Annotated in this window: 58 protein-coding genes, 1 tRNA gene and 1 other annotated feature (1 of these 60 running past the window's edge); of the genes, 22 read left to right on the top strand and 37 right to left on the bottom strand. The window is 34.1% G+C overall.

The genetic code is table 11. The features are described from left to right. Nucleotides 1-81 precede the first annotated feature (81 nt). From yabP to purR, 16 genes are all read right to left on the bottom strand, one after another. Nucleotides 82-372, bottom strand: coding sequence for a sporulation protein YabP (gene yabP, locus CLLU_RS06740; RefSeq protein ID WP_106008868.1), 291 nt, complete (start codon nucleotides 370-372; stop codon nucleotides 82-84). Nucleotides 373-429: 57 nt separating this feature from the next. Continuing rightward, on the bottom strand, nucleotides 430-690 hold the full coding sequence (locus tag CLLU_RS06745; protein ID WP_106008995.1) for an RNA-binding S4 domain-containing protein: 261 nt from the start codon (nucleotides 688-690) through the stop codon (nucleotides 430-432). Nucleotides 691-749: 59 nt separating this feature from the next. Then, nucleotides 750-1025, bottom strand: coding sequence for an HU family DNA-binding protein (locus CLLU_RS06750; RefSeq protein WP_106008870.1), 276 nt, complete (start codon nucleotides 1023-1025; stop codon nucleotides 750-752). A 267-nt stretch (nucleotides 1026-1292) separates the two neighbouring features. After that, nucleotides 1293-2738 carry a bifunctional methyltransferase/pyrophosphohydrolase YabN gene (gene yabN, locus CLLU_RS06755; protein WP_106008872.1) on the bottom strand — a complete coding sequence of 482 codons (1446 nt, stop codon included), beginning with the start codon at nucleotides 2736-2738 and terminating at the stop codon, nucleotides 1293-1295. Nucleotides 2739-2750: 12 nt separating this feature from the next. Beyond that, nucleotides 2751-4286, bottom strand: coding sequence for a putative polysaccharide biosynthesis protein (locus tag CLLU_RS06760; protein WP_106008874.1), 1536 nt, complete (start codon nucleotides 4284-4286; stop codon nucleotides 2751-2753). 196 nt (nucleotides 4287-4482) lie between these two features. Beyond that, nucleotides 4483-5031, bottom strand: a complete 549-nt coding sequence (gene spoVT, locus CLLU_RS06765) for a stage V sporulation protein T (RefSeq protein ID WP_106008876.1) — start codon at nucleotides 5029-5031, stop codon at nucleotides 4483-4485. Between the two features lie 164 nt (nucleotides 5032-5195). After that, nucleotides 5196-6227, bottom strand: coding sequence for a peptidylprolyl isomerase (locus CLLU_RS06770; RefSeq protein ID WP_477099998.1), 1032 nt, complete (start codon nucleotides 6225-6227; stop codon nucleotides 5196-5198). Between the two features lie 65 nt (nucleotides 6228-6292). Next, nucleotides 6293-9814 (bottom strand): transcription-repair coupling factor, encoded by a 3522-nt coding sequence (gene mfd / locus CLLU_RS06775; RefSeq protein ID WP_106008880.1) that lies wholly within the window; start codon nucleotides 9812-9814, stop codon nucleotides 6293-6295. Nucleotides 9815-9995: 181 nt separating this feature from the next. After that, nucleotides 9996-10559, bottom strand: a complete 564-nt coding sequence (gene pth / locus CLLU_RS06780; RefSeq protein WP_106008882.1) for an aminoacyl-tRNA hydrolase — start codon at nucleotides 10557-10559, stop codon at nucleotides 9996-9998. A gap of 42 nt (nucleotides 10560-10601) precedes the next feature. After that, a complete protein-coding gene (locus CLLU_RS06785) occupies nucleotides 10602-11786 on the bottom strand; it encodes a S1C family serine protease (RefSeq protein ID WP_106008884.1) in 1185 nt (394 codons plus the stop codon). 84 nt (nucleotides 11787-11870) lie between these two features. Beyond that, complete coding sequence (locus CLLU_RS06790) at nucleotides 11871-13286, bottom strand: sensor histidine kinase (protein WP_106008886.1); 1416 nt, start codon at nucleotides 13284-13286, stop codon at nucleotides 11871-11873. Continuing rightward, nucleotides 13287-13973, bottom strand: a complete 687-nt coding sequence (locus CLLU_RS06795) for a response regulator transcription factor (RefSeq protein ID WP_106008888.1) — start codon at nucleotides 13971-13973, stop codon at nucleotides 13287-13289. A 371-nt stretch (nucleotides 13974-14344) separates the two neighbouring features. Continuing rightward, entirely contained in the window at nucleotides 14345-15304 is a 960-nt protein-coding gene (locus CLLU_RS06800; RefSeq protein WP_106008890.1) for a ribose-phosphate diphosphokinase, read from the bottom strand. A 24-nt stretch (nucleotides 15305-15328) separates the two neighbouring features. Continuing rightward, the gene (glmU, locus tag CLLU_RS06805; protein ID WP_106008892.1) at nucleotides 15329-16699 is read right to left on the bottom strand and encodes a bifunctional UDP-N-acetylglucosamine diphosphorylase/glucosamine-1-phosphate N-acetyltransferase GlmU; all 1371 of its coding nucleotides are present in this window, start codon (nucleotides 16697-16699) and stop codon (nucleotides 15329-15331) included. A gap of 159 nt (nucleotides 16700-16858) precedes the next feature. Next, nucleotides 16859-17149: a septation regulator SpoVG gene (gene spoVG, locus CLLU_RS06810; protein ID WP_106008895.1), complete on the bottom strand. Its 291-nt coding sequence runs from the start codon at nucleotides 17147-17149 to the stop codon at nucleotides 16859-16861. A 101-nt stretch (nucleotides 17150-17250) separates the two neighbouring features. Next, a complete protein-coding gene (gene purR / locus CLLU_RS06815) occupies nucleotides 17251-18066 on the bottom strand; it encodes a pur operon repressor (protein WP_106008897.1) in 816 nt (271 codons plus the stop codon). Nucleotides 18067-18298: 232 nt separating this feature from the next. Here purR and murC point away from each other — a divergent pair, with 232 nt between their 5' ends. The 6 genes from murC to CLLU_RS06845 all read left to right on the top strand — a co-directional run bounded on the left by murC (nucleotide 18299) and on the right by CLLU_RS06845 (nucleotide 22950). Further along, on the top strand, nucleotides 18299-19669 hold the full coding sequence (gene murC, locus CLLU_RS06820) for a UDP-N-acetylmuramate--L-alanine ligase (protein WP_106008900.1): 1371 nt from the start codon (nucleotides 18299-18301) through the stop codon (nucleotides 19667-19669). Between the two features lie 92 nt (nucleotides 19670-19761). After that, on the top strand, nucleotides 19762-20082 hold the full coding sequence (locus tag CLLU_RS06825; RefSeq protein WP_106008902.1) for a hypothetical protein: 321 nt from the start codon (nucleotides 19762-19764) through the stop codon (nucleotides 20080-20082). Nucleotides 20083-20132: 50 nt separating this feature from the next. Further along, nucleotides 20133-20208: transfer RNA gene (locus tag CLLU_RS06830), tRNA-Pro, on the top strand. A gap of 155 nt (nucleotides 20209-20363) precedes the next feature. Further along, complete coding sequence (locus CLLU_RS06835) at nucleotides 20364-21710, top strand: [Fe-Fe] hydrogenase large subunit C-terminal domain-containing protein (RefSeq protein ID WP_106008904.1); 1347 nt, start codon at nucleotides 20364-20366, stop codon at nucleotides 21708-21710. Between the two features lie 107 nt (nucleotides 21711-21817). Further along, nucleotides 21818-22465, top strand: coding sequence for an HAD family hydrolase (locus tag CLLU_RS06840; protein ID WP_106008906.1), 648 nt, complete (start codon nucleotides 21818-21820; stop codon nucleotides 22463-22465). 68 nt (nucleotides 22466-22533) lie between these two features. Further along, nucleotides 22534-22950: a hypothetical protein gene (locus tag CLLU_RS06845; protein WP_106008908.1), complete on the top strand. Its 417-nt coding sequence runs from the start codon at nucleotides 22534-22536 to the stop codon at nucleotides 22948-22950. Between the two features lie 45 nt (nucleotides 22951-22995). Here the strand turns inward: CLLU_RS06845 and mnmL are convergent, their stop codons facing one another. After that, complete coding sequence (mnmL, locus tag CLLU_RS06850; RefSeq protein WP_106008997.1) at nucleotides 22996-23919, bottom strand: tRNA modification radical SAM protein MnmL/YtqA; 924 nt, start codon at nucleotides 23917-23919, stop codon at nucleotides 22996-22998. A 149-nt stretch (nucleotides 23920-24068) separates the two neighbouring features. Beyond that, on the bottom strand, nucleotides 24069-25172 hold the full coding sequence (locus CLLU_RS06855; RefSeq protein ID WP_106008910.1) for a hypothetical protein: 1104 nt from the start codon (nucleotides 25170-25172) through the stop codon (nucleotides 24069-24071). Nucleotides 25173-25360: 188 nt separating this feature from the next. Between CLLU_RS06855 and CLLU_RS06860 the strand changes: the two genes are divergently transcribed. Together CLLU_RS06860 and CLLU_RS06865 are read left to right on the top strand one after the other, a co-directional pair. Beyond that, nucleotides 25361-26407, top strand: coding sequence for a YkvI family membrane protein (locus tag CLLU_RS06860; protein WP_106008912.1), 1047 nt, complete (start codon nucleotides 25361-25363; stop codon nucleotides 26405-26407). 68 nt (nucleotides 26408-26475) lie between these two features. After that, complete coding sequence (locus CLLU_RS06865; RefSeq protein ID WP_106008914.1) at nucleotides 26476-27375, top strand: radical SAM protein; 900 nt, start codon at nucleotides 26476-26478, stop codon at nucleotides 27373-27375. Nucleotides 27376-27432: 57 nt separating this feature from the next. Here the strand turns inward: CLLU_RS06865 and CLLU_RS06870 are convergent, their stop codons facing one another. The 4 genes from CLLU_RS06870 to murI are packed head-to-tail and all read right to left on the bottom strand — an operon-like array spanning nucleotide 27433 to nucleotide 31200. Further along, nucleotides 27433-29232: a heme NO-binding domain-containing protein gene (locus tag CLLU_RS06870; RefSeq protein WP_106008916.1), complete on the bottom strand. Its 1800-nt coding sequence runs from the start codon at nucleotides 29230-29232 to the stop codon at nucleotides 27433-27435. A gap of 27 nt (nucleotides 29233-29259) precedes the next feature. Next, the gene (locus CLLU_RS06875) at nucleotides 29260-29928 is read right to left on the bottom strand and encodes a helix-turn-helix domain-containing protein (protein ID WP_106008918.1); all 669 of its coding nucleotides are present in this window, start codon (nucleotides 29926-29928) and stop codon (nucleotides 29260-29262) included. 45 nt (nucleotides 29929-29973) lie between these two features. Next, entirely contained in the window at nucleotides 29974-30375 is a 402-nt protein-coding gene (locus tag CLLU_RS06880) for a DUF3783 domain-containing protein (RefSeq protein ID WP_158255891.1), read from the bottom strand. A 36-nt stretch (nucleotides 30376-30411) separates the two neighbouring features. Continuing rightward, nucleotides 30412-31200, bottom strand: a complete 789-nt coding sequence (gene murI / locus CLLU_RS06885; RefSeq protein ID WP_106008922.1) for a glutamate racemase — start codon at nucleotides 31198-31200, stop codon at nucleotides 30412-30414. A 322-nt stretch (nucleotides 31201-31522) separates the two neighbouring features. On the opposite strand from murI, the gene CLLU_RS06890 reads away from it, so the two are divergent. Continuing rightward, nucleotides 31523-33421, top strand: coding sequence for a type I glutamate--ammonia ligase (locus CLLU_RS06890; RefSeq protein WP_106008924.1), 1899 nt, complete (start codon nucleotides 31523-31525; stop codon nucleotides 33419-33421). A gap of 50 nt (nucleotides 33422-33471) precedes the next feature. Here the strand turns inward: CLLU_RS06890 and CLLU_RS06895 are convergent, their stop codons facing one another. Beyond that, the gene (locus CLLU_RS06895; RefSeq protein ID WP_106008926.1) at nucleotides 33472-34020 is read right to left on the bottom strand and encodes a 2'-5' RNA ligase family protein; all 549 of its coding nucleotides are present in this window, start codon (nucleotides 34018-34020) and stop codon (nucleotides 33472-33474) included. 214 nt (nucleotides 34021-34234) lie between these two features. Here CLLU_RS06895 and CLLU_RS06900 point away from each other — a divergent pair, with 214 nt between their 5' ends. The 13 genes from CLLU_RS06900 to CLLU_RS06960 all read left to right on the top strand — a co-directional run bounded on the left by CLLU_RS06900 (nucleotide 34235) and on the right by CLLU_RS06960 (nucleotide 46226). Next, on the top strand, nucleotides 34235-34399 hold the full coding sequence (locus CLLU_RS06900; RefSeq protein ID WP_106008928.1) for a DUF1540 domain-containing protein: 165 nt from the start codon (nucleotides 34235-34237) through the stop codon (nucleotides 34397-34399). A 224-nt stretch (nucleotides 34400-34623) separates the two neighbouring features. Next, complete coding sequence (locus CLLU_RS06905; RefSeq protein WP_106008930.1) at nucleotides 34624-35886, top strand: UDP-N-acetylglucosamine 1-carboxyvinyltransferase; 1263 nt, start codon at nucleotides 34624-34626, stop codon at nucleotides 35884-35886. Nucleotides 35887-35909: 23 nt separating this feature from the next. After that, nucleotides 35910-36695 carry an MBL fold metallo-hydrolase gene (locus CLLU_RS06910; protein WP_106008932.1) on the top strand — a complete coding sequence of 262 codons (786 nt, stop codon included), beginning with the start codon at nucleotides 35910-35912 and terminating at the stop codon, nucleotides 36693-36695. Nucleotides 36696-36712: 17 nt separating this feature from the next. After that, nucleotides 36713-37279, top strand: a complete 567-nt coding sequence (locus CLLU_RS06915; RefSeq protein WP_106008935.1) for a GerMN domain-containing protein — start codon at nucleotides 36713-36715, stop codon at nucleotides 37277-37279. Nucleotides 37280-37391: 112 nt separating this feature from the next. Then, on the top strand, nucleotides 37392-37895 hold the full coding sequence (locus CLLU_RS06920) for an SEC-C metal-binding domain-containing protein (protein ID WP_106008999.1): 504 nt from the start codon (nucleotides 37392-37394) through the stop codon (nucleotides 37893-37895). A gap of 173 nt (nucleotides 37896-38068) precedes the next feature. Beyond that, nucleotides 38069-39883 carry a DUF4434 domain-containing protein gene (locus tag CLLU_RS06925; protein WP_106008937.1) on the top strand — a complete coding sequence of 605 codons (1815 nt, stop codon included), beginning with the start codon at nucleotides 38069-38071 and terminating at the stop codon, nucleotides 39881-39883. Between the two features lie 83 nt (nucleotides 39884-39966). Continuing rightward, nucleotides 39967-40223, top strand: a binding site (T-box leader). A 61-nt stretch (nucleotides 40224-40284) separates the two neighbouring features. Further along, the gene (asnS, locus tag CLLU_RS06930) at nucleotides 40285-41676 is read left to right on the top strand and encodes an asparagine--tRNA ligase (protein ID WP_106008939.1); all 1392 of its coding nucleotides are present in this window, start codon (nucleotides 40285-40287) and stop codon (nucleotides 41674-41676) included. A gap of 66 nt (nucleotides 41677-41742) precedes the next feature. Then, nucleotides 41743-41988 carry a TM1266 family iron-only hydrogenase system putative regulator gene (locus CLLU_RS06935; protein ID WP_106008941.1) on the top strand — a complete coding sequence of 82 codons (246 nt, stop codon included), beginning with the start codon at nucleotides 41743-41745 and terminating at the stop codon, nucleotides 41986-41988. Between the two features lie 244 nt (nucleotides 41989-42232). Further along, nucleotides 42233-42712, top strand: a complete 480-nt coding sequence (locus tag CLLU_RS06940) for a dUTP diphosphatase (protein WP_106008943.1) — start codon at nucleotides 42233-42235, stop codon at nucleotides 42710-42712. A gap of 124 nt (nucleotides 42713-42836) precedes the next feature. Next, entirely contained in the window at nucleotides 42837-43268 is a 432-nt protein-coding gene (locus CLLU_RS06945) for a DMT family transporter (RefSeq protein ID WP_106008945.1), read from the top strand. A gap of 104 nt (nucleotides 43269-43372) precedes the next feature. Then, nucleotides 43373-44266: a selenium metabolism-associated LysR family transcriptional regulator gene (locus CLLU_RS06950; RefSeq protein WP_106008947.1), complete on the top strand. Its 894-nt coding sequence runs from the start codon at nucleotides 43373-43375 to the stop codon at nucleotides 44264-44266. A gap of 141 nt (nucleotides 44267-44407) precedes the next feature. After that, complete coding sequence (locus tag CLLU_RS06955; protein WP_106008948.1) at nucleotides 44408-45607, top strand: S8 family serine peptidase; 1200 nt, start codon at nucleotides 44408-44410, stop codon at nucleotides 45605-45607. 94 nt (nucleotides 45608-45701) lie between these two features. After that, nucleotides 45702-46226: a ferritin gene (locus CLLU_RS06960; protein WP_106008950.1), complete on the top strand. Its 525-nt coding sequence runs from the start codon at nucleotides 45702-45704 to the stop codon at nucleotides 46224-46226. Between the two features lie 79 nt (nucleotides 46227-46305). On the opposite strand, the gene CLLU_RS06965 is transcribed toward CLLU_RS06960, so the two are convergent. The 14 genes in view from CLLU_RS06965 to CLLU_RS07030 are tightly spaced (at most 41 nt apart) and all read right to left on the bottom strand, a layout consistent with a single transcriptional unit that may run on beyond the window. Then, entirely contained in the window at nucleotides 46306-47253 is a 948-nt protein-coding gene (locus tag CLLU_RS06965; protein ID WP_106008952.1) for a phosphoglycerate dehydrogenase, read from the bottom strand. A gap of 39 nt (nucleotides 47254-47292) precedes the next feature. Further along, complete coding sequence (locus CLLU_RS06970) at nucleotides 47293-48138, bottom strand: acetyl-CoA carboxylase carboxyltransferase subunit alpha (protein WP_106008954.1); 846 nt, start codon at nucleotides 48136-48138, stop codon at nucleotides 47293-47295. Between the two features lie 35 nt (nucleotides 48139-48173). Further along, entirely contained in the window at nucleotides 48174-49070 is an 897-nt protein-coding gene (gene accD, locus CLLU_RS06975; protein WP_207655953.1) for an acetyl-CoA carboxylase, carboxyltransferase subunit beta, read from the bottom strand. Further along, nucleotides 49063-50406, bottom strand: coding sequence for an acetyl-CoA carboxylase biotin carboxylase subunit (locus tag CLLU_RS06980; RefSeq protein ID WP_106008958.1), 1344 nt, complete (start codon nucleotides 50404-50406; stop codon nucleotides 49063-49065). The genes accD and CLLU_RS06980 overlap by 8 nt, the downstream gene beginning before the upstream one ends. Nucleotides 50407-50428: 22 nt before the next feature. Next, nucleotides 50429-50884: a 3-hydroxyacyl-ACP dehydratase FabZ gene (gene fabZ, locus CLLU_RS06985; protein ID WP_106009000.1), complete on the bottom strand. Its 456-nt coding sequence runs from the start codon at nucleotides 50882-50884 to the stop codon at nucleotides 50429-50431. A gap of 30 nt (nucleotides 50885-50914) precedes the next feature. After that, nucleotides 50915-51379, bottom strand: coding sequence for an acetyl-CoA carboxylase biotin carboxyl carrier protein (gene accB / locus CLLU_RS06990; RefSeq protein ID WP_106008960.1), 465 nt, complete (start codon nucleotides 51377-51379; stop codon nucleotides 50915-50917). A 1-nt stretch (nucleotide 51380) separates the two neighbouring features. Further along, nucleotides 51381-52619, bottom strand: coding sequence for a beta-ketoacyl-ACP synthase II (gene fabF, locus CLLU_RS06995; protein ID WP_106008962.1), 1239 nt, complete (start codon nucleotides 52617-52619; stop codon nucleotides 51381-51383). A gap of 24 nt (nucleotides 52620-52643) precedes the next feature. Next, nucleotides 52644-53390, bottom strand: coding sequence for a 3-oxoacyl-[acyl-carrier-protein] reductase (gene fabG / locus CLLU_RS07000; protein ID WP_106008964.1), 747 nt, complete (start codon nucleotides 53388-53390; stop codon nucleotides 52644-52646). A gap of 10 nt (nucleotides 53391-53400) precedes the next feature. Further along, a complete protein-coding gene (gene fabD / locus CLLU_RS07005) occupies nucleotides 53401-54339 on the bottom strand; it encodes an ACP S-malonyltransferase (RefSeq protein ID WP_106008966.1) in 939 nt (312 codons plus the stop codon). Further along, on the bottom strand, nucleotides 54327-55286 hold the full coding sequence (gene fabK, locus CLLU_RS07010) for an enoyl-[acyl-carrier-protein] reductase FabK (protein ID WP_106008968.1): 960 nt from the start codon (nucleotides 55284-55286) through the stop codon (nucleotides 54327-54329). The genes fabD and fabK overlap by 13 nt, the downstream gene beginning before the upstream one ends. Next, the gene (locus CLLU_RS07015) at nucleotides 55283-55522 is read right to left on the bottom strand and encodes an acyl carrier protein (protein WP_106008970.1); all 240 of its coding nucleotides are present in this window, start codon (nucleotides 55520-55522) and stop codon (nucleotides 55283-55285) included. Before CLLU_RS07015 ends, fabK begins: the two co-directional genes overlap by 4 nt. 27 nt (nucleotides 55523-55549) lie before the next feature. Further along, entirely contained in the window at nucleotides 55550-56527 is a 978-nt protein-coding gene (locus tag CLLU_RS07020; RefSeq protein ID WP_106008972.1) for a beta-ketoacyl-ACP synthase III, read from the bottom strand. Then, nucleotides 56514-56996: a MarR family winged helix-turn-helix transcriptional regulator gene (locus CLLU_RS07025; RefSeq protein WP_106008974.1), complete on the bottom strand. Its 483-nt coding sequence runs from the start codon at nucleotides 56994-56996 to the stop codon at nucleotides 56514-56516. The genes CLLU_RS07020 and CLLU_RS07025 overlap by 14 nt, the downstream gene beginning before the upstream one ends. Nucleotides 56997-57037: 41 nt before the next feature. Then, nucleotides 57038-57671 carry the 3' portion of an NAD(P)H-dependent flavin oxidoreductase gene (locus tag CLLU_RS07030; protein WP_106008976.1) on the bottom strand. It continues 428 nt past the right edge of the window, so 634 of the gene's 1062 nt are visible here — the last part of the coding sequence; its start codon lies beyond the right edge, outside the window; it ends in the stop codon at nucleotides 57038-57040.

Raw genomic sequence — 57671 nt, forward strand, 5'->3', positions numbered from 1 at the left:
CCTGATCACCTATTGATATAATCATAATAGCCCTTTCCAATAATTATTTCTATAAAAAGTTTAAATTCTATGACTAAAAAACTATTTAAACATCTTTGATATTAAGTTGTGTTTCTTTTTCTTGGGCTCATTATTTATATATACACAGGAATTTATAGTCCCTATAATGACGACATCACCATTTTGGACATCCAATTTATTCATTTTTAAATTTTTACCTTTAATATTGAGAATTCCAAGGTTGGTATTTAATGCTATCTGATCTTCATTAAAACTTATAACCTCAATAATACCTGTCAATACTAATTTTTTTCTGTTTTCGAGACTCAATAGACTTTTTTTATCTTCCAGCTTTATTTCTCTTTTCTCCATAAAACATCCCCTCCACCTATAATAAATATATGTGATGGGAAGAATTTATATTACCTTCTATTTTATATCTTTTGTTTCCACAATTATTTGATACATATTCTGAGCATCTTCTTTTTTAGTATAATTTTTAACATCCAAAATCCTTGCTTTAAGAGAACTGCTGGCATACCTAATCTGTATTATATCCCCTTCTGCAACCTCAGTACTTGGCTTTGCCACTTTTCCATTTATAATAACCCTCCCACCTTCACAGGCCTCTTTTGCCACTGTTCTTCTCTTTATTATTCTAGATACTTTAAGATATTTATCTAATCTCATATAAACCTCCCTGTAAAACAGAAAACCCAGATTTCCATCCAGGTTTTCTGAAAAATACATTATTTATTAACTTTTTCCTTAAATTCCTTACCAGCTTTAAATACAGGAACTGTAGATTCTGGTATGTTTATCTCTTCTTTGGTCCTAGGGTTTCTTCCAATTCTAGCAGCTCTTTTTCTAATTTCAAATGTACCAAACCCAACTAACTGAACCTTTTCTCCCTTTTCAAGTGTTTCCTCTACACTCTCTATAAATCCCTTTAAAGCTGCCTCTGCATCTTTCTTTGTTAATTTTGACTTTTCTGCTATACCAGCAATTAATTCTGATTTATTCACTTTTTCTACCTCCTCTTATTTTCATAGATGTATGTGCAAAATTGTATAAGACATCTTTATAAATCAATCTCAATTAAATTTAATTAAGATTTTGTAGAAAGCAATAAATAATCGTATATCATACAAAACATTTAATTATTAATTATGTATATATCTGCATACGTAATGAAATTATTTACTGCTGACTAATTTCAATTATAATAGACATATTAGCCATATTCTGCACTAATTTATAAACTCCTTCTTTTTTGCATATAAAAATCAAATTTATTTCCTTTTAGCTTCCTCCCAAAGTCTATTCATTTCATCTAATGTCATATTCATTACATCCAGACCTTGGTCAACAGCATTTTTCTCTATATATGCAAAACGCTTTATAAATTTCTCTATAGTATAATTTAATGCAAACTCAGGGTCAATGTCAAGGAATCTTGCCACATTTACACATGCAAATATTAAATCTCCTATTTCTTCTACTATTTTTACCCTTTCTTCACTTTTATATACATTTTTTACTTCATAGTACTCCTCTAACACTTTATTCAGTGCACACTCGACCTTATCCCAATCAAATCCTACCACCGCAGCTTTTTTTTGTACTTTTGAAGCTCTCATCAGCGCCGGTAAAGTTTTTGCCACATGTCTGAGTTCATCCGTATATGTTTTAAGACCCTGTTCTTTCTTTTTTATAATATTCCAATTTTCCAGTACCTGCTGCGTACCATCAATTTTTACAGTTCCAAATACATGGGGATGTCTCTCTATCATCTTATGACATACAGTGTTAATCACATCTCTGATATTGAAAAATCCCTCTTCCTGCCCTATCTGACAATGGAATACAATTTGAAACAATACGTCCCCAAGCTCTTCTACCAGATTTGCATCATTTTGTGCATCCACAGCCTCCAACACTTCATAGCTCTCTTCTATAAGATACTTTTTCAAGCTGTAATGATCTTGTTCCCTATCCCAGGGGCATCCCGTATCACTTCTTAATTTCTTCATTATATCCAATAAATCCTTCAAATCATATGTAATTTCTAAATTTTTAGGTATATAAATTGATGTTAGATAATCTATGTCTTTTTGTCTGTCCAGCTCATATAATTTCATTTTCCTTATGTTCTCGCTGTCTTTAACCCCTGCAGATCTCACAAAGTATATTTCCGTATCATCCCCATAGTATTCCATCAAAGCCAGTTTAACCTGAGAAGCAATAAACTTGTCATATACCTGAGTTATTATGGTATTAGTTCTTTTATCCATAACTTGATTTTTTATATCAAAAGCATCTACTATTTTTAAGCCATCACCCGCATCTATACCCAATCGTTCTATAATGGCATCTATAAAACTAACTGATGGTATTATCTCTGTGTCTATGGACTTTTGTTTACACAATTTCAACAGTAGTGTCACTGATTTCTCCGAAACCAAAGGATGTCCTGGCACTGCATAAACTATTTTTTTTAGTTCTTTTTCTCTTTGTATTAAATCCTCTGCAATACACTTATATACATCTTCAAATTTTTCCTTCTTCTCATACACATTATCATATGCCTGAAAATTTATTCCCAGCTCTCTTAGATAATTTACAGTAGGATGTTTTTCTGTTCTCAAATAGACTCCTTCTGAGTTTTTAAGTACATTCACAGCACCCAGGGTAAGAGAATCCACCGACCCGGGACCTAGACCTACTATTTCAATCATCAGTAACCCTCCTTATTTTCTCAAAAATCTATGTTTTATGTAATCGTACTTAAATATACCAAATACAATTACAAGAGGAACATATATGATCAAACCTGAAATCATTCCCAAAAAACATGCCACTCTGATGCTTACTGTATAATTATAGACATACAAATAAATAATTACAACAGCTATTATCATAAAAATAGAAGCAAAAGCCGGTTTAATCATGGTTTCAAAATAATTTATATTTATTTTTAATCTTTTAGTAAGAAATAATATATTTAAAACACAAGTCAGGCCATAACCTGCTGTACTTCCCAAAATTGCGCCATAAATATTTATCCATGGAATCGGCACCAAAAATAAAGTTATGATTATCTTTACAATGCATCCTAATGACAAGTTGAATACAGGTCTTATATAATGGCCTATTCCCTGGAGTACAGCAGTAGATGTCTGCACCAATATTATAAAGGGTATGGACAATGCTGAATACTGAAGTATGCTGGAACCCGCAGATTGGCCTGGAAATATCAAATCTAAAATCGGATAAGCCAAAGTATACAGTCCAAGCATAGAAGGAATAGCAATTACCATAGAAAGCTTAAAAGCCAAATCTACCTTGTTCATCACATCCGAATTTCTATTTAATATATGTGATTCTGCAATTATAGGCATTAAAGAAGAACATAGGGCTGCAGATACAGTAAGAGGTACATTTATCATTATGAATGCTTTCCCTGTAAGCTGCCCATACAATATTGCCGCATTCTTGTACGTAAAGCCTGCTTCCAATAATTTCTGAGGCACCAATGCCGAATCTATCAGACTCATTATACTGCTTACAGCAGCCCCTAAAGATATTGGTACTGCTATATACAACAGTCTGCTCAATATATCTCTATTATCTTCTACCTTAAATATATCTATTTCTTTTCTTACATGAAAATATTTTATTATTAAATATATTCCTCCAAACAATCCTCCCGCAGCCGCCCCCATGGCCGCTCCGCCTGCTGAGTATTCTATACCCCTGGGCAAAAGCAAATATGCAAGTCCTACTCCAACTATCACTCTTCCAATTTGCTCTATGATCTGAGATACAGCCGTATAATTCATATTTTGGAGTCCTTGAAAGAATCCTCTAAATGCACTCATTATAGATATGAACATAGGTGCAAATGCTATGGCCACCAGTGAATAGTAAGACTTTCTGTCCCATTTCAAAAAATGTATAATGGGATTTGAAAATATAAGAAGCACCGCAGTAAAACCCGTTCCCAAAATAAACATTAAAAGTATGGACTTTCTCAGTACTTGAACAATACCTTCATAATCTCCCACAGCATTTCTTTCTGATACCATCTTAGACACTGCCACAGGTATACCTGATGCTGCCGCAATAAAAAACATATAAAGCGGGAAAGACATTTGATAATATCCCACCCCTTCATCTCCTATAAGCATTTGAAGAGGCCATCTAAAAAACAATCCTAAAAATTTAGATATTATGCCTGCCAATCCCAATACAACTGTACCTTTTATAAGTGACTGTTTATTCATAAAAATACCCCCGGACTACTATAGTTGCAAGCAATTTATTTCCATGTTTATAATTATTTAAAATTTAGAGGTATTATTACTTCAAATGAATATTTTTTTATATTACAGTCAATAATGCCTTAATAGATGAAATAATCATTATACCCAGGTAGTTCACCAGAGCATAAAAAAATGGCAGCTAACGCTGCCATATTGACTATTGTTCCATTTGTTTTCCAAGGAATGAAGATGCTGTTTCAGCTAATTTGATTTCCACATCGCCAAATTTAGCTTCCTCTCTGGATACTATTATTACAGCTCCAATAGCATCTCCTCCAGATATTATAGGGCATATTACCTGAGCGGAGTATTTTCCCTGTATATCTTCATCATCATATACAGGTATAACCTCTTTTCCTTCGGAAGTTGAAACTGTCTTTCTTCCATCTATCAATTTCTCCAAATCTGAACTTATCTTTTTATCCATGTACTCTTTTTTGGGGGCTCCACTTATGGATACCACACTGTCTTTATCACATATCATAATTATGTGACCTATAGTCTGCTGCAGTGATTCTGTGTATCCTTTTGAAAAATCACTGAGTTCACCAATAGGTGAATATTTTTTTAATATAACTCCTCCTTCCCTATCTGTAAATATTTCTAGGGGATCCCCTTCTCTTATCCTAAGTGTCCTTCTTATTTCCTTAGGTATAACAACTCTACCTAAATCGTCTATACGTCTAACAATTCCTGTCGCTTTCATATTTAGAATTCCTCCTCAAAAAAAATAATATATGACTTGTATTAATATTATTTTTCTAAATATGAAATTTTATACACAATTGCTATTTAAATTGTAAAAAATAAAAAGAACTGTAATATAAATCATCATAGTTCTCCTTATTTTTCCTATATGTAAAAGTATATTTACACAATATTTTTTTCCTTTTTAGTTATACTAGCAGCTTTTTTCCATTCTTGAACTTTCTGAGAAACCAGTTTGCTTTTTTGATCATTTTCCAGCTGCTCCTTTATCTGGTTTTTAACCTCACTAAGAGGCTTAACGGGGTACTCCTGCTTATCTATACATTTTATTATATGATATCCAAAGCTGCTCTGTACCGGCTCAGATACAGCTCCCTTTTTTAATGCCTTTGCTCCTGCCATAAATTGAGCATCATAATTGGAATCATCATAGCTTATGGTACCTAAATCTCCGCCTTTATCTTTTGTTGCTGTATCCTGTGAAACTTCTTTGGCAACTTTTGAAAAATCTTCACCCTTATCCAACCTTGCCTTTACCTTTTCAGCTTCTGCCTTGGTTTTTACAAGTATGTGGGCCAGGTGCATCTTATTAGTCTGTTCCGTATATTTATCCTGATTTGCCTTATAATAATCCTCTATCTGCTTATCTGTTATTTTTACATTTTTTGTAAGGCTATCACTTATTTTCTGCTGTATCTGTTGATCCCTCAACTGAGATAAATACATACTTTTAAATGATTCCTCTGTAAAACCCTGAGCTTTCAATGCTGCATCAAATTCTTCAGCACTACCTCCAAACTGCTGTTTCTTTATCTGGGCAATTTGATCATCTGCAGTTGTTTTCAGCTTTTTTTCATCTGGCAGAAGCTTTAACTCCTTGGCTTTTTGCTCAACTACCTTGTTTGTAATCATATTGTCAAGTATTTGTTCCTTCTGAGTCTTTATAGCACTGACAGCCTCCTGGTTTTTTTCATAGTCTTCACCATATTGCTGTTTTACTTGACTTAACAACTGTATAGTATTGGGATCTTTATCTAAATCACCTCTGGTGATCTTTTCTCCATTAACTACCGCTACAGTGCTGTTTGCTATAGCTTCTGGTGTTTTTTCTATCATATTGCAACCAGAAATTGAAAATACAAATACTGTCATGAATGCAACGGCTGCTAACTTTTTTATATTTTTCACAATTATTCCCCCACTCTTTTTTATGTTAGAATACAGATTAATTTTAACATAAAAGTATTTTTACTACAAAGTTATTTTTGTTCATATATTTGTAGCATATATTTAACAATTTCTTTTATATCATTTAAAATATTTTCCCTCTTTACATTTTTTAATCTATACCCAAAACCCGGTTTCTTATTCATTTTTAGAACTATTTTTCTAGAATAATTTTTTAACAATCCCTTCATTACATCTTTATCCACTCTGGATTCACTTTCAAATGTAAAGACAATCTCATCCTTCATCTCCTTTATTTCCTCTATTCCAAGCTCCTTGGCCATACTTCTTATATAGGCTATATCCATAAGATTCTGAACTGAAGCAGGTATACTGGAGAATCTATCCTCCAATTCTTCCTTCACATCCAACATATCATCATATGAACTTATGGCCGCTATCTTTTTGTATACTTCTATTTTTTGCACTTCATTTTTTATATAATTATCCGGTATATATGCATCCACTTTCAATTCTACAGTGGTTTCCACCGGCTCTTTGCGGATTTCTCCCTTTACAAGCTTTACAGTATCCTCTAACATCCTACAATATAGATCATAACCTATAGCTGCCATATGTCCATGTTGTGAAGAACCCATCATATTCCCGGCTCCTCTTATCTCCAGGTCTTTTAAAGCTATTTTGAATCCAGATCCTAATTCAGTGAATTCCTTAATAGCTTTCAATCTCTTTTCCGCAACCTCTGTCAGGACTTTATCTTTTCTATAAGTTAAATAGCAGTAAGCTATTCTATTGGTTCTTCCAACTCTACCTCTCAATTGGTACAATTGGGACAATCCCATTTTATCTGCATCATATATTATCATAGTATTTACATTTTGGATATCCATGCCAGTTTCTATAATAGTAGTAGATACCAGTACATCGTATTTGCCCTTCATAAAATCCACTATTATGCTTTCAAGTTCTCTTTCCTGCATCTGACCATGCGCTACTGCCACCTTGGCCTCTGGAACTAATTTTAATATGTAGGATGCCATTTCCTTTATGTTTTCCACCCTGTTGTACACAAAATAAATCTGTCCCTTTCTGTTTATTTCCCTGAGTATAGCATCTCTAATCAATTGATCATTGTACTCAACCACATAAGTTTGTATAGGATATCTCTCCTCCGGGGGAGTTTCTATAACGCTTATGTCTCTGACTCCTACAAGGGACATATGGAGAGTTCGAGGTATAGGTGTTGCACTCAATGTCAACACATCTACATTTTTTCTCATTGTCTTGATTTTTTCCTTATGGCTGACACCAAATCTCTGTTCCTCATCTATTATAAGAAGTCCCAGATCTTTAAATTGAACATCCTTTTGTAATATTCTATGAGTTCCAATAAGTATATCCACATCTCCAACTTTTGCAGCTTTTATAGTGAGTTTTTGCTGTGAGGGAGTTCTAAACCTGCTTATCATATCTATCTTTACGGGAAAATCTGAGAATCTCTGAACAAAATTATTATAGTGCTGCTGGGCCAGTATTGTAGTTGGAACCAAAAAAGCAACCTGCTTCCCATCCATTACAGCTTTAAAGGCCGCTCTGACAGCAACTTCTGTTTTTCCATATCCCACATCCCCACAAAGCAGTCTATCCATAACTTTATCAGACTGCATATCTTCCTTTATATCCTGAATGGTTGACAATTGATCAGGTGTTTCCTCATAGGGGAATTCATCTTCAAACTGCTTCTGCCATAAAGTATCTTTTGAATATTTATATCCTTTTAAAGTGGATCTGATGGCATATAATTTTACCAAATCCTCTGCTATCTGCTCTATTGATTTCTTTGCCTTCTTCTTGGCCTTGGCCCATTCTGAAGTCCCCAATTTGTTTACTTTTGGGGTTTTCCCCTCAGTCCCTATATATTTTTGAACCATATCAAGTTGTTCTACAGGCACATATAATTTATCATCGGATTCATATACAATCTCCAGGTAATCCTTTTTATGTTCCTGGAACTCCAGCTGCTTTATGCCTTTATATACGCCTATTCCATGATTTACATGAACCACAAAATCTCCAGGTTTTAGCTCTGTAAAACTCTTAATTTTACCTACTCCCTTTTTGGAGGCTTTCTTTATATTTTTTCTTCTGGCTTCTCCAAAAACTTCCTTACTTGAAATCACACTTAATTTAAGTTCTGGGTATTCAAAGCCTTTTAATTGACTTCCAAAGGTTATCACTACTTCTCCTGGTTCAATTTCATGTATTACATCTTTGTAATTGCTGTCTATATCCCTATCTCTCAGCGTATCCACCAATCTTTCCCCTCTAGGCCTCGTACCCGACAAAATCAATATCTTGAAGCCACTGGATTTTTTATTTCTTATATCCTCAATGAGTAAATCCATTTGGCCATGGTAACTGCCAAGGGTTACTTGTGAAAAATTTATTGTTGAACTAGGCAAGAATGATTTTACCGATTTGGCAATAGGGTCTAGTACAATGCTTTCTCTCTCTTTGAGCTTTTCAATTAATTCAGATTTCCCAATAAGCATTTTACTTTGTTTAGGCAGAATATTACCTCTTTGTAAAAAACTTTTGTAGTTTTCTTCGAACTCAAAATATACACTATTTAATTTGCCTTCACATCTCTGTGCATCATCCACGAATATAAAATAATCCTTTACATAATCAAGAAAGGTAACGGGATTCTTATAAAAATATGCTAAAAAACTATCAATGGTTTCAAAATTCCAGCTCTGTTCAAGTGTTTCAAGATTTTTTCGGGTTACATCCTTTATCCTCTTAACTGCCTCATTATCTTTTAATTTTTTTAACTTTTCAACTACTGCTTCCAGATCTTCTTTTATTTCTTTTTTTGCCGATGAAATTCTATTTTTATCAAGAATAATTTCCTTAGCAGGAAAAATTTCTATACTATTCACTTTTTCAATGCTTCTCTGAGATTCCAAATTAAAGCTCCTAATAGACTCTATTTCGTTTCCAAATAATTCCAGTCTATATGGTTCTGCAGAAATTGGACAATATATGTCCATTATTCCTCCTCTTATGGAAAACTGACCTTTTCCATCTACAACTTCATTTCTTTCATATCCGCATTGAATTAGCTTTTCCGCAACATCTTTTAGATCCAGGTTATCTCCCAGTCGTATCTTGAACATATATTTCTTATATAATTCTATAGGAGTATAAATAGAACTCAATGACTCCACACAGGTTATTATAATTTTATTTTTGGAATTCAAGATCTGCTTTATTACTTTGAGTCTTTCCCATCTCAAATCTCCAGATATAGCATCTATATTATAAAATACCACTTCTTTAGTTGGAAAATAATATACCTGAGGTAAATAAAGAGATAAATCCTCATAAAGTTTCCTGGCCTCTACATCGCTGTGAGTCACAATTAGAACAGGTCTATTTAAAGCTTCATACACTCCATATATTAGATAGCTTCTGGCAGATTCCGAAAGGCCATATACTCCTACAGGAAATCTTTTTCTTGCTATTTCATTCATGATATTTTTAAATTTGTAACTTTCTTTAATGGGTTTCATAAGCCCTTCTAATCTCATTTTAACAACCACCCTATTATTTATAATGCGATAAAATTACTCATAATAATATTTACCTATAAATTCTATTTTAAATTTAAACGCAGAACAACCGCTAATCTCCCTCCTTAAAGAGATCATACGGCTTTTTAACCAAACTATTCTATTCATATCATATTTAACTTCATTTATATCAAACTACTTATAGGGTCAATCCATTAAATCTATTCATGGCTTCCTCTACCCCGCTTTTTAAAATACATTCAACTGCCTCACTGCTGGCATCTAAAACCTTTTTAACATGCATTTTGTCAGTTTCATTAAATTTACCCAATACATGGGAAATAAGTTGTCCCTTAGGTTGTCCTACCCCTATTTTTATCCTTAGGAACCGGTCTGTAGCTAAATTAAATATTATATTTTTTATTCCATTGTGTCCTCCAGCACTTCCATGAGTCTTTATCCTTATTTTTCCCACGGGAATATCTATATCATCCTGGATTATTATTATATTATTACAATTTATCTTGTAAAAATTTACAGCTTCAGCAACACTCTCTCCACTCAGATTCATATAAGTACCCGGTTTTAATAATATCACCTTGTTTTCCTCTATTATACCCTCTCCATAGGTTCCTTTAAATTTTTTCCTATTTATAGGAATATTATACTTATAACTTAATATATCTATGGAATCAAAACCCATATTGTGTCGTGTATGCTCATACAACTTTCCTATATTCCCTAAACCAACTATTAAAAACATAAATTTACTCCAATCCTAACACTTGCCGCAAACTAAATTTTTTCATTTCTTATCAATTTGAGATAAAGTTATTTCTGAATATATAATATTTCCATCTCTCCAGATCTTACTCTTTATTTTATCTCCCACCTTATGTTCGTCTAGTATAAGCTCTACATCCGATATATCCTTTACTTTTTTTCCGTCCAATTCCAGCAATATATCCGTAGGCTTTATACCAGCAGCAGAAGCTCCACTGTTCTTCTCCACCTGTTGGATATATACTCCTTGAATTTTATTATCCTGTGATACCACACTTTCTCCGCTTATACCCAAATCGGGTCTTGAAACTTTCTCACCGCTCATAAGTGATTTTATTATATCCTTTGCTTCATTTATAGTTATGGCAAAACCAATTCCCTCTATGTTGGAATCAGTTCCCAATTTTAAACTATTTATTCCTATGACATCACCTTGTATATTACAAAGTGGCCCGCCACTGTTTCCTGGATTCATGGCTGCATCTGTCTGGATGACTTTATATATAACTCCATTATACTCTATCTTTCTGTTTAATGCACTTATTATGCCCTTCGTAACTGAACCTGGAAATTCTCCACCTAGAGAATTTCCTATGGCAATAGCTGTATCTCCCACTTTTACTTTAGAAGAATCCCCTAATCTAACTACAGGAAGATTTTTTGCATCTACTTTTATTAACGCCAGATCAGATCGTTCATCAACTCCAGCTACAGAGGCATTCAATATTTTCCCACTGGACAATTTAACCATAACTTTGTCTGCACCCTGAATCACATGATAATTTGTGACTATATACCCGTTGGAATCTATTATTATTCCAGAGCCGCTTTCTAAATCCTGCAGTCCAAAATAATCCTGAGCTTTATTGCTTATGCCCACCACTGCCGGGCTGACACTTTCCGCCACCTCAGATACAGAATTCTGTGCTGCATTTTCAGAACCGGCTTTATCAGCATTATCCCTGGATTCAACCACTACTTGATTATTATTAGGTGTATAGATCTTGGCAGCCTCCCTCTTACTGCTCACATAGGCCCCAGATATGCCTCCTGAAATAGAAGCTACCAACACAAAACAAAATATTTTTCCCAGCTTTATAATATTCGATCTTCTTTTGCTGTTTATAAATTTTATTTTTGCTCTATCGGATTCTACATTTTGCCATGAAACATCCTTTATATTATCATATCTGTTATTATCGTCCATGTAAATACACCTCATAATATCTAAAATCTAGAGTTATTATAATAAAAAAGTTTTACACAAATATGAACAAAATAAAATAATTTGTTAAACTCTTTTCAAAGTGAAAGTGAACATAATTCCATCAGGTTTCTTGTTCTCAGCCCATATATCTTCACCTAACTGGGTAAGTATACTCCTTACAATTGGAAGCCCAAGTCCTGTGCTTATCTTTGAAGTTCTGGATTTATCCATTTTATAAAATCTGTCCCATATATATTTCATATCCGATTGTGATATGCTGGAACCATCATTGTATATGGACGTGAATACTTTTTCTCCCTTTATTTTGGTAAATATTTTTATATTTCCATTTTCATTTACATATTTTACAGCATTGTCTACCAAATTTGTAACCACTTGAGTTATTCTATCTTTATCTGCTGCTACATAGAGTTTATCATCCTCTAAATGCACATCTACCTTCAATTTCTTCTCATTTATTCTGGTTTCAAACTTTATAACACACAATCTTATTATCTCATTTATATCCACTTTTTCTATATTGAGCTTAAGCTGTCCTGATTCAATGGTTGACAAATCCAAAAGATCATTTACCAATCTGGTAAGTCTCTGTATTTCAGAATAAGTTACAGTAAGATAATAGTTCTGCTTTTCCAGAGGAATAACACCATCGATCATTCCTCCAATAAAACCTTTTATAGATGTTATAGGTGATCTTATTTCATGGGACACATTTGATATGAATTCCCTTCTGTTTTTTTCCACCTTTTGCAGAGAATCCGCCATGCTGTTAAAAGATTTGGCAAGTTCTCCAATTTCATCATTTGATCTAATTTCCACCCTCTTCTCAACTTCACCTCTGGAAATTTTATCTGCTGCATAATTAATCCGTTCCAGAGGCCTTATTATTATTTTCTGAGATAAATAATAAATTACAATACAGCATATTACAATGGCAAATACCGCCGATGCCCATATGATCTTGTATACCCATTTTAAAGGTTCTTTCAGTTCATTTATGGATGTGTGCATCATTATAGCACCTTTAAAAACTTTATCCGAAAAAATGGGCACCTCAAAAGTATGAACTGGATCTGTGAATATTTCCGAATAATTTTCTATTTTGTCTACTGTTTCATTTTCCCGGAGTTCTTTCAAATCACTAGTGACTATCTGTTTCGATGTAGCTATCAATTTTTTGTGTTCACTTTTCGACACAGAATATACATAGCCATAATTATCTACAAGCCATATATCCGCAGATAAATAATTCCCTATATAAGTCAAAGTGTCATTTATATCGTCTTTTGTCAAATTTCCATCTAAATATTGAATTGCCTTGTATTTTATAAACTGAGATTCCTTAAGCAGTTCACTTTCCCTCTGCTTAAAATAATACCCTTCAAACCAATAGGATAAAAAAGCCGCTGTCATCACAAAACTCACTATAATAATTGCAATAAATGCAGCCATAAGTTTTGAAAATAACCCCTTTTTCATCTATTTCACCTCAAATTTATACCCTACACCCCATACTGTTTCTATCTGCCAATTAGGCCCTCCCTGAAGTTTTTCCCTGAGCCTTTTAATATGAACATCCACTGTTCTGGAATCCCCTGGATAATCGTATCCCCAAACCTCACATAACAACTGTTCTCTGGTAAATACCCTGTTTTTATTATTCGCCAGATAGTACAGCAGTTCAAATTCTTTGGGAGGCATTTTTATCTCTTCATTTTTATAGACAACATTATATGAATTTATATCAATGGTAAGCTGTTCAAACTTAAGCACTTCCTTATTGTCATTATCTACAGTATACCTCCTGAGGACTGCTTTAATTCTAGCCAGCATCTCTTTTGCCTCAAATGGTTTTACTATATAATCATCTGCTCCCAGTTCAAGTCCTAAAACTTTATCAAAGGTTTCACCCTTTGCAGTGAGCATAATTACAGGAGTTTCATATTCTTTTCGTATCCATTTAAGTACATCTATGCCATCTATATTGGGAAGCATTATATCCAATAATACTAGATCCGGTTTATATTCTAAAAATAGTGTCTCTGCCATTTTTCCATCATTTGCAATTTGTGTTTTATATCCTGCATTTTCCAAATACATCTTTATCACTTCACAAATATTCTCATCATCATCTACGATCAAAATCTTACCTATAGACCCTTCCATTATTATCCTCCTAATCAATCTTTTATATCCATACATCTATTCATGTAACAGCTGTTGCTACTTCACTTACATCTTTTCTCAAAATTCCAGACAATTAACAGTTTATTTAAGGTCCAGTGTGAAATCACATTACCCACAGACAAAACCTGACTCGGACCCAGGAATCAGTTCACATATATTATCAACTGTATTTTTTAATTCCATAATATAAATATTCTATAAGCAGCTATTAAAAAATCAACTGCTCATAATAAATTTATCATATATTCCTATATAAATAATATTCCCCTTTCAAAAGTTACAAATAAGTTACAAAATAAATATATTTTAAAAAAGCATGTAGAAAACAAATTCTACATGCCACCTCAAAGTTAATCCTCAAATAATTTACTTACTGAAACTTCTTCGTATATTCTCCTTATGGCTTCTGCAAATACCGAAGCTATGGATAATATTTTAAATTTATCCAGCATCTTATTCTTTGGTAGATTTATTGTATTTAACATTACCAACTCTTTTATAACAGAATTTTTTATTCTCTCTATTGCAGGGCCAGACAATACAGCATGGGTACAGCATGCATAAACCTCTTTAGCTCCCCTGTCCACAAGAGCCTGTGCTCCATTTGTTATAGTTCCTGCTGTATCTATCATATCATCTACTAATATAGCAATTTTACCATTCACATCGCCAATTATATTCATTACTTCTGATACATTGGCCTTTGGCCTTCTTTTATCAATAATAGCTATAGGTGCATGAAGTTTATCTGCAAATTTTCTAGCTCTTGTAACACTTCCAAGATCCGGTGAAACCACCACTACATCTTCTCTGCTGCTAAATCCTTTCTGCACAAAATATTTGGCTAGTATAGGAGCTCCTAAAAGATGATCTAGGGGTATATTGAAATATCCTTGAATCTGCGCTGCATGGAGGTCCATCGTAAGAACTCTATCCGCTCCTGCGGCAGTTAATATATCAGCCACCAATTTTGCAGTAATTGGATCTCTGGCTTTTGCTTTTCTATCCTGTCTTGCATAGCCATAATAAGGCATTACAGCAGTTATTCTGCCTGCTGATGCCCTTTTAAATGCATCAATCATGATGAGAAGTTCCATTAAGTTGTCATTTACAGGATTATTGGTAGATTGAACTAAGAATACATCCATACCCCTCACAGTCTCATTGATATCTACAGATATCTCTCCGTCACTAAAAGTGGAAACTTTTGCATCTCCCACTGTAGTTCCCAAAATATCGGCTATCTGCTTAGCCAATTCAGGATGAGAATTTCCAGCAAAAATTTTAATACTTTTACCATGGGTTATCATTATGTAAAGCCCTCCTAAAATTTTTTATTTCTTTAATCCTTTTTTATATACCCAGCCTTCTTTATTTATCTGCTTTGCCCTAGCTATAGCGAGAGAACCTGCTGGTACCTCATCTGTTATAGTAGATCCTGCTGCTATATAGGTATCATCATTTACCTTAACCGGTGAAACTAGATTTGTATTGCATCCTATAAATGAGTTATTTCCAATCAAAGTCTTATTTTTCACCTTGCCATCATAATTCACTACAACAGTTCCACATCCAAAATTACATCCGCTTCCTACCTGGGCATCACCTATATATGTCAAATGTGATACTTTGGTTTTATCTCCAATTGTAGACTTTTTTATCTCTACAAAATCTCCTATTCTAACCGAATTTCCTATTATACTTTCGGGTCTTATATAGGCAAAAGGCCCCACCGTAACATTTTGTCCTATTTTACTTTCTAATATCACTGAACTCTGTACAATCACGTTGTCCTCTATCACGCTGTCTTTTATACGTGAATTTGGATACAACGTACATTTCTCTCCTATAACAGTATTTCCCTGAAGTACATTGCCCGGATATATCACGGTATCCCTGCCTATGGTAACATCCATTTCTATATAAGTATTGCCTGGATCAACAAGTGTTACCCCATTTCTCATATGTATATGGTTTATTCTATCTCTCATAACCTTTTCAGCTTCTGAGAGCTGCACCCTGGAATTTACTCCTATAATCTCCTCAAAATTTACTGGAAGCGCACCTATTTTCCCCTTGCTTACCTTCAATATTTCTATAACATCTGTCAGGTAATATTCACCTTGAGCATTATTGTTGTGTAATTTATTTAAGCTTTCAACAAGACTCTTTATATCAAAACAATACATTCCTGAATTTATCTCATCAACTTTCAGTTCTTCCCTAGAACAATCTTTATGTTCAACTATTTTAAGGACTTCTCCATTTTTTTCTCTTATAATCCTTCCATATCCAGTAGGATCCTTAACCACAGATGTCACTATGGTAGCCTTATAACCACCCTTATTGTGAAAATCCAGCATTTTTTTTATGGTATCTTCTTTTATCAAAGGTGAATCCCCTGTAAATATGACTACTGTTCCTTCTTTATTCTTTAAAAAATCCTCTGCACATAAAACCGCATGCCCCGTACCCAATTGCTGATTTTGAAAAGAATAACTCACATTTCTACTCTCAGTGGCTTTTTTTACCCGTTCCGCACCATTTCCAATTACAAGATCTATATCTTCTATTTGTGCTTTTTTTACAACATCAATAACTATATTGACCATTTCTCTCCCACAAACTTCATGTAAAACTTTGGGTGTAGAAGATTTCATTCTTTTTCCCTCACCAGCTGCTAATATTATAGCACAATTATACATTTTAACACCTCTTTATGGAATAAATCCACTTTTTCCACACTACATTATATTAAAACATTCTATAATATTATATTTTATATAAGAATTATTTGCAACCTTATAGCATAATTTCAAAAAAAGACGGAGGAATAATAAAAAGGAGTAATATACTCCCCTTTATTATTCCTCCGTCTTCTGTTCGGCAACCATTTCTTCACTCTTTACTTTTTCATACTCATCAAGAATTGCCTTCTGTATTTTTTCTCTAGTCTGAGTATTTATCGGGTGAGCAATATCCTTAAATTCACCATCAGGAGTTTTCCTGCTAGGCATTGCTATAAAAAGACCATTTTGACCTTCTATAACCTTTATATCGTGAACTACGAATTCGTTATCGAAGGTTACTGAAACAATAGCTTTCATCTTACCCTCGGCAGCAATTTTCCTTACTCTAACATCTGTAATTTGCATATAAATCCACCTCCAAGATGCTTATGTATATACTATTCTCTATATTTTATATTTTTCCTTCTTATTTTGTTAAAAACTAATAAAATTTTTTGAAAACTTTATCAGACGAACATTTTAGAAGGAGCTAATAGGGCGTTGCCATTTTCATCAATACCTCTAAAATCCACTATGGATACATAATTCTGTACTAACTTTTTAGGAATTCCCACATTATCTATCAAGAATCCTATGCCCAGGAGTTCACTTTCAAATTCTTTTAAAAGATCAATTATGCCCAGGGCAGTTCCTCCTGCTTTCATAAAATCATCAATAAAAATACATCTGCTTCCTTTTTTCAGCGCTTTTTTAGATAATGACATATTTTGAATTCTGCCTGTAGACCCTGATACATAATTTATAGTCAATGTGGATCCTTCTGTAAACTTTGTCTCTCTCCTCACCACCACAAGTTGAACTCCCATCATTCTGGCAACCTCATAAGCCAGTGGTATTCCCTTGGTTTCCACTGTAACCACACAATCGATATCCTTTTCTATAAAAATGGATGCCAAAATCACACCTGCAGTATGTATTATTTTCGGATTAAACATTATATCTGTCATATATAAAAAATTTCCTGGTATTATTCTTTCTCTATTTCTTAAAATAATACATAGCTTTTCAGCAAATTTTCTAGTTTTTTCAGGAGATATACCGCATATGTACTTAATTCCACCAGCCGCTCCTGACACAGTATTCATTTTTCCCATATTCAATCTGCTTAGAGTATCCCTGATTACAACTATATCTTCACTGATCGTTGATTTTGCAGTATTGAACATCTCAGTAAAATTATTCAATCCCATTATCCTGTTGGGGTTTTCAAGCAATATTTTTGTTATTGCCGCTATTCTATGGTTTCTACTAAACTTTTGCATTCTATCACCTATCTATATGATTTTACGAATAATAATGTAAGTTCTTATTCTATTATTCATATTGTATTCTAAAAACTGTGGTTAATCAATAGCTATTTACTGTAATTAAAGCTGTAAAATATCCATCCAAATTAATTAATGTCCACCATGATAATATAATTTTCTTGTGTTTTTTAACTAATTTTTGTATATAATTATTGATAGGTTAGTTAATATGAAGGAGTGATTTGAATTGTCATTTGATTTTATAAAAAATAAAAAAGTATACTTTATAGGTATAGGTGGAATAAGTATGAGCGGTCTGGCTGAAATCCTGCTTGAAAAAGGATTTAAGGTTTCCGGCTCCGATATAAAGTCTTCCCCGGCAACAGACAAGTTAAAGTCAATGGGTGCACACATATATATAGGTCAAATTTCTAAAAACATAACATCGGATATAAATCTGATAGTATATACCGCTGCTATCCCAAAAGATAATGAAGAACTTTTAAAGGCTAAAACTCTGAACATTCCCCTGATAACCAGGGCAGAATTTTTAGGAAATATAATGAAAGGTCATAAGTACAATGTAGCTGTATCTGGAACTCATGGTAAGACCACCACTACATCCATGCTGTCCTCCATAACACTTGATGCCAATCTGGACCCTACTATATTGGTAGGGGGAAATCTGGATATCATAAATGGAAACGTACGAATAGGAAACAGCCCATATTTTATTACGGAAGCTTGTGAGTACAAAGAATCCTTTTTAAAATTTTTTCCATATATAGGGGTCATTTTAAATATAGATGCTGATCACTTGGATTACTATAAAAATATAGATAATGTGCAAAATGCCTTTGTGAAATTTTCCAAATTGATTCCCCGGGACGGATATCTGGTATGCTGCAGTGATGATAGCAGAATGAAGAAAGTTATATCCAATGCCAACTGTAATATAATTACCTATGGTATAGATAGCGGGGATATTACTGCCAGAGACATAGGCTTTGACAGCAAAGGATGTGCCTGCTTTAAAGTGTACAAGGATAATGAAGCTTTGTTTTCCCTGCATCTGGGCATTCCAGGCAAACACAATATATTAAATTCCCTGGCCAGCGCAGCTGTTTCTTTAATTTTAAATATACCTCTGGAGAATATTAAAAAAGGTCTGGAAAACTTCAAGGGCACTCATAGAAGATTTGAAATCAAAGGCAAAAAAAACGGAATCACGGTAGTGGATGATTATGCCCATCATCCTACTGAAATAAAAGCAACTTTAAATGCAGCTCAAAATTATCCCCACAAAAGAATAATCTGTGTATTTCAGCCGCATACATTTTCAAGAACCATCAACCTGTATAAGGAATTTACTTCTGCCTTCGATAATGTAGATGAATTGATACTGGCGGATATATATGCAGCAAGGGAAAAAGATACTGGAGAGGTCAGCTCTGCAATGCTGGCTAAAGACATCTCAAAAAGAGGTGTAAAATGCAGTTACATTGAAAATTTTGATTTAATAGTACAACATTTAAATCACAGTCTAAAGGATGGAGATTTGTTTTTAACTATAGGTGCAGGAGATGTCTTTAAAATAGGTGAAATGTTTTTAAAATAAAGTATAAAATAACTAGTAAAATTTATAATTTGGCGTAAAATGTTTCTAATAGGGCAATACTATAATTGACAAATTATTGGAGGTGTTTTAATTTGAAAAACTTTTTAATATCTGCATGTGTTGATGTATTTTTAATTTTATTATCTTATTTTTTATTTGTAAAAATAATCAGCGGACCTACAAGACACAAGTTATATGAAAAATTTTTTAAATCCTTCGCCAAATTTATAATATACCTATTTTTCATAACTTTGGCCATAACCGGTTTAAGTGCATTAATATTATATAGAACTGCTTATATAGCTTATATAAATATAATATCCCCGGCCTTAGTATCCATATTGGTAGGCTTTTTAATGTCAACGGTTCCCACAAGAGGTGAAGGAGATAATTCCAATATGACTGTAAAATAGTTTTTCACCTCTTGTTTTTATTCAATATATGTTATAGAATGTTAAAGGGACGGGGTGTAGCGCAGATGGTAGCGCGCTTGCTTCGGGAGCAAGAGGTCGCAGGTTCGAGTCCTGTCACCCCGACCACTGATATAGATGGGATTAAAATGATTTACATACATTAATTTTTCACATCACCCATCTCCTACCTGTTTTTTTCAAATTTATATTGTGTAAATTCAAAACATAATATTACAAAACCATGGCAGTAAATTAATCACACAAGGAGTTGTATTCATAAGATGAAAGAGCAGTATGATAACTTATTCAAATCTCTAATAGAATCATATTATAATGGAAATTTTGAAGACAAAATAAACTCTATTTTATCCCAAAGTAAAATTCAAAAATCAGAACTCTATAAAATCATATCCTCATTATGTGGTGTAAATGTAAACTGTGATTCCAACTTCATAGAGAATTTAAAGAAAGCAATAGTTTCTTACAAATCCGATGAAAAAATAGTCACTAAAGTTGGACATTGTTCCATGAAATGTGCAGACGAAAATGGTAAAACTCTATGCCAAAAAGCCTGCCCTTTTGATGCTATTTTAATTAACACCGATAAAAATACTACATACATAGATAAAAATAAATGCACTGACTGTGGTTTTTGTGTAGATGCCTGTCCTAATGGCAACATAATGGATAAAGTACAATTTCTTCCATTAGCCAACATGTTAAAAGATAATTTACCCGTAATAGCCATAGTAGCTCCAGCAATAATAGGTCAATTTGGAAATGACGTCACCATGGATCAGCTTAGAAGTGCTTTTAAGAAATTGGGATTTGCAGATATGATTGAAGTGGCATTCTTCGCAGATATACTCACTTTAAAAGAAGCAGTAGAATTTGACAAATATGTTAAAAGTGAAAATGATCTTATGATAACTTCCTGCTGCTGCCCTATGTGGGTGGGTATGTTAAAAAAGATATACAATAATTTGATAAAATACGTATCCCCTTCCGTTTCTCCTATGGTTGCAGGAGGAAGAATACTCAAAAAATTAAACCCACGCTGCAAGGTGGTATTTGTAGGTCCCTGCATTGCCAAAAAATCTGAAGCAAAAGAAAAAGATATAATAGGTTCCATAGATTTCGTATTGACTTTTGCAGAATTAAAAGACATATTTGATGCTGTTAATATACATCCCGGCGAACTTCAAGGTGAATCTTCTGCAGAGTATGCTTCCAGGGGAGGAAGATTATATGCCCGTACAGGTGGAGTATCGATTGCAGTAGGTGAAGCCATAGAAAGAATTTTTCCTGAAAAATACAAGCTGCTTAAATCAATCAAGGCAAGCGGTGTAAAAGAATGTAAATCCACACTTGTAAAGGCTCAAAGTGGAGATATAGGTGCTAATTTTATCGAAGGTATGGGCTGCATCGGCGGATGTGTTGGGGGTCCCAAGGCAATTATACCAAAGGATGAGGGGAAAAATTCTGTAGACCAATTTGCACAAAATTCAGAAATAAAAGTTTCCATAGACAGCGACTGCATGAATAGAATACTTGATATGATTGGCATACATTCCATAGATGATTTTAAGGATAAAAACAAAATAAAATTATTAGAGCGAATTTTTTAATATAATCAAGCTGCTGTCAGATTTAGATACTGAATTTTAAATCTTATACAGAAATCTTCATTATTTGATATTTGCATTTTGTATTTTAGAATATGGGAGTGATTGATGTGCTTGAAAATATCAGAGGGGCTATTTTCGACATGGATGGAACCCTTTTGGATTCCATGTGGCTTTGGGAAAATATTGACAAAGAATATTTAAGCAAAAAAAATATACCTTTCACTGTAGAACTAAAAGATACCATACAGAATATGACTCTTGATGAAACTTCAAAATATCTTAAAGACAAATTCAACTTATCCGAAAGTGTATCTGAAATACAAAAAGAATGGCATGATATGCTTTTTTACGAATATTCCCATAACATTTGCCTAAAACCAGGTGCCAGGGATTTTTTGTACCTTTTAAAAAAGAAAAAAATCAAGATAGCTCTTGCCACAAGTAATTATAGAACTATAGCAGAAACAAGTTTGAAGAAAAATAAAATATACAATCTATTTGATTCTATAGTGACTACAGAGGATGTAAAAAAAGGCAAAAATTTTCCCGATATATATCTTTTTGCTGCCCATAAGCTGAATTTAACCCCTAAGAATTGTGCTGTATTTGAGGACATCCTATCTGCCATAAAAGTAGCTAAATCCACAGGCATGACTGTAATCGGCGTATATGATACCTATTCGGATTCCCAGTGGGAGGATATACTTGCCTATGCAGATATGAGTATTTTCAGGTATACAGATTTAGTAAAATAGTATAAACTTTCATCTTTAAGCACCATATTGAATATAATGTATTAAATTAATAAATATGGAGAAATATGATGCTGGCTTTTTTATTCATAGCACTTATAATCTGCACTTCTGTGATCTTGTATAATCTTCAAAATAAAATTTCCTCTCAAAGAAGGCAGATACTATCTTTAAGATATGAAAATGACAAGCTGAAATCAAGAATATCAAAAGAAACCCCAAGAAAAATAAATGTGAAATATATTACTCCACAATATGTAAATGCCATAGTTCTCACAAGAAGTCATATCTATCTGGCTCCTATTTTAAACTCCGGTATAGTAAATACCTTGGAAAAAAATACTCAAATAAGAGTTCATGACAGTATTGAAATTATGAATGAATTCTGGTTTGAGGTTTCTATGGTGGGAGTTACCAGGATAAATTCTAAGGGCTGGATAAAATCTAATTATATAAAGGCAAATTTACCAAACTCCAGCAGCATATAAGCTGGGGTCTTGGTAAACAATTATGTATTAAACCTCTCATCAGTTTTATTTTGGGAAATATATACCCTGATATATTTTTCTATCCTTCATAGTCCTATCAATTTCATTTAAAATTTCCCATTTTTTCAGACTCCATCTAGGACCTATAAGTAAATTTCTAGGTGAGTCCCCTGTTAATCTATGAATTACCATGCTGGAAGGAATATTACACAGTGCCCAGCATATCATATTTACATATTCATCCTGAGTCATGAATCTCAGTCGGTCTTCATTATATAATTTTACAAGAGGAGTATGTTTCATTAAATGAAGCAAATGAATCTTAACTCCCTGTATATCTTGATTTGAAATATATTTTACCGTGTTCATCATATCAATTTCATTTTCTCCCGGCAATCCCATTATTATATGAGTCACTACATCGATTCCTATTTCCCTAAGGGAATTTACAGCTTTCTCAAAAGTCTTCAGCTTATACCCTCTATTTATTATCCCCGCTGTATAGTCATTCGAACTCTGAAGTCCAAGTTCCACCCAGGTATAAATTCTACTGTTGAATTCCTGCAATAAATTCAGCACTTCAGGATCAAGACAGTCAGGTCTAGTGGCTATCGCCAGTGCCACCACTCCTTCTTGATTCACAGCCTCCTCATATTTCTTTCTGAGAACTTCTACCGGGGCATAAGTATTTGTATAGGCTTGAAAATATGCTATGTATTTGCCATTTTTCCACTTTTTATTCATCATGTGTTTTATACTTTCAAATTGCTCACATATAGACATATCTCTATTTCCCGCGAAATCCCCGGAACCCCTCTCGCTGCAAAAAATACATCCTTCCCTGCTTATGCTTCCATCTCTATTGGGACAGGAAAACCCTGCATCTAAGGATATTTTAAATACTTTGCAGCCAAATTTCTTTCTCAAATAATAGTTCAAACTATAGTATGCTTTATCTCCCCACTGCATTCCCAAATTCTATCCTTCCATGATAATAGTATCAAGTGTTTTCTCAGATTCAGATGGAGCCTGCCTGGAAATACCTATGTCCATCTCAATCCTAGAAAAACTTACCTAAGAGCATATTTAAATATCAAAAACAATACACTGAAATTATATCACACTTTTGTGGCCTTAAAACTTCCCAGGTTCAATTCCCATTTCCCAATTATATTTTGAGGTGCTTCGTCATTATTGTTTTTAGATACAACATCAAAACTCAATATACCTCCATCAAAAGAAGAGAACAGCACATCTACCTTGTCAAGTGGAAAACTTTCTTCAAATTTATAACCTGCAATATTTCCAGAATCTGTTTTATATAATCGTATGCAGTGTCCGACATCATTGCCAGTATATTGAACTGCAATAAATTTTTCATCTGGAGAAAAAGTCAGAAATTCCACTTTGGAATTTTTCAAAATATCAAGATCAGTTATATCTTTACCTATGGGTTTGACATTTTTCTGTTGTCCACCGCCTGAATCATCCTGGCCTCCTGAAGCTCCGCCATCTTGATTTCCCGACTGTTCATCAGATTGTGTCTCCACACTTTCATCTATTTTAATTATACCTATATATGAATCTTTAGAATAAGTGACTACTGCCAGACGATCACCATCATAGGAAAAATCAAGTATACCGAAATTGGTTTTAGGCACCGGAGTTTTATTTACTTTTGCTTCATCATCTTTACTAAATACATAATTGGGCATACTTCTAATATCCGTTATCACATTTACACTTACACTATTCTTATTTCTCATTTTCAATTGATTTTTCTCCACAAAGGCTTCTCTATCCCCCACATTGTTAGTTTCATTGATCTTGTAATCGTCGCCTTCTTTTATCACATTAATTGAGTACTCATCTAAAGTTGCAAAAGGTTTGCTTAAATCAGTCCTGGCAACTTTCATCTTCAAAATCGCAGATTTTCCCACTTCACTGCTGTCAATTAAACTATATCCTAAAATACGAAGATTTTTATTTTCATTGCTGTTAAAATTTTTAAGAAGATCTTTGGAATACAATTTTTTAGCATTTCCCATATCATTTTTCATGAGATATTTCATATAGTTATCCGCTGTGTTGGTAGCGGATTTCATATCAAAACCTTCATTGGTACTTTGAACATTTTCTCTTCTGCTTAAATCACATGCAGATATTATAATACATAAAAAAATTATAGGGAAAATGAATTTAAATAAAGTTTTTTTCTCCATGTATCTTCTACTACATCCAATCATACATCTGCAGTAGAAATTTCACCCCTTTCAAATTTATTTAAGCCTTCTACATACTTTTATAAATTATATTTTCCCCGCAAATAAAATTTTAATTTATAATTCATTATTTTTATATGATATTTATATACTTATATTAATAATGCTTTATTCTAGGAGGTATATCTTTGAAGGAGAGAATATTTTTAATTTTACAGATATCTGCTGTTTTCATTGGGACAATAGTTGGTGCAGGACTTGCATCTGGCCAAGAAATATCCCAATTTTTCACCCAGTATGGTTACAAAAGCTTTTTCGGCATATTGATCTGCTGTGCCATCTACATAATAATGTCTTCAATCATAGTCAATATAAGTATAAAATACAGATTGAACTCCTATGATGGTCTTATACTACTGGTAAGCCCGGGATTTTTAGGATTGGTAACCAATTTCCTGACTACCTTTTTTTTAATTGGAGGTGCCTCAATAATACTTGCCGGAAGTGGAGCCCTTATACATCAATATTTTGGCATATCAAGGTGGATAGGCATACTTCTCATGGTTGTGGTATCCATAATCATTTTACTCAGAGATATCAAAGGTCTCATGGAAATAAATTCAATAATAGTTCCTTCTCTTGTGATTGTAATATTTACTCTTTTCATGCTGCATTTAATTTTTTATAAAAACATAAATCCGTCTTTCATAAAAAGTATACCTCATTATAAAGACGGTTGGCTTTTATCTTCACTGATATATTCAGGATTCAACATATTGTGCTGCAGTGGTGTACTTGTACCCCTAAGCCTTTCCATAGGCAAAAAAAAGAGTCTTGTAACTGGCTCCATCATAGGTTCCCTTGGTCTTACAGCTTTGGCTCTCATAATAAATTTCTTATTGATTTCGAACATACCTTATATATTCAAATACGAAATTCCTCTGCTTTACATCGCCAATCGATTTGGGAAATTGATTCAGATAATGCTTCTGCTGATAATTTGGCTTGAAATGTTCTCCACAGAAGTGTCGGACATATACAGCGTAGGTAAAAATTTTCAGGAGATGTTTCATATATCCTACAATAAATCAGTGTTCTTGATCATATTAATTACAATTCCCATATCCCAGATTGGTTTTATAAACCTAATCTCCTTTTTATATCCTGCATTTGGAGTGATTGGTTTTATATTTATAGTACAATGCACAATTTTTTATATAAAAGATACTCTATGACTTTCTTTACAAAACAAAATATATACTTTAACATATTAATATATAAAATATGAAAGAAGTGTTTTTTAATGTTGAATACCCTCAAAAACTGCAAATTATGTCCCAGAAAATGTGGCATAAATAGATTAGAAGGAACTATCGGCTTTTGCAATGCAGGCAAAAACGTAAAAATAGCTAAAGTTTCTCTGCACAAATGGGAGGAACCCTGCATTTCAGGCACTGCAGGCTCGGGTACCATATTTTTCTCCCACTGCAATTTGAAATGTGTTTTCTGCCAAAACCACAGTATAAGTGCTGAAAACACAGGTAAAGAAGTGTCTATAAAAAGGCTCAGCAATATATTTCTAGAACAGCAAAAAAGAGGTGCCCATAATATAAATTTGGTAACCCCTACCCATTATATACCTCAAATAATCCAGGCTCTTCAAATAGCCAAATCAGAAGGATTAACCCTGCCCATACTTTTTAACACCAACAGTTATCAGACTACAGATGCATTAAAAGCCCTAAACGGATATGTAGATGTGTATCTAGCCGATTTAAAATATTTCAGCAATAAATACTCTGTTAAATATTCCAGTGCTCCTGATTATTTTAGTTATGCCTCAAAATCTATAAGAGAAATGTACAATCAAGTTGGAGCCCCAAAATTTAACAATGATGGTCTTATAACAAAAGGAGTGATAATACGTCACCTTATGCTGCCTGGCTTGCTCTTTGATTCTAAAAAGATAATAGATTATATTTATAATACCTATGGAGATTCAGTATACATAAGCATAATGAATCAATATACCCCTATGTATCACTCCTATAAATTCCCCGAAATAAACAAAGTTTTAAATCCGGCACACTATGATTGTTTTATAAATTACTGCATCTCTCTCGGAATAAAGAATGCATTTATTCAGGAAAGTGGTACTTGTTCTGAAAATTTTGTGCCTAATTTTGATCTACAGGGAGTTTAATTCCTGCTATTAAAAATTGGACAAAAGAACTATGCCTCCTGTCCAATTTCTTAATTTTCATATTTTATATCTATCAAGTTCTGATTTAAAGGATTCTGTTATCTTTTTAAATTCTCCTATACTATTCATAAGATTTTTGATATCATTGGTATAATTGGATACATTGGCACTAACTTCCTCCGATGATGCCGAATTCTCCTGAGCAATTGCTGCCAATGATTCCATATTGTCATATATCCCCGCTATAGAATCAGATTCCTGGGTAAGTTTGTTTATAGTTTTTATCATGGAGGAGGCTACTTTCTCTATAGAATCTGTCGCTTCATAACTTATATCCCTCACATTTTGAAGCTTACCACTTTCCAGCTTCAGTACATCAAACTGTTCCTCTATATTTTTTACCAGTTTCTCTATATCTTCTGCGAATTTAACAAGATTGGAATTTATGTCTTTTACAGCATCCTGAGATTGTTCTGCCAGGTTTCTTACCTCTTCAGCTACTACTGCAAATCCTTTTCCCTGTTCTCCGGCACGGGCGGCTTCAATGGAAGCATTGAGAGCCAATAAATTTGTTTGTTCTGAAATACCTGAAACTATGGAAACTATGCCGGTTATGTCTTTTGCTTTTGATTGGAGCTCAGTTCCTCTGTCCCTGACTTTTTTAAAGCTCTCCAAAGTACCCAATATATTCTTGCTCGCACTATCTACATTTTTATAGCTGTTGTTTATTTTACCCATGGATTTTTCAAGTTCCAATTTATTATCATTTTCATTTCCAACTATACATTTCAAATTTTCAATATTATCATTCAATACAGACACCACTTTTTCAGTATTTTCCGCCTGATTCACTGCACAGTTGGCTACCTGCTCCACCACATCGGATATTTCACCGGAAGTATTGTCCATTGAAGTGGATATTCTATTTATATTTGAAACAAATGTATTCATTTCATCAGTGACACCTTTAAATCCCACAAAATCTGATTTGATCATCTTTTTATGTTGTTTTAGAAGCTCATATATATTTTCAAAAAAATCATTTGTCTCTATGTCCCCATCCTCTATATAATTATTTTTATTGATTTTATTTATGGCATCTACTATAGCAGTTTGGGGCTTCATAAGCATATAACCCGATATACAGGCTCCCAGAAAAGCTATAAATGAGATCGCTATGGACTTAAATAAATTATTTAACCCGAACATAGGCACAGATATTATCAAACATAATATAAAGCTGAATATTCCTATCTTTATTCCAATGTTCTTTATAAATCCAAAAGAAAGCAATTTGTTAAATCCGTAAACCTTCTTATAATATATGTCTTTTTCAAAAGTGAATTTAAATTTTACAGAGTTGCTTGTTTCATCAATTTTCTCTATTCCAAGCTTTTCTCCAAAAAACTTAGCACTTCCTTCTATCATACCAATAAGATAATCAAACATAGCTCTTTCAGACTTGTATTCAAATACAGCAGTTCTAGATGAAACAGGATTTATTACTACTAAAGGCGGTTTTGCACCTGGAAATTTTTTAGTCATAACTACATGTACATCAAACATGGATCTTAGAAATGAATACAAATTTTCATGCTTAAAAAAAGCAGGATAATCTTTATGGAAAGCATTTATATTGTCCAGTCCTATTTTCTTCCACAAAGTCCTTACATCCTCATTATTGGCTTTTGCAATAGCTTCAATAACATTTTTTATTTGTCCATCATCTACGTTTTCAATTGGAGAGAATATCTTAGATGCTCCCCACCCAACTTCATCCATAGCAGTGTTGACAGTTTCATCACCATAAAGTTTTCTACACGTTCTCATCCATGTAGCAACCACAGTACCCTTCATACTTTACCCTCCTCCTATGTAATTGATCTACAGCACAATTTCCACTTTATCCAATTTTGCGATTACCTTTAAGCTGCCAATGTCCACACTTTCCGTTCTCACAGTATTGTTACCACTTATGAGAAGCACCTTGTTACTATCCAATTTTTTTATCTGCCTTATCTCCCTTCCACCATGGTACTCCACCAAACATATAACATTGTTTTCAATTTCTCCGGTAATATGTGCAAAGGCCAAGTCACCTCTATGTATTCTGAAACCTTCCATATCATCACTCTCTATTTTCAAATACAAAACCTTATCCTGTGAATATCCTTCTATTTTATTCTCAATTAAAGGAAGCTGTTTGAAACCAATGGGCCTGCCTAAATCATATTTATAAATAGGTACCTTTTTCAAAACGGATCCAAAAGCTTCATTCCAAATATCCTTGACTTTCTCTTCTCTATTAGATATCGGAGGGAATTCTTCTTTCTTGACATCATCTGACTGTTCTTCAAAAGACATGGTTATATCATTCATATCTTTACCTAAAATTTTAGAAATCCTATCTATTATCCCCTGATTGGCTATTCTTCTCCCCATCTCAACTTCATTTACAAATCCCTCGGAAACTCCCAACTTCCTGGCAAGCTTTTTTTGACTAATTCCTGATTTAATTCTTGCAGATTTTATTTTTTCCCCTATTCTACTCATTTTTTCCTCCCATTATCACAATTATGTTAAATAATATAATCAATATTAAGTTGAAATTCCTTTGTTCTTTTCAAACCATGCTCTCTCCTGAAGAAGGTGACTCAGTAAATAACCAAAGCTCCAATTTATGGAAGTTTTAGTTACTACAGCCAAAATGGGCATGCTATTCATCTTAACCTTTAATTCTCTCATAATTCCGCTTATTTGTCTGTCCGTCAGATTATTAAACAATATTACTTTCTCATTTAAAAAATAGCCAGTATCTTGTTCTCTCAATTCTTTTTCCAGATCTCCTGATAATATATCTTTTATCTTCATCTCCGTCATATGATCTTTTATTATTTTAAAACCGTCAACATTGAATTGCCTGCCTGCACCTTTTACAATCTTTTCGTCATTTTTACTAAAACCATACATAAGTATGGTCTTACTATTCTGTAGAGACATATACACATCCATCCTTTCAAGACATAAAATAAAATTCTAATTAATTTCCCCTCTCAAAAGCTCATAGCTCAATTTTATAATATCCTGACTATTCATAGAATTAAATATTCTTATATTTCCCAATTTATCCCTATTACTGGCTTGAATATCGTATTTAACCAGCTGTCTTTTAAGTTGCTGTACAGTTCCCCTGCTGCCATCTATTATGGGAGTATCATCATCCAATACCTTGGATATGCTTTCTTTTATAAAAGGATAATGAGTACACCCCAGTACCACAGCCGCAATTCCACTTTCTTTGAAAGGATTCAATCTTATCTTTAAATACTGCTCAATTTTTTCTCCACTTATTATACCCTGTTCTATAAGCTCTACAAGTCCAGGACATGGCAGTGGCTCTATTTTTGAATTCCTGTCAAATTTTTTCATAAGATTGGCAAACTTTTTTTCAGCCAATGTCATAGGGGTTGCCATTATAACCACTTTTCCCTTTCTCCCGAATTCCATAGCCGGTTTCAAGGCTGGTTCTATACCTATTACGGGCATATACTTGCTATACTTCTCTCTCAAATCTATTATAGCTGCACTGGTTGCCGTGTTACATGCGATCACCAATGCCTTTATATCTTTTTTCAATAAAAACTCTACGGCATCAAGTGTAAGTTTTTTTACATTCTCTACAGTTCTCACACCATAAGGAGCCATTTTCGAATCCCCAAAATACACGAAATCCTCATTGGGTAAAATTTTAACAGCCTCTCTTAAAACACTTATGCCGCCTATTCCAGAATCAAAAAAACCAATCGGTCTACTCTCTGACTCCACTTTATCACCTCATTAATTCCAATAAATATATTACATTTTACTATTTATATTATATATTATAGATTTAAAGTATACAAACTTCAAAATTAATGCATAAATATACATTACGCCTATATTTTATACTTTCAATAAAATATAAACTGATTATCCTTTAACAATATTGCAAATTATCCTCTAAATTCTTTAAAATATATTGACATACATACATATTAATTATAAAATCATAGATATATAAAAATTAAAAATATAATTATAGATTTATTATGCACAGCGATTAGAGTAGTAAAATACTCTTTCAAAATTATTCATAGGAGGGAACACCATGTTAAAAGATCTTATCTATATAGTGCCCAAGGAAAAGCACTCAGAAGAAAATTTAAAAGAAATACTAACTTCCCATCCAGAAATAAAATTTGTATCCCTGATAGGCATAGACCTTTCTGGAAATGATACTGATGAAAAAATTCCCATCAAAGTTCTTCTGGATGATATAACCGCCTTTTTAAAAGGTGCAATCCAAACCGATGGTTCATCCGTAGTTCTCCCGGGAATTGCCAGCTTAAATAATGCAAAGGTAGATATGGTATGTGATTTAGACGTAAACTGGTATGTTGAGTACAATACAGATAATGTGGATCCTGAGACCGAAAAACCTGTAGGAACGCTTAGAATTCCATGTTTCCTGTATCATGAGAACAAAGCCGTAGATTCAAGATACACTTTAACTAACTGTATAGAGCATTTCAAAGCAGATCTTCTGAATTTATTCAAAGAGCACCCAGATTCCCTGACCCCTTTCGGTATAAAATATGACGACATAGATAGTGTAGCTGCAACTTGTGCTACAGAACTGGAATTTTGGGTAAAAACTCCCAACAACCAGGCTGAAATTGAGGAACTTTCCACCTCACAGGTACTTCAGGAACAATACTGGACTAGAACAAAAGGTGTGGTTAGAACAGCCTTGGAACAGACCATTTTGAACATGGAGTTATATGGTCTAGAACCAGAAATGGGCCATAAAGAGGTAGGTGGCGTAAAAGCCAAAATTGATGAATCCGGAAATTTCAATCATATAGCAGAACAGCTGGAAATAGATTGGAAATATTCCAGTGCTATACAAGCTGCTGACAATGAACTTCTTGTAAAAAGTATAGTCAAGGAAACCTTTAGGCAAAACGGACTGGAAGTCACTTTCCTTGCTAAACCTATAGATGGAGTAGCCGGCAGTGGAGAACATACTCATATAGGCTTGGCTTTGAAATTGAAGAATAATAAGACAATAAACTTATTTTCTTCTACTAAACAGCACTTCTTAAGTGTCTTCGGATATTCTTCTGTAATGGGAATACTTAAAAACTACGAAGTCATCAATCCTTTTGTTTCTTCCACAACTGATGCACTCAGAAGGTTAAAGCCAGGATTCGAAGCTCCAATCTGTATTGTAACTTCCGTAGGTCATGCTGTTGATTTACCTTCAAGGAACAGAACGGTACTTATAGGTGTTGTAAGAGATCTTGCAAGTCCTTTATCCACAAGATTCGAACTCAGAGCTCCAAACCCACGCACCAATACTTATCTGGCCTTAACTGCATTATATATCTCCATGATGGACGGAATAACTTATGCCTTAAAAAATAATAAAAATGAAGACGACCTGTTAACAGAACTTTCTAAAAAACCTGGAGAAGATGCAGATTATCTGGAAAAGGAAAGAGCATACAGAAGTGAGGAAAACATATTTGAAGATTTTACTGATGAAGAAAGAGAAAAATTCTTTGGTAAAGCTCCTGCAACTGTATACGAAAATCTCTCTGCCTTTGATAAATATCCAAAAAAGAAAGCCATCTTGGTTAAGAATGATATATTAAATGACAAATTGATAAACAGCTTTAAACTTGGTGCTATAAAAAGATGGCTGGTAGAAATAAATCACAGGATTATAAATGAATTTACTGATGAAATAAGGAGTTATAAAATTCTTCATTCCATAGATAAAGCTCTTGATCTTGATGTGGCAAACTGGATGAAAATAGAGGAGCTAAAATATTATTTAATGAAAGATTCCTATTCCAAAAAAAGTTTATTTTCAAGAATAAGAATTGCTTCTGAAAATAAAGATTACGAAGAAGTTTCCAAGCTTCAGGTAGAAGCTGAGGAAAGAATGTCTGAATTGAGAAGTTTGTATTCAACATATAAAAAAAATTTACTGGACATTTAATATAGAAATAAGAGCAAGAACAAATCTTGCTCTTATTTTTATAAAACACTCTAAAAATTCTTCAAAGGCAAATTTCTTATCAACATCTCTTTTTTATTATTTATAGGTTTCCACAATGCTATTCTGTCAATGCGCACCATTTTATTTACTCCCTCTCTCTTAACACTTTCACAAGCTGCTGCATACTCCTTAGAACTCCATTCCCTCATGGCATAATTTGTATTAGCCAGTGAAATATGCAGATCCCAGTTCTCTATATCCTTCCTAACATCAAATTTATACAACTTCAGTTTATCGTTTATTTGCCTTGCCAATCTTATAATGTAACCTTTATGTTCCACCTTCAAGTTTACAGATTTATAGGGAGGCTCAAAGCAGATAGTCCCATTTATTTTCGCTCTAAATTTTTTATATGGATTAACTATTTCTGAAACAATTTTCCATAATTTATCTATATCGGGATTTTCTACAACTTCAAGAGTTATATGTAAAACTGGCATATTTTTATACAATCTATATTTTCTGCATATGTTTTTTTGTATACGTTCAATATATGAATAAGAATCTCTATCAAACAATGCTACTAAATAGTACTTCATTATTTTCTCAATCCCCCAAATAATATTATAAACTATGTGCCTTATATAAATATTATATCACAGAATCATCAGCTTCATAATGTAAAAATTGCCACGAATCTTCAAGTATATAAAATGCTTAAAGATCAAAGAATATTATTGTCTTAAAATTTATAGAAAAGAGGTGAAAATCCTGCCCATCTAAAAGAAAAATATTTTAGAGCAGGAGATACGTATGAATAGCGCTCGCAATAACAGCATTGGCTGTGTAGTTAATGAATGTAGATTCCACGCAAAAGACACAAACCACTGTACACTTGATAAAATACAAGTTACAAAACATGAATCTATGGCTAAAGACATTGAATGTACTGATTGTGGAAGTTTTGTAAAAGAATAGCTATCTAATATCTTTTTACCCCATAATGAAAGAAATCAGTTTTACTTTTTAACTGGTTTCTTTTATTTTGGGAATAATTATTTCTAGGTTATGTTCATATTTTAAAAATTAATGTTAAAATAATATAGAATTATGATATAATAAATTTTGTGTAATATGAATTAAATTTTGAGATTTTCTAAATTTTATATAAATATAAATTTGTGATAAGGATGGATACATGAATGGATAAATTGGTAATTAACGGTGGAAATCCCCTTTTCGGTTCAATAGAAATTAATGGTGCTAAAAATGCAGCTGTAGCAATTTTACCAGCCGCAATAATGGCCAGCAGCGATATATGTTCAATTGATAATATCCCTAATATAGAAGATGTTCACTGTATAGAAAGAATTCTCTCAAGCTTAGGGTGTAAAATAAAAACAGGTAGAAATTCAGTAGTAATTGACAGTACTGATATAGTGAGTATGGATGCAAATACAAATGATGTGCGAAAAATGAGAGCTTCTTATTACCTTATAGGTGCCCTTTTAGGCAGATTTAAAGAAGCCAGGGTGGAGCTTCCCGGAGGGTGCCCTATAGGAGTCAGACCTATAGATCAGCATATAAAAGGCTTTGAAGCACTAGGTGCTAGGGTGGAAATCAAGCATGGATGTGTAATAGTAAAAGCTGACAAATTAGTTGGAACTAATATATTTTTTGATGTGGTAAGTGTAGGTGCCACTATAAATGTAATGCTTGCTGCCACCCTTGCAGAAGGCATAACCATTTTGGAAAATGTAGCTAAAGAACCTCATGTAGTAGACGTGGCAAATTTTTTAAACAGCATGGGGGCAAATATAAAAGGTGCCGGAACAGAGGCAATAAGAATTGTAGGTGTAAAAAAATTAAAAGGCTGCTCTTATAGTGTAATTCCGGATCAAATAGAGGCAGGTACATATATGATTGCTGCTGCAGCATGTGGTGGTGAAGTTCTAGTACAAAACATTATACCTAAGCATCTGGAGTCCATATCGGCAAAACTTATAGAGATGGGTGCCCAGATAATAGAAGATGGTGATTCTATTACTGTAAAATCAAATGGAAAGCTAAAAGGTGTGAACATTAAGACTCAGCCCTATCCTGGCTTTCCCACGGATGTGCAGCAGCCCCTTAGTGCACTTTTAACTGTAGCTGAGGGTAGAAGCATCATAAATGAAAGTATTTGGGAGAGCAGATTTAAACATGTAGATGAATTAAAGAAAATGGGTGCCAATATAAAAGTAGAAGGTAGAACTGCAATCATAGATGGAGTTGAAAAATTGAGCGGTGCTGTAGTAAAAGCCACGGACTTAAGAGCCGGTGCAGCTATGGTCATAGCTGGACTCATTGCAGAGGGAACTACTGAAGTTTTAAGTATTGAGCATATTGATAGAGGGTACCCAAATATAGAAGACAAATTCAAAGCCTTAGGTGCTGATATAAAAAGAGTATCTTATTCTAAATAATATTTTGTGGGGAGACTTTTAATATGATTTTTTGTCCTTTGTACAGTGGTAGCAGTGGAAACAGTATATTTTTGGCATCTCGCCGCACCAAAATTTTAGTAGATGCAGGTCTTTCCGGTAAAAGCATAGAAAGAGGTCTTGCAAAAATTGGCTGCAATGCCAATGAAATAAATGCAATATTAGTCACCCATGAGCATATTGATCATATTAAAGGAGTAGGTGTACTGTCCAGAAAATACAATATACCTATCTATGCTAATTGTCTCACATGGAAAGCCATGCTGAAGTCTATCGGCAAAATAAAAGAAAACAATATTAAAATAATTTCTAATAGCTGTATAAGTATAAATGATATGGATATAACAAGTTATTCCATATCTCATGATGCTGTAGATCCTTGTGGATATGCAATAAACTGCGGTAATAAGAGGGTCTGCATAGCAACAGATTTGGGGTTTATTTCAGAAAAAATCAAATCTATACTTAAAGACTCAGATGTAATACTTTTAGAAAGCAATCATGATGTAGAAATGCTAAAGTTTGGCCCATATCCCTATGAGTTGAAAAGAAGGATATTAAGCAAAATAGGACATCTATCCAATGATGATTGCGGAAAAGCCATATTGGATATTTTAAATAGCAGGTTTAAAAGAATTATCCTGGGACATTTAAGCAAAATAAATAATTATCCTGAGTTAGCCTATCAAACTGTAGCAACTACCTTAAGTGAAGCTGGAGTTAAATTAAAATCGGATATAAATATATCTATGGCAAAACGTGATGAACCCAGCAACTTTATAAATTTCTAATAAAAAGGTGGTAATATATGAAAAGAATCTTTAGTATGATACTATGTTCTACAATTGCATTTTCAGGTTTGACATTGACTGCCTGTGAAAGACAAGATAATATGAGTATAAATAATAAACAAAAAGAAAAGGATATAGTACTTTCAAAAGGAAAGACTAATTCATTGGATTTAGATGTTTATTTCAATTCCTCAAGTAATTCAAATACTGTTGAAATTACAAAAGAGAGCAGAGTCATAAAACAAGATGAGCTGTTGGCGGAAACAATAGTAAATGAATTGATAAAGGGACCTTCTGTCAATAGTAAACTGGCCCCTGTACTCCCCAGAAACAGCAAGGTCATAAGTATTTCAATAAAAGATAACATAGCTTATTTAAACCTAAGCAAAGAAGCCGATATTAAAATGACTTATGCTGGAGAAGAAGCTTGCCTAAAGAGTATAATTTTTTCTCTTGAGCAGCTTCCCACTATAAAAAAAGTTAAGATCTCTATAGATAATAAGGATTCCAGCATCTGGGGAAATAATTTTGATTTATCCAAACCTCTTGGTAAAAATGATATTGAAAAATCAGGTAGACATTAATCGCTGATTATCTAGAAACACATTTGAAAAAATTTTACAGCCAATACACTTAAAATTTATTCTTAATTTCGAAAGGAGGCACTGCTGCTAAATATATGTGGCAGAGTTAGATATGAATTTATACAAAGAATGGACAGACATGGTAGTAAATTTTGTGAAATCAAAAGGAGAAGCTGCTTTCTGGCGGGAATACGGCTCAATTGAAAAAAATATTTATACAAAAATATTATCTGAACACAACCCTGTACTAAATGGAACAATAGATGAGCTGGCTGAAAAATTTGAAACCTCATCAATATTCTTTACAGGATTTTTGGATGGCATAAATCAAAGTATTGAAAAACCTCTTGAATTGGAAAACCTCGAGGAAAATTCAACCATCAGTATAAAAATTGACTTTGAAAAATTATATTATAATATGCTGGATGCAAAAGCGGATTACCTATATAAACTTCCTCAATGGAATTCCATATTCTCCAAGGAAAAAAGGAAAGAAATCCATAAAAAATGGGTTGCTTCTAAAACTGTAGTCAATAAAGTTAAAATAGGCAGAAATGATCCCTGTCCATGTGGAAGCGGCAAAAAATATAAACAATGCTGTGGTAAAAATAATTAGTAGAAGAGATGTTTTAAAGCTAAGTACTTAGCTTTGAAGCATCTCTTTTACATTCATGAGATCAATAACCTGATTTAAATGACTTTTCAAAAGTTTACTCCCTTTTGCTTTATATGTTATTATCTAAATAGTATATTTAACATTTTAAAATTAAGGAAGGAAACTTTATCATCATGTGGAACAAAATTCGATTTTCAATACTTTTAATCATATTAATTTCTGTTTTTGGATTTATTTACTTCAACAGTCCTCTCAGAGCCAACAAAGATCATCCCATAATAACCGGTTCTTTTATACAGCTGGATATGACACAACACTGGAATAATGATGATTGGAAAAATGAATTGAACTATTTTAAAGAAAACAAAATGAAATATATAATAATAACAAATATCTCTCAGACTCAAGGAAACGTGACAAAAACCTGCTATAAAAGTAATATTCCTGGATATAAAAAAATATATGGGAATGTAGATCCAGTAGAATTATGCTTAAAAAATGCAGAAGCTTTGAATCTAAAAGTTTTTATAGAACCCAATTTCAATAGTGACTGGTGGCAGATACTGCCAGATAATTATTCCTGGCTGAATTCACAGATGAATAGATCCAACATAATAGCTGATGAGCTGTATAAGAAATACCACTCCAGATATCCGAATGCTTTTTATGGATGGTATTTCCCCTACGAAGTGGACAATGCTAAATTCACTAAAGCCAGTGAATTCGATAATTTGTCTAATGCCATTAACCTCCATTTAAATTATCTTGATTCAAAGAAAGAGCGGCTTCCAATTTTGTTGTCACCATTTATGAATTCATCTGCTGGTAGTTCAAAGGAATACGCTTCAAATTGGCAGTATTTGTTTTCAAAAACAAATTTCAAAAACGGCGATATATTCTGCCCTCAGGACTCCATAGGCAGCGGAAGATTGAAACTAGAGGAAGTGAATTCCTGGTATACTGCCTTGAGAAAAGCTGTGGATAAAAAGCCCGGAATGCTATTTTGGGCAAATGCAGAAAATTTTGACTATGTAAACAACTCCAGCGTACCTTTGGATCGATTTTTGAAACAACTTATACTGGAAAGTCCCTGTGTAGATAATATAATATGCTTTTCCTACAGCCATTATTACAGCCCTGACAATATAAACAGCGGATTTAATAAAGAATATTCATACTATGTAAAAAACGGAAAGTTACCTGACAGAAAATTGGGCATCCCCCAAAATTTGACTATATCAACGTTGGAAAAAAATAAATTTAAAATAACCTGGTCATCTCCTGAAAATACAGATGACATATGTGGTTATGAAGTATACAGAGACAATGTACTGATTTCAAGAGTCATTGTTCAGAGAAAATATGGAGGCAGCCCTGAAAGGTTTTCAAAATCGATTATAGACATACCTCTTCTAAAAGAAAATACAAGCTCCTATACTTACACAGTAAGATCCCTTGGATTTTCAGGAAATGTCTCAAAACCCTCGGACCCAGTTACAGTTAAAGTGGATGCCATAAATAAATTGCCCCATCTGCTTTCTAGAAATTGCAAATACTCCATTGTTCCCTCACCTCACGAAAAATATAATGATATAAATCTTACAAAGCTCACGGACGGCAGATACTCTTCTACAAATTCAGTAAAAGACAATGCTCTGGTAGGATGGTACAATGAGGCCGTAGATGTAACTGTAGACCTTGGAAAAATAGAATCGGTACAGCAATTTATGGTAAGCTATTTAAGGGATCCCATTCCCTGGGCTGAACTTCCCGAAAGAGCATCCATCGGAGTATCCCAGGACGGAATAAATTATACTCCCATCGGACTTTTAAGAATACCATCTGTACCTTTTTCAGACAGATATGGTTCAAACTATAAAATATACCTGACTTTAGACAAAACCATAAATGCCAGATATGTAAAACTTACTTCGGTCAACAAGGCAAACTATTATATATTCATGGATGAATTTGAAATAAGAAAGTGATATAATCATTGACAATGGATATTATAAATATTATAATTTTAAAATAAAGTTTATAATTCTCTATAAATAGAATAATTCAAATATACAAGACTATGAAGAGAAGAGTAAATATAGAAACTATTTTAAGCGAGCTGGTTATGGTGAAAGTCCAGTATAAGACTATATTGAAGAACATCTTGGAGTTTCTAACCGAAATCCTTGGGGAAAGTAGGCTTAGAGGTATTCAACACCTTAACATGAAGGATAATAAAATTTATTCTATTATCCTGGAGTTGACCATATTTTCATGTTTTATGGTAAATTGGGTGGTACCGCGAACATCAAGTCTTTCGTCCCTTTGAGGATGAGAGGCTTTTTTACTAATAATCTAGAAATATAATATATTTACACAGGAGGAAGTTATGGAAACAACATTAATAAAATCTCTCTATAGAGAAACCGAAAAGTTTTCAAATAAGAAAATCCAGATTTCAGGTTGGATCAGAACTATACGAGACTCAAAATCCTTTGGCTTTATAGAATTGAATGATGGATCATTCTTTAAAAACATCCAGGTGGTCTTTGACAATACACTGGAAAATTTCAAGCAGATAACAAAATTGGCCATTAGTTCATCACTTTCAGTAGAAGGTATCTTTGTACTCACTCCCGATGCAAAACAACCTTTTGAACTGAGAGCCTGTAAAATAACTTTGGAAGGCAATTCGGCCTCGGATTATCCACTTCAAAAGAAGAGACATACTCTTGAATATTTAAGGACAATAGCTCATTTAAGACCTAGAAGCAATACCTTCTCTGCGGTATTCAGGGTTCGTTCCGTTGCAGCTTACGCTGTTCATAAATTTTTTCAGGAAAGGGGTTTTGTATATGCAAATACTCCTATAATAACAGGAAGTGACTGTGAAGGCGCCGGGGAAATGTTTAAAGTAACTTCACTGGATTTAAACAACATACCCAAAAAAGAAGATGGTACTGTGGACTTTTCCAAAGATTTTTTCGGGAAAGAAACAAATTTGACTGTAAGCGGTCAGCTGTCTGCTGAAACTATGGCTTTGTCTTTTAGAAATGTATATACTTTTGGGCCTACCTTTAGAGCAGAAGACTCAAATACAGCAAGACATGCTGCTGAATTCTGGATGATAGAACCGGAAATGGCTTTTGCTGAACTAAAAGACTATATGGATGTAGCGGAAGATCTGGTAAAATATATAATAAATTATGTACTTGAGAACGCTCCTGAAGAAATGAAATTTTTTAATTCCTTCATAGATAAAGATTTGTTTAAAAGGCTGGATAATGTAGCCAATTCGGATTTTGGCAGAATAACCTACACTGAAGCTATAGACATTCTTAAAAAAAGCGGACAAAAATTTCAGTACCCTGTAGAATGGGGAATAGATCTTCAAACTGAACATGAAAGATATCTAACTGAAAAAGTATTTAACAAACCTATATTCGTAACAGATTATCCAAAGGCCATAAAAGCCTTTTACATGAGGGAAAACGAGGATGGGAAGACAGTAGCTGCTGCTGATTTATTAGTACCGGGAGTTGGCGAAATAGTTGGAGGAAGTCAAAGAGAAGAAAGATATGACGTACTTGAAAGAAGAATAGAAGAACTCGGACTTAACAAAAAGGATTATTGGTGGTACCTGGAACTTAGAAAATATGGTGAGACAAAACACTCCGGTTTTGGTCTTGGATTTGAAAGAATAATAATGTATGTAACCGGAATGTCCAACATAAGAGACGTAATTCCATTTCCAAGGACAACTGGTTCTGCTGAATTCTAATGGCAGTAATTCTTGTGAGCAAGTGGAGTTTTCCTATAATGAATATTTAATTAAAGGAGGAATCATATGGATAAAAGAATTGGAGTAGTGGCCATAGTAGTTGAAAACCTTGAAAATGCCTCCGCAGTAAATGACATACTTCATTCCTTTGCTGATATCATAGTTGGAAGACTTGGTATTCCCTATAGAGAAAGAAATGTATCTATTATATCAGTAATAGTGGACGGCAGTTCAGATGAAATAAATGCCATGACAGGTAAATTAGGAAAAACTGACGGTATAACGGTAAAAACTGCTATAACTAAAAAGTAAGTATCACCTCATGTTTTTTTCTGATAATAAAAGGAAGTGCTGTAAAACTGTTTTTTTAATAGTTTTACAGCACTTCCTTTTCATTTGTATATGTATACATTAAATTTTTTTAATTTTTTTTGCTGTAACCGGTTGCACATTGTTTCAATATTCACTGAATTTCGCTAAAATATAATTATATAGGAAGGTACTTACTTTAAATTTTTTCAACGCAATAGAATATAGAAAGAAAGGGAGCCTATTTATGAATCTAACAAAATTATTTGAATTACAAGAAAATTTGGATCAGAGAATTAAAAAAAACATTTCCATCGATAAAACTTCTTTAATTTCAAAAAAGACTCTTGCACTTCAAGTAAAAATGGCTGAACTGGCTAATGAAACCCGCTGTTTTAATTTTTGGAGTACTAATACTACTATAAATAGAAATTTAATTTTAAAAAACTATATAAATTCTCTATGTTTTATATTGACTCTAGGTATCGAAAAGGGATTTACAGATATCGCAATAAAAATAAAACCTAACGAATACGATACTACAGCCCAATTTTTAAACTTATATATCGATATAAATGATTTTGTGATATCTTCTTCCAAAGATCATTACATAACTCTATTTGAAGATTTCATAAGTTTGGGAAATAAGTTGGGCTTTTCATTAAAGGAGATAGAAAACGCCTATTATAACAATTCTTTCCTAACAGAAAAAACTAAATATCATTGATCTATAGTATTCTCAGGACTTAAAGTCTTGAGAATATTTTTTAATCCTTTTACATCCTGCATACAAAAACTATTAAATATATAAACCCATTATGGTTAAACTAATTTGTGGAGGGTGATAATTTATGTTTGGCATACTATATTCAATAATAGCTGGAATAAGCATGAGTATACAGGGTGTTTTTAACACAAGATTAAGCGAAAAAATAGGTCTCTGGGCTACTAATGCAATAGTTCAAGGTATAGGTTTTATAATAGCACTTATAATAGTTTTGTTATTTGACAAGGGTAATTTTGAAAACATAAACTGTTGTAAAAAATTATATTTCTTTGGCGGCGTACTTGGAGTGATCATAACTTTCACTGTAATGCAGGGCATCAAATCCCTTGGTACCACTCATGCCATTTCCATAATTCTTATATCTCAGCTTTTAGCTGCAGCTTTAATCGACTTCCTGGGGTTATTTGATTCTCAAAAAATAAATTTTACTTTAAATAAAATAGCAGGAGTTATAATTATGATTATAGGTATATTGGTGTTAAAATGGAAAGGATGATAAAATACTTTAAATCCATTAGACTAATCTTAACCGTAACTATATAATTAATACAGAAGCTTTAATTTATCAAATGATACCATTTATTTGGGGGGTACTTAAAAATGGATTTTAAACAAATAGATGCGTTTATAAATGTGGCTAAGTTTAAAAGCTTTTCAAAGGCTGCGAACTCCATATTTTTATCACAGCCTGCCATCAGTTCTCACATCGCCATTCTTGAAAAGGAGCTGAAGGTACAGCTTTTTGACAGGACTTCAAAAGAAGTTGTATTGACTCCTGCAGGTGAATCATTTTTAAAATTTGCTATAGAAATTTTAAATATCCGTGACAAAGCCATACATACTTTGGTGAATTTTAACGAAACTATAACCGGCAGGCTTAAATTAGCTGCCAGTACAACACCCTGTAACGCTTTAGTTCCTTCTCTAATAAAAAATTTTCACCATCTATACCCTGATGCAACCTACAATATCGTAGAATCAAATTGTGCCCAGATAATTAAAAATATTATGAAATTTGATTGTGAAATCGGGTTTGTGAGTGAACCGGTAAATGATGAAAAAATTAAAAGCTATAAATTAGTTGAGGATGAATTGGTGATTATATCCCCTCCTTCATTTAATATTCCAGAAGTCATAGACATACCCTCACTTTTTAAATACAATTTTATATTACGTGAAAAAGGATCTACTACCAGAAGGATCTTTGAAGATATTCTCCATCAAAACGGATACAATATTTCAAACATAGACTCATATTTTGAAGTAAACAATTTGGACACACTCATCCAATTTGTAAAGAATGGATTAGGTATAGCTGCAGTTTCAAATCATCTATTCAGGGATTATATATCCTGGAAGCTTATAAAAGAGAGCAAATTAAAAAACATTCACTTAAAAAGAACAATATATTTGATTTTAAGTTCAAAAAGAACTCTTACCCCGACAGCAATGGCATTTTTCGATTTATGTAAAAAAACCTTTAACATCAAGTGATTTTTACGTTCAGACATAGTTTTCCCATCTGGGAGGTTTTTGAGTAATTTAAATATTATTAACCCTTAATTATTTTCAACAGCATCACATATATTATAATAACTATTATAATATAATATAAACAATTTTAAGGGGAATACTATGTTTTCAATTAAAAATAAGTTGGAACCCAATTTAAAATCAGAAATAAATAAAAATTTATACAAAAACTATAGAGTATTAATAGAATATACTGCCCTGCCGGAAACTATAGAAAAGAAAATAAAATCTTACAGGGGAAAAATACTGCACTCAATTTCAATTACAAATTGTATAAGTGCTGTACTGTCGCCTAATGCCCTAAATAGAATAATAGAATTGCCTCAGGTAAGCCACATAGCAAATGACTGCTTTGCTTCATTATGCGCTGGAAAGAGCATATTGGCTTCAAATGGTATAATATCTCAGGGGAAATACAAACTTACCGGAAAAGGCATCTGTATAGGCATAGTGGACTCTGGTGTCTATCCACATCCCGACCTTTTAAATCCTAAAAATAAAATCAAAAAATTTATAGATCTGATAGGGGAATATAAATACCCCTACGATGATAATGGTCACGGTACTTTTATCAGTGGAATTATATGTGGAAGTGGAGATGAATCCGCTGGAGCATACAAAGGTATTGCAGAAAACAGCGGTATTTATTGTATAAAAGCTTTCAATGGCATCGGTAAGGGATTCGTATCAGATATACTTTTTGCAATTCAGCTGCTTTTAAATGAAAGTAACACTGAGAACATAAAAGTAATTTGCCTTCCTTTTGAATTGTGTTCAAATAATCATTTTATATTATCCCTTTTTAAAAAAGCCTTTCAAAAATCAGCCGAAATGAATATAGCTGTAGTAGTACCTTCAGGCCATTGTGGAAATTTTCAGGGCAGCATACGCGGTATTGCCATTCTAGACAATTGCTTAACTGTAGCCGGAGTAGATACAAGTTCCAGCACCATTAAACCATATATATACTCTTCCTGCGGTCCTGTCCATAAGTTGGAAAAACCTAATTTAGCCGCTGCTTGTGTAAATATATGCTCTATAAATTCTGATACAAAATTCATATCTGAAAGAGACGGGAAGAAAATATATCCAAAATCCCTGGAAAACCCCTATACCTGTTATACCGGCACCTCCTGCTCGGCAGCTTATATAAGCGGTGTATGTGCTCTTTTATACGAAAACAACCCTGAACTCACTTTTAACGATTTGATGTCACTTCTTAAAATATCATGTAACTTTTTGAACATTCCTAAATGGTATCAGGGTGCAGGCATATTAAATTTAGATAAATTACTTCCTTAAACACCATTAAAACCTTTCAAAATTCCTCCATATATTTGACATTTTATTCTCATGTGCTATTATATGATAATAATTTAATTTAGGAGGTATTGTCATGATAAGCGAAAGATTAAAGGAAGCTATAAACGATCAGATAAATTTTGAATATTATTCTGCCAATATTTATCTAGCCATGGAAGCATATTTTGCAAGGGAAAATCTAAATGGTTTCGTAAATTTTTTTAAAGTCCAAATACAGGAAGAAAATCTTCATGCCTCAAAGTTCTTTGATTACCTAAATCAAGTAGGTGCTGGTATAACCATAAAAGGGTTCCCTGATCCCAAAAATGACTATAAATCACCTCTTGAGGTTTTTGAAGCCGGTCTAAAACATGAGCAAATAGTTACTTCAAAAATTAACAATTTAATGTCAATAGCCAATGAAGACAGAGATTATGCCTCTATAACCTTTCTTCAGTGGTTTGTCAATGAGCAGGTAGAAGAAGAGGATACATTTAACAATGCCATCCAGGCACTAAAAAGAATAGGTGACAATCCAGCTGCACTTTACCTATACGATCAAGAACTTGCAGCAAGGACTTTTGTACCACCTGCATCTTCAGCAGCTAGTCAAAATTAATACTTATATATGGCAATTAAAATGACTGCAGGTAGCAATTACTCCTGCAGTCATTTTAATTTCAAATTCAATCACGTTTTTAGTAGCCTTTATAAACATTCACCAGATTATTAAGCTCATGTCCCGAAGCATAGCTTTTTAAATTATCGTACATCATGTCAAATCTTCTGATATCCGCCCTTTCAGATACCCAGGAATTGTGAGGTGTTATTATAACATTCTTAAACTCCCACAAAGGGCTGTCTTTGCTTAAAGGCTCCTCCTCTACTACATCTACAGCAGCCGATGCTATCTTTTTATTTTTTATATTCTCTATAAATGCTCTTTCGTCTATTATAGAGCCTCTTGCTGTATTCACTATATAAACTCCGTCTTTCATAGCCTTAAATGCACCCTGATCTATCATATGCCGTGTCTTTTTAGTATAAGGAATAGTTATCACCACTATATCACATAATTTCAGCATATCGCTCATATGCTCTGCTGAAAAACACTGATTGAAATAAGGCATCTCTTCACCTCTGGTATTCAACCCCAATATCTTTATATCAAATGCTTCCAGTCTTTTGGCAGCTTCCTTGGCTATACTGCCAGTCCCAATAAAACCTACAGTTTTGCCCCACAGCTCCAGTACACCAGTGTCCAGTTTCCACAGCTTGTTCTGCTGAGCCTCATAAAATCCTCTGCTGTGTTTGAGCATCTCTAGTATTTTTAATACTATCCATTCACCCATAGGTATGCTGTATCCACCTCTATTGTTGGTGATCAATATATGATTCCTTTTAACCACATCCATTGGCAGCTGATCTATACCTATACTGAATAATTGTATCCATTTCAATTTTTCCATACCGCTTATATCCAAAGTTCTAAACGGATCATAGCAGAGCAGTACTTCTGTATCTTTCATATCCTCCGTATAGCGAGCTCCATTTTCCCTTATAATTTTCACATCATATCCCAATTTCTTTATGTTAGCAATATTTTCATCACCAAAATTACGAGTACACAGCAATTTAATTCCCATAAAATTCACCTCTGCATCACAATATGATAATTTTAGTATCTAATCTATAAACTTCCCGATATGTCTAAATTTACTGTATCTTTCTTCCTGCAGCTCCTGAAAAGATCTTTTTTTGAGTATACCTATTTGCTCTATAAGCTTCTCTTTTATAATTTTGGACATTTTTGATACATCTTTTTGTGCTCCACCTACAGGTTCCTTTAACACTTTATCTATTATACCATATTTTTTTAAATCCTGAGCTGTGATTTTCATAACTGCTGCTGCCTCTTTGGCTCTGGAAGCATCCTTCCATAATATGCCCGCAAAGCCCTCTGGAGACAAAACCGAATATATCGAATTTTCCAGCATCCACACCGAATCTGCTACGGCAAAAGCCAAAGCACCCCCACTGCCGCCTTCCCCAATTATTATAGAAATTATGGGTACTTTCAGAGCAAATACTTCCATAAGGTTTCTTGCTATGGCTTCCCCCTGGCCTCTTTCTTCTGCTTCCATTCCGCAAAAAGCCCCGGGAGTATCTACAAAACATATGATAGGCCTATCAAACTTGTCAGCCTGTTTCATAAGTCTTAAACCTTTCCTGTATCCCTCAGGATTTGGCATTCCAAAATTTCTTTTTATATTTTCTTTAGTATTTCTTCCCTTTTGCTGGGCTACCACAGTTACAGCTTCTCCGTCCAAAAGTGCAATGCCGCCAACAACAGAGGGATCATCTCCAAAACACCTGTCACCATGGAGCTCCATAAAAGAATCGAATATGTTCCCAATATAATCTAAAGAAGTGGGCCTTTCCATCATTCTGGCTAAGGTCACCCTTTTCCATGCACCTTTGACATCAAGTCTTTTATTTAAAATTTTTTGAACTCTTTCCAACTTTTCCATACAAGAGCTTCCTTTCCTTTAGAAAATTTAGAATATCATCTGTTTTTACTGTGAATGGATAATATTTTTGCTAAAGTTCCCTTTAGATTTTCTCTCGGAACTATGCTGTCTATAAAACCATGCTGCAATAGGAATTCAGATCTTTGAAATCCCTCAGGCAGTTTCTGTTTTATAGTCTGCTCTATGACCCTTTTTCCCGCAAACCCTATAAGAGCATCAGGTTCTGCCAGAATTATATCTCCAAGCATGGCAAAACTGGCTGTGACCCCTCCTGTAGTTGGATCCGTAAGCACTGATATATATAGCAGTCCTTCTTCATTTAATCTGGAAATGGCCCCGCTTATTTTAGCCATCTGCATAAGTGAAAAGATTCCTTCCTGCATTCTAGCTCCTCCAGAAGCAGTAAAAATAATCAATGGAAGTTTCAACTTTATTGCATTTTCCACCGCTCTGGTTATCTTCTCCCCTACCACGGAACCCATGCTTCCCATCATAAAATTACTGTTCATAACACATATTACTGTAGGTTCTTTAAATATAGTCCCTCGTCCTGTTAACACCGCTTCTTTCATATTCGTTTTTTCCTGCATATTTTTTATTTTATTTTCATATCCTTTAAATTCTATGGGATTAGATGAAGTCATATCTTTATCAAATTCACAGAAACTTCCGCTGTCAATTATAAGATCAATTCTCTCTTTTGAATCTATTCTAAAGTGATGGCTGCAGTACTGGCATACGTTATAATTATTTTCCAAATCATTCTTGTACAATATTTTACCGCACTTGGGACATTTAACCCACATACCGCTGGGTATACTCGGCTTTTTACTCTGGTCATTCTGAATGCCTCTCAAGGTCTTCTGACTTACTGTAATATATTTTGTCTTTTTAAACAACTTATCTAACAAGGATATATCACCCCTACCCATTAAAATTGTTTTCTATAAATTTTGTGTCATAGGTTCCCTTTATGAATTCATCACTATTTATGATCTCAAATTGAAAATCTATATTGGTATGAACCCCTTCTATAATAAATTCCCCCAGAGCTCTTTTCATTCTGCACACGGCCTCTTCTCTATTTCTGCCATATACAATCAGTTTCGCTATCATGGAATCATAATAGGGAGGAATATCATATCCTGAATAAACTGCACTGTCCACTCTTACATTGAAGCCTCCGGGTATATATAGGTCTTTTACCTTTCCGGGAGATGGCATGAAACCTTTTTTTACATTTTCCGCATTTATCCTGCATTCTATAGAATGTCCTTGAATTTTTACATCCTTCTGGGAAAAATCAAGTTTTTCCCCTGCTGCAATTTTTATCTGTTCTTTTATAAGATCTATTCCCGTTACCATCTCAGTTATACCATGTTCCACCTGAATACGGGTATTCATTTCCATAAAATAATAATTATTGTCTTTATCCAGGAGAAATTCTACAGTACCTGCATTATTATAATGCACTGCTTTAGCAGCTCTTACTGCCGTTTCCCCCATGGATTTCCTAAGTTCTTCCGTTACCACCTTACTGGGCGCTTCCTCCAGAACCTTTTGATTTCTCCTCTGCATGGAACAATCTCTTTCACCAAGGTAAACTGTATTGCCAAAATTATCTGCAAGTATCTGAATTTCTATATGCTTTGGTCTCTCTATGAATTTTTCCAGGTATATGGTATCATCCCCAAAGGCCTCTTTTGCTTCCATTCTTGCATTTTCGTAATTTTTTATAAGCTGATCCTCTGCATATACAACTCTTATACCTCTTCCTCCGCCTCCTGCCGAGGCTTTTATCATAACAGGGTATTTTATGGCTCTTGCAATTTTCAAAAGCTCTTCGCTGGAAGTTACAGCTCCATCAGAACCCGGTACAACAGGAATACCGCATTTACTCATTATATCCCTTGCATTGGACTTGTTACCCATACTTTCAATGCACTCTGGAGAAGGTCCTATAAAAGTAATATTACACTCTCTGCATATACTTGCAAACTTGCTGTTTTCAGATAAGAATCCAAATCCAGGATGAATGGCTTGAGCGCCAGACAAAACTGTGGCACTTATTATGTTCTGCATATTTAAATAGCTCTCTCCAGGAGAGGCAGGTCCTATGCAGATGGCTTCATCTGCCAGCTGGGTATGTAGGGCCTCTCTGTCAGCTTCAGAATACACCGCTACAGTTTCTATACCCATTTCCCTGCAGGCCCTAATTATCCTGACCGCTATTTCTCCTCTGTTTGCAATTAAAATTTTACTAAACATTTAAACCCCAACTTCCGACAATTTAATTTTTATTTCCTATCATAAACATCAATTCCGCTTCTGCAGCTTTTTTATCTTCAACATATGCTGTGGCTTTGCCAACTCCGGCAGGTCCCTTGATTTTCACAATTTCCACTTCCAATTTAAGCGTATCGCCGGGTATGACCTTTTTCCTGAACTTTGCCCTGTTTATACCTCCAAAGAAAGCTATCTTATTTTTAAATTCCTCTTTACTCAATATAGCTACGGCTCCAGCCTGGGCCATGGCTTCTATTATAAGAACTCCAGGCATTACAGGCTCTTCAGGAAAATGCCCTGAAAAAAAATACTCATTTCCGGTAACATTTTTATAGGCTGTAACTTTTTTACCAGGCTCCATATATGTAACTTTATCTATGAGCAAAAATGGATATCTGTGAGGAATAATTGCTTTTATTTCCTTTAGTCCAAAATTCACTTCAAATTTATTTTCATCCATATACATTTTTTCCTCCCATAAATCAATAATTTACATATTGCCGACTTTTATTTTAAACAGCAATTCACCGTATTCCACCATCTGTTTATTTTTAGGCAGTATATCCACCACCTCTCCGTCTACTTCACTTTGAATTTCATTCATAAGCTTCATGGCCTCTATGACACAGAGAGTATCTCCCTTTTTTACCTTACTGCCTACATTTACAAAGGCAGGTTTTTCCGGGCCGGGCGAACTATAAAAAGTTCCCACAATAGGAGATGTAACTTCCTTTATATTGTCCTTTTCCAATTGGCTGATTTTTTCTTTTTTAGGAGGCCCTAATTCATTTGGAGTATCATCTGCCCCTTTACAATCTTCTTTCTTCAATACAGTACCTTGTTTTTCCCCTTCTTTCTTCATCACTATGGATATTCCCTGCCAGTTGATTTCCAAATATCCAAGTTTCGAATCATCCATAATTTTTATAATATTTTCAATGGCTTTAAAATCCATACTACTCACTCCACTTTTTAAATAAAATCACTGCATTATGTCCACCGAATCCCAAAGAGTTGGACATAGCATATTTAATCTCTAAGTTTCTGCCTTCATTAGGCACATAGTCAAGATCGCATTCCTCATCTTTTTCCCTATAACCTATAGTAGGCGGCACATAATTGTCTTCAATAGATTTAATACATACTATAGCTTCTATTGCTCCTGCAGCACCTAGAAGATGTCCCGTCATGGATTTCGTAGAGCTTACAGGAATTTGTTTTGCAAAATCTCCAAATACTCTTTTTATAGCTTTAGTTTCAGCTTTATCATTACTTATAGTACCTGTACCATGGGCATTTATATAGGAAATTTCTCTTTTATCTATTCCCGCTCCCTCTATTGCCATTTCCATGGCCCTTGCTGGTCCTTCTCCATCTGGAGCTACAGACGTTATATGATAGGCATCACACGTAGAACCGTATCCAACTATTTCAGAATATATATGTGCATTTCTCTTTTGAGCATGCTCCAGAGACTCCATTATGACAATGCCTGAGCCTTCTCCCATGACAAAACCCCCTCTTTCCCTGTCAAATGGAATGGAAGCTCTTTTAGGATCAGCACTTCTGCTCAGGGCTGTCAATGATATAAATCCTGCTATGGAAAGAGGTGTTATAGATGCCTCTGCCCCTCCTGCAATCATTACATCAGCTCTGCCATCTTCAATCATCCTATAGGCTTCTCCAATAGCATTTGTGCCTGTAGCACAAGCCGACACCACTGTAGTACATATACCCTTTGCTCCAAACTTTATGGCTATATTTCCTGCCGCCATATTGCCTATGATCATCGGTATAAATAAGGGCCTTATCTTATTGGGTCCTTTCTCCATGAGAATGCTGTGCTCATTTTCTATTGTTCCTATGCCTCCAATTCCAGAACCTACTAATACTCCAAATCTATATTTATCTACAGCATCCAGATCAAGTCCTGAATCTTTAACTGCCTCTTCTGCAGAAACCAGGGCAAATTGTGAAAATCTATCCAGTCTTCTGGCTTCTCTTCTGCCTAAAATCTCATTACCGTCAAAATTCTTTACTTCAGCTGCCAATTTGGATTTAAAATTTTCCGTATCAAATGCCTTAATAAAATCCACTCCGCAGACTCCGTTCTTTATATTCTCCCAAAAACTATCCACATTATTTCCTACAGGCGTAACCGCCCCTAAACCTGTAATTACAACTTTTCTTTTCATAGATTTCACCTGACCTTTAAAAATTTACATTACCATTCCGCCATCTATATTTATTATCTGTCCTGTTATATAATCTGAATTGGACGATGCTAAAAAAGATACTGCATTTGCCACATCATAAACAGTCCCAAACCTTTTCAGCGGTATATTATGCAATGCATTTTCCTTTACTTTTTCTGATAAATTTTTTGTCATATCTGTATCTATAAAACCCGGTGCTACTGCATTTACATTTATTCCTCTTGATGCCAGCTCCCTAGCTGTTGATTTTGTAATTCCTATTATTCCCGCTTTTGCAGCTGAATAATTTACCTGTCCCGCATTGCCGGTTATACCTACCACCGAAGATATATTTATTATTTTACCACTTCTTTGCTTGAGCATCACGGGACTTACATGTCTTATACAATTAAATGTACCTTTCAAGTTTACTTCTATCACCTTATCAAAATCATCTTCCTTCATTCTAAGAAGGAGACCATCCCGGGTTATACCCGCATTATTCACAAGCACATCTATTCTTCCAAAGATATCTATTGCCTGCTTCATGATATTTTTTGCCTCTGTAAATACACTGACATCTCCCTGTACTGCAGCAGCCTTTCTTCCCTTGCCTTCGATTTCCTTTATCAATTCTTCTAAACTTGCCGAACCATTTCTATAATTGATTACCACATCAAAGCCATCCTCTGACAACCTAAGAGCAATAGCCCTTCCAATACCCTTAGCCGCACCTGTAATTACAGCTACATTCCTACCGGCAATATCCATTATATTTCTCCTATCTACTTTTTAATATTTTCACTGCATTGTTCAAAGAATCCATATCCTGGACATTTAATACAGTGGCTTTTCTGTTTATTTTCCTTACAAAACCGCTTAATACCTTTCCAGGTCCTATTTCTACAAAGACATCAGCTCCTGATGCAAGGATAGTATTTATACATTTTTCAAAAAGAACTGTACTCATAACCTGTTTCTTCAGCAAAGTTTTTATCTGATCAGCTTTTTCAATTATTTCTCCTGTAACATTGGTTACTACTGGAATTGAAAATTCCCCTACAGTGATCTTTTTCAATTCCAATTCCAGTTTTTCTGCCGCTGGTTTCAGCATGGATGTGTGAAAGGGGGCACTGACTGAAAGTTCAATTGTTTTGCGTGCTCCACTTTCTTTCAAAAGCTTACAGGCAGCTCTAACTGCCTTTACCTCTCCTGCAATTACCACCTGACCTGGACAATTCATATTAGATGGTTCAACTATTCCCATGCTTTTACAATCACTGCAAATATTTTTTACAGTTAAGTAATCCATTCCCATAACCGCAGCCATAGTTCCAACGCCTTCCGGTACAGCTTCCTGCATATATTTTCCTCGCTTTTTCACTAAAGCTACAGCTTCCTTAAACTTCAGGGAACCGCTGCATACAAGTGCGGAATATTCACCCAAACTAAGCCCTGCCGTAATGTCGGCCCTGATTCCAAAACTTTCCAAAGCTTTTAATGCAGCTATACTGGTAGTTAGAATTGCCGGCTGAGTATTTTCAGTTTTATTCAGTTCTTCCTGTGGTCCGTTAAAACACATCTCACTTATGGCAAAACCCAATGAATCATCTGCCTCCTGAAATACTTTTCTAGAAACATCCATATTATCCGCAAGATCTTTTCCCATGCCTGCATACTGGGCTCCCTGCCCTGAAAACAAAAAAGCTATTTTCCCCATAATTTACCTCCAAATATATTTTTTATATTCTCCACATCATGTTGTGCCTGTTTAAGTGTATCCTCTATTATTTCACAACAGCTCTGTTCTTTACAAACAAGTCCTGCTATCTGTCCCGCCATCACAGAGCCATTATCAATATCTCCTTCCCTTGCTGCCAGACAAAGAGCCCCCTTTCCAAGTTTATCATACTCCTCTAAATCGGCTCCATTTTTTTCCAAAAGTTGAAATTTTCTCACCAACTTATTTCTGATAACCCGTACAGGATGCCCCGTGGTTCTTGCCGTAACCTGTGTATCTATATCTCTAGCCTTCAAAATTTTGTCTTTATAATTTTGATGTACTGTACACTCTTTAGCCACCAAAAATCTAGTACCCATCTGAATTCCCTGAGCACCCAGCATAAAAGCCGCCGCCATTCCTCTTCCGTCTCCTATTCCCCCTGCAGCTATTACAGGCACATTTACCGCATCAACTACCTGAGGCACCAACGACATGGTGGTCAATTCACCTACATGTCCTCCTGATTCACAGCCTTCGGCAATAACAGCATCCACTCCTGCTCTTTCCATTCTCTTGGCCAGTGCCACAGATGCCACCACCGGCATTACCTTTACATTATGTTTTTTCCACATATCTATATACTTCCCTGGATTTCCTGCTCCCGTGGTGACAACCTTCACATCTTCTTCACAAACCATTTTAGCCACTTCTTCTGCTGACTCTGACAAAAGCATTATATTCACAGCAAAGGGTTTATCAGTAAGTTTTTTTGCTTTTCTAATCTCACTCCTTATCCAGTTTAAAGGTGCATTTCCTGTAATAGTCCCAAGACCTCCTGCATTAGAAACTGCTGCAGCCAGTGAACTATCGGCAATCCATGCCATCCCCCCTTGAACAATTGGATAATCTATTCCAATCATGCTGGAAAATAAAGAATTAATCATATATTAACCTCCCTGTTTTTAACTTTGTCATTTACAACCTCTATTAAATCCTCTATTGTCTTTATTTCATCCACATCTTCTATTTCTATCTTAAATTCTTCTTCTACTTCAATTATTATTTGAAATAATTCCAGCGAATCTATTCCCAAATTCTCAAAAGAAGTCTTTGCATCCAGGTTTTTTTCTTTTAACTCAAGTTGATCTATTATTATCTTTTTTATCTTTTCAACTATCATTATTACCCTCCAAAATTCCAAATGAATTTATCTCACCTTAATTATAATTCCTCCATAGGTAAGTCCTCCTCCAAATCCCACAACAAGAATCTTATCTCCGCTTTCTACTAGATTTTTCTTGTATACCTCATCTAAGGCTATTCCAATACTAGCAGCAGAAGTATTGCCATAATGATCTAGATTAGTATAAAATTTGCTTGTATTTATTCCTAGCTTCTGGGCAGCACATTCTATTATTCTGTAATTGGCCTGATGTGGAATTATATATTTTATTTCTTCCAGGCTGCAATGTGATTCTTCCAGAAGCAATTTTACCAATTTTACCATAATCTTTACTGCAAACTTAAATATTTCTTTTCCATCCATGCTTACTTTGCTTTTATTTAAAGTTATTTCATCTTTTAAATAAAAATTGCTCACTGGTATTGCCGGACAGGTTAACGCCCTTCCTTTACTGCCGTCCGCTCCTGTATGTATAGCAATTATATCCTCTTCCTCTCCGCTCTGTAAAATAGCAGCTGAAGCACCGTCCCCAAATAAAATGCAGGTATTTCTATCCTGCCAGTCAATTATTTTTGAAAGGGTCTCCGCTCCTATAACAAGCACTGTTTTAAATCTTCCCGATCTTATAAATTGTGCTCCTATGTCCACAGCATATATAAAACCCGAACAGGCTGCAGATATATCAAAACAGGTTGCATTGACTGCCTTTATATTTTTTTGAACTATGCAGGACGTTGACGGTATAAAACTATCTGGAGTTGCCGTGGACAATATTATAAGATCAATCTGCCCTGCTTCTATATTTGCGCTTTTCATGGCCTCTATTGAGGCTTTTGTAGCCATATCCGAGGTATCCTCACCCTGGGATATTCTCCTCTCCCTTATTCCAGTTCTGGTTCTTATCCACTCATCACTGGTATTTACCATACGGCTCAGTTCATTATTGCTCACAACTTTAGAAGGCACATAACTTCCTGTACCTATAATTTCAACTTTGTTCATTGTTTTTCTCCTTTAACCCAGCTTTAAGATTATACTTTGATTTAAAGAAATTATTTAATTTCTCCAATGATTGAACTAAAATTTTCTCTTCCTGTTCCGTAAGGCCATTTATAGTCTCCTTGACCATATCAGAATGAAATTTTTGATGAACTCTAAAAGCTAATTTTCCTTTTTTGGTCAATCTTATATATACTATTCTCCTATCCTGATTGCTTCGTTCTCTTATCACATACTGCTTTCTGACTAAATGATTTATAGCCGTAGTTAAAGTACCAATTGTTATATCCAATTGGCAAGCTACTTCCGTCATAGTTCTCGGTTTATACATTCCTATAGCTTCTATGGTATGTATTTCCGTAATAGACAGATCTCTAAACACTGAGCACTGAAGGGATTTTTGTTCTATTACTAAAATGTCATTAAAAAGATCCACTAATAATTCATTTACAACATTTATACCTTTGTTCACCAGATCACCACTTTAATAAATTTATTATTTTATGATCCATATCATAAATTTTCTGCTTCCGCAACAAGCTCTTTTATGAGTTCTTTAACTTTAACTATTTTATTCACTCTATAGGCATTACTGCCGACAAATACAAGACCTTCCTCCGTATTTCCCCGTACAGAATTAATTAAAGCCTCGGATATACAGTAAGGAGTTTTACCGGGATCACATTTTTTCAGGCAGTTATAACACTTATATGGTATAATTCTGCCCTTCTCAGCTTTTCGTATCAACTTATTTCTTATAGCCCTGCCCGGAAGTCCCACTGGACTCTTTATTATCTTTATATCCTCCTTTCTGGAATCTATATACGCCTTTTTGAAATTTATATGTGCATCACATTCTTCAGTAGCCACAAAACGTGTTCCCATCTGTACTCCTGATGCTCCCAATTTTAAAAATTTTACAATATCCTGTCCCGTATATATGCCCCCTGCAGCTATAACCGGAATTTTTTTTCCACATTTCAAGGACTTCACAACTTCAATTACATCGCATACTATATCCTCCAATTTTTCTTTCCCTTCCTGAAGCTGTTCCAGGTGAAATCCAAGATGTCCGCCTGCTTTTGGTCCTTCCACCACAATTGCATCCGGGATCCTGTTATATTTTTTAATCCAGTTTCTCATTATG

The sequence above is a fragment of the Clostridium luticellarii genome (assembly GCF_002995845.1).
GTDB lineage: Bacteria > Bacillota > Clostridia > Clostridiales > Clostridiaceae > Clostridium_B > Clostridium_B luticellarii.

Bases quoted from the DNA above. Each gene is read 5' to 3' on its own strand.
- yabP (WP_106008868.1), bottom strand. From the start codon at position 372: ATGGAGAAAAGAGAAATAAAGCTGGAAGATAAAAAAAGTCTATTGAGT.
- CLLU_RS06745 (WP_106008995.1), bottom strand. From the start codon at position 690: ATGAGATTAGATAAATATCTTAAAGTATCTAGAATAATAAAGAGAAGA.
- yabN (WP_106008872.1), bottom strand. From the start codon at position 2,738: ATGATTGAAATAGTAGGTCTAGGTCCCGGGTCGGTGGATTCTCTTACC.
- CLLU_RS06760 (WP_106008874.1), bottom strand. From the start codon at position 4,286: ATGAATAAACAGTCACTTATAAAAGGTACAGTTGTATTGGGATTGGCA.
- spoVT (WP_106008876.1), bottom strand. From the start codon at position 5,031: ATGAAAGCGACAGGAATTGTTAGACGTATAGACGATTTAGGTAGAGTT.
- mfd (WP_106008880.1), bottom strand. From the start codon at position 9,814: ATGAGATTAGAAGGGCTTATGAAACCCATTAAAGAAAGTTACAAATTT.
- pth (WP_106008882.1), bottom strand. From the start codon at position 10,559: ATGTTTTTAATAGTTGGTTTAGGGAATATAGGAAAGTTGTATGAGCAT.
- CLLU_RS06785 (WP_106008884.1), bottom strand. From the start codon at position 11,786: ATGGACGATAATAACAGATATGATAATATAAAGGATGTTTCATGGCAA.
- CLLU_RS06790 (WP_106008886.1), bottom strand. From the start codon at position 13,286: ATGAAAAAGGGGTTATTTTCAAAACTTATGGCTGCATTTATTGCAATT.
- CLLU_RS06795 (WP_106008888.1), bottom strand. From the start codon at position 13,973: ATGGAAGGGTCTATAGGTAAGATTTTGATCGTAGATGATGATGAGAAT.
- CLLU_RS06800 (WP_106008890.1), bottom strand. From the start codon at position 15,304: ATGATAACCCATGGTAAAAGTATTAAAATTTTTGCTGGAAATTCTCAT.
- glmU (WP_106008892.1), bottom strand. From the start codon at position 16,699: ATGTATAATTGTGCTATAATATTAGCAGCTGGTGAGGGAAAAAGAATG.
- spoVG (WP_106008895.1), bottom strand. From the start codon at position 17,149: ATGCAAATTACAGATGTTAGAGTAAGGAAAATTGCTGCCGAGGGTAAG.
- purR (WP_106008897.1), bottom strand. From the start codon at position 18,066: ATGCAAAAGTTTAGTAGAAACCATAGAATAGCGGCAATAACAAAAATA.
- CLLU_RS06835 (WP_106008904.1), top strand. From the start codon at position 20,364: ATGAAAGAGCAGTATGATAACTTATTCAAATCTCTAATAGAATCATAT.
- CLLU_RS06845 (WP_106008908.1), top strand. From the start codon at position 22,534: ATGCTGGCTTTTTTATTCATAGCACTTATAATCTGCACTTCTGTGATC.
- mnmL (WP_106008997.1), bottom strand. From the start codon at position 23,919: ATGCAGTGGGGAGATAAAGCATACTATAGTTTGAACTATTATTTGAGA.
- CLLU_RS06855 (WP_106008910.1), bottom strand. From the start codon at position 25,172: ATGGAGAAAAAAACTTTATTTAAATTCATTTTCCCTATAATTTTTTTA.
- CLLU_RS06865 (WP_106008914.1), top strand. From the start codon at position 26,476: ATGTTGAATACCCTCAAAAACTGCAAATTATGTCCCAGAAAATGTGGC.
- CLLU_RS06870 (WP_106008916.1), bottom strand. From the start codon at position 29,232: ATGAAGGGTACTGTGGTTGCTACATGGATGAGAACGTGTAGAAAACTT.
- CLLU_RS06875 (WP_106008918.1), bottom strand. From the start codon at position 29,928: ATGAGTAGAATAGGGGAAAAAATAAAATCTGCAAGAATTAAATCAGGA.
- CLLU_RS06880 (WP_158255891.1), bottom strand. From the start codon at position 30,375: ATGTCTCTACAGAATAGTAAGACCATACTTATGTATGGTTTTAGTAAA.
- CLLU_RS06890 (WP_106008924.1), top strand. From the start codon at position 31,523: ATGTTAAAAGATCTTATCTATATAGTGCCCAAGGAAAAGCACTCAGAA.
- CLLU_RS06895 (WP_106008926.1), bottom strand. From the start codon at position 34,020: ATGAAGTACTATTTAGTAGCATTGTTTGATAGAGATTCTTATTCATAT.
- CLLU_RS06900 (WP_106008928.1), top strand. From the start codon at position 34,235: ATGAATAGCGCTCGCAATAACAGCATTGGCTGTGTAGTTAATGAATGT.
- CLLU_RS06905 (WP_106008930.1), top strand. From the start codon at position 34,624: ATGGATAAATTGGTAATTAACGGTGGAAATCCCCTTTTCGGTTCAATA.
- CLLU_RS06910 (WP_106008932.1), top strand. From the start codon at position 35,910: ATGATTTTTTGTCCTTTGTACAGTGGTAGCAGTGGAAACAGTATATTT.
- CLLU_RS06915 (WP_106008935.1), top strand. From the start codon at position 36,713: ATGAAAAGAATCTTTAGTATGATACTATGTTCTACAATTGCATTTTCA.
- CLLU_RS06920 (WP_106008999.1), top strand. From the start codon at position 37,392: ATGAATTTATACAAAGAATGGACAGACATGGTAGTAAATTTTGTGAAA.
- CLLU_RS06925 (WP_106008937.1), top strand. From the start codon at position 38,069: ATGTGGAACAAAATTCGATTTTCAATACTTTTAATCATATTAATTTCT.
- asnS (WP_106008939.1), top strand. From the start codon at position 40,285: ATGGAAACAACATTAATAAAATCTCTCTATAGAGAAACCGAAAAGTTT.
- CLLU_RS06935 (WP_106008941.1), top strand. From the start codon at position 41,743: ATGGATAAAAGAATTGGAGTAGTGGCCATAGTAGTTGAAAACCTTGAA.
- CLLU_RS06940 (WP_106008943.1), top strand. From the start codon at position 42,233: ATGAATCTAACAAAATTATTTGAATTACAAGAAAATTTGGATCAGAGA.
- CLLU_RS06945 (WP_106008945.1), top strand. From the start codon at position 42,837: ATGTTTGGCATACTATATTCAATAATAGCTGGAATAAGCATGAGTATA.
- CLLU_RS06950 (WP_106008947.1), top strand. From the start codon at position 43,373: ATGGATTTTAAACAAATAGATGCGTTTATAAATGTGGCTAAGTTTAAA.
- CLLU_RS06955 (WP_106008948.1), top strand. From the start codon at position 44,408: ATGTTTTCAATTAAAAATAAGTTGGAACCCAATTTAAAATCAGAAATA.
- CLLU_RS06960 (WP_106008950.1), top strand. From the start codon at position 45,702: ATGATAAGCGAAAGATTAAAGGAAGCTATAAACGATCAGATAAATTTT.
- CLLU_RS06965 (WP_106008952.1), bottom strand. From the start codon at position 47,253: ATGGGAATTAAATTGCTGTGTACTCGTAATTTTGGTGATGAAAATATT.
- CLLU_RS06970 (WP_106008954.1), bottom strand. From the start codon at position 48,138: ATGGAAAAGTTGGAAAGAGTTCAAAAAATTTTAAATAAAAGACTTGAT.
- accD (WP_207655953.1), bottom strand. From the start codon at position 49,070: ATGGGTAGGGGTGATATATCCTTGTTAGATAAGTTGTTTAAAAAGACA.
- CLLU_RS06980 (WP_106008958.1), bottom strand. From the start codon at position 50,406: ATGTTTAGTAAAATTTTAATTGCAAACAGAGGAGAAATAGCGGTCAGG.
- fabZ (WP_106009000.1), bottom strand. From the start codon at position 50,884: ATGGATGAAAATAAATTTGAAGTGAATTTTGGACTAAAGGAAATAAAA.
- accB (WP_106008960.1), bottom strand. From the start codon at position 51,379: ATGGATTTTAAAGCCATTGAAAATATTATAAAAATTATGGATGATTCG.
- fabF (WP_106008962.1), bottom strand. From the start codon at position 52,619: ATGAAAAGAAAAGTTGTAATTACAGGTTTAGGGGCGGTTACGCCTGTA.
- fabG (WP_106008964.1), bottom strand. From the start codon at position 53,390: ATGGATATTGCCGGTAGGAATGTAGCTGTAATTACAGGTGCGGCTAAG.
- fabD (WP_106008966.1), bottom strand. From the start codon at position 54,339: ATGGGGAAAATAGCTTTTTTGTTTTCAGGGCAGGGAGCCCAGTATGCA.
- fabK (WP_106008968.1), bottom strand. From the start codon at position 55,286: ATGATTAATTCTTTATTTTCCAGCATGATTGGAATAGATTATCCAATT.
- CLLU_RS07015 (WP_106008970.1), bottom strand. From the start codon at position 55,522: ATGATAGTTGAAAAGATAAAAAAGATAATAATAGATCAACTTGAGTTA.
- CLLU_RS07020 (WP_106008972.1), bottom strand. From the start codon at position 56,527: ATGAACAAAGTTGAAATTATAGGTACAGGAAGTTATGTGCCTTCTAAA.